Origin of the sequence: Microbacterium sp. (assembly GCF_051953575.1) — a bacterium.
Taxonomy (GTDB): domain Bacteria; phylum Actinomycetota; class Actinomycetes; order Actinomycetales; family Microbacteriaceae; genus Microbacterium.
This window is the reverse complement of the sequence record NZ_JBQCIP010000316.1, coordinates 1-56286: the sequence shown is the minus strand read 5'-3', so window position 1 is coordinate 56286 and position 56286 is coordinate 1. Positions and strand designations below refer to the sequence as shown.

The 56286-nt window shown below is 67.0% G+C and carries 52 protein-coding genes (1 of these 52 only partly in view); 25 read left to right on the top strand and 27 right to left on the bottom strand.

Features of this window, described 5'->3' with window-relative positions; genetic code table 11:
* Positions 1-936: the start of a hypothetical protein gene (locus tag ACTHNQ_RS20460; protein ID WP_440335760.1), read on the bottom strand. Its footprint begins 1038 nt before the window's first position; only the first 936 of its 1974 coding nucleotides appear in the window; the start codon lies at positions 934-936; its stop codon lies beyond the left edge, outside the window.
* A 193-nt stretch (positions 937-1129) separates the two neighbouring features.
* Here ACTHNQ_RS20460 and ACTHNQ_RS20455 point away from each other — a divergent pair, with 193 nt between their 5' ends.
* Positions 1130-2356, top strand: a complete 1227-nt coding sequence (locus ACTHNQ_RS20455) for a DUF2130 domain-containing protein (RefSeq protein ID WP_440335759.1) — start codon at positions 1130-1132, stop codon at positions 2354-2356.
* Positions 2357-2456: 100 nt separating this feature from the next.
* On the opposite strand, the gene ACTHNQ_RS20450 is transcribed toward ACTHNQ_RS20455, so the two are convergent.
* Positions 2457-2627: a hypothetical protein gene (locus tag ACTHNQ_RS20450; protein ID WP_440335758.1), complete on the bottom strand. Its 171-nt coding sequence runs from the start codon at positions 2625-2627 to the stop codon at positions 2457-2459.
* 388 nt (positions 2628-3015) lie between these two features.
* Here ACTHNQ_RS20450 and ACTHNQ_RS20445 point away from each other — a divergent pair, with 388 nt between their 5' ends.
* Complete coding sequence (locus ACTHNQ_RS20445) at positions 3016-5757, top strand: AAA family ATPase (protein ID WP_440335757.1); 2742 nt, start codon at positions 3016-3018, stop codon at positions 5755-5757.
* A gap of 54 nt (positions 5758-5811) precedes the next feature.
* Here the strand turns inward: ACTHNQ_RS20445 and ACTHNQ_RS20440 are convergent, their stop codons facing one another.
* The 5 genes from ACTHNQ_RS20440 to ACTHNQ_RS20420 all read right to left on the bottom strand — a co-directional run bounded on the left by ACTHNQ_RS20440 (position 5812) and on the right by ACTHNQ_RS20420 (position 9106).
* Positions 5812-6084 carry a hypothetical protein gene (locus ACTHNQ_RS20440; RefSeq protein WP_440335756.1) on the bottom strand — a complete coding sequence of 91 codons (273 nt, stop codon included), beginning with the start codon at positions 6082-6084 and terminating at the stop codon, positions 5812-5814.
* 444 nt (positions 6085-6528) lie between these two features.
* A complete protein-coding gene (locus tag ACTHNQ_RS20435; RefSeq protein WP_440335755.1) occupies positions 6529-6924 on the bottom strand; it encodes a hypothetical protein in 396 nt (131 codons plus the stop codon).
* Between the two features lie 87 nt (positions 6925-7011).
* Entirely contained in the window at positions 7012-8445 is a 1434-nt protein-coding gene (locus ACTHNQ_RS20430) for a ThiF family adenylyltransferase (protein WP_440335754.1), read from the bottom strand.
* Positions 8442-8843, bottom strand: coding sequence for a hypothetical protein (locus ACTHNQ_RS20425; RefSeq protein WP_440335753.1), 402 nt, complete (start codon positions 8841-8843; stop codon positions 8442-8444). The genes ACTHNQ_RS20430 and ACTHNQ_RS20425 overlap by 4 nt, the downstream gene beginning before the upstream one ends.
* A 2-nt stretch (positions 8844-8845) precedes the next feature.
* Entirely contained in the window at positions 8846-9106 is a 261-nt protein-coding gene (locus ACTHNQ_RS20420) for a multiubiquitin domain-containing protein (RefSeq protein WP_440335752.1), read from the bottom strand.
* 94 nt (positions 9107-9200) lie between these two features.
* Between ACTHNQ_RS20420 and ACTHNQ_RS20415 the strand changes: the two genes are divergently transcribed.
* The 4 genes from ACTHNQ_RS20415 (at position 9201) to ACTHNQ_RS20400 (ending at position 13025) form a co-directional block, all read left to right on the top strand.
* Positions 9201-9551 carry a helix-turn-helix domain-containing protein gene (locus ACTHNQ_RS20415; RefSeq protein ID WP_440335751.1) on the top strand — a complete coding sequence of 117 codons (351 nt, stop codon included), beginning with the start codon at positions 9201-9203 and terminating at the stop codon, positions 9549-9551.
* 28 nt (positions 9552-9579) lie between these two features.
* Positions 9580-10143 carry an ImmA/IrrE family metallo-endopeptidase gene (locus tag ACTHNQ_RS20410; protein WP_440335750.1) on the top strand — a complete coding sequence of 188 codons (564 nt, stop codon included), beginning with the start codon at positions 9580-9582 and terminating at the stop codon, positions 10141-10143.
* Positions 10144-10402: 259 nt separating this feature from the next.
* Entirely contained in the window at positions 10403-11512 is a 1110-nt protein-coding gene (locus tag ACTHNQ_RS20405; RefSeq protein WP_440335749.1) for an SDH family Clp fold serine proteinase, read from the top strand.
* 913 nt (positions 11513-12425) lie between these two features.
* On the top strand, positions 12426-13025 hold the full coding sequence (locus tag ACTHNQ_RS20400; RefSeq protein ID WP_440335748.1) for a Fic family protein: 600 nt from the start codon (positions 12426-12428) through the stop codon (positions 13023-13025).
* Positions 13026-13762: 737 nt separating this feature from the next.
* Here the strand turns inward: ACTHNQ_RS20400 and ACTHNQ_RS20395 are convergent.
* Positions 13763-13942: a helix-turn-helix domain-containing protein gene (locus ACTHNQ_RS20395; RefSeq protein WP_440335747.1), complete on the bottom strand. Its 180-nt coding sequence runs from the start codon at positions 13940-13942 to the stop codon at positions 13763-13765.
* A 117-nt stretch (positions 13943-14059) separates the two neighbouring features.
* Between ACTHNQ_RS20395 and ACTHNQ_RS20390 the strand changes: the two genes are divergently transcribed.
* From ACTHNQ_RS20390 to ACTHNQ_RS20375, 4 genes are all read left to right on the top strand, one after another.
* On the top strand, positions 14060-14704 hold the full coding sequence (locus ACTHNQ_RS20390; protein ID WP_440335746.1) for a hypothetical protein: 645 nt from the start codon (positions 14060-14062) through the stop codon (positions 14702-14704).
* Positions 14705-15123: 419 nt separating this feature from the next.
* The gene (locus ACTHNQ_RS20385) at positions 15124-16398 is read left to right on the top strand and encodes a hypothetical protein (RefSeq protein WP_440335745.1); all 1275 of its coding nucleotides are present in this window, start codon (positions 15124-15126) and stop codon (positions 16396-16398) included.
* A 1-nt stretch (position 16399) separates the two neighbouring features.
* A complete protein-coding gene (locus ACTHNQ_RS20380; RefSeq protein ID WP_440335744.1) occupies positions 16400-16612 on the top strand; it encodes a twin-arginine translocase TatA/TatE family subunit in 213 nt (70 codons plus the stop codon).
* Entirely contained in the window at positions 16609-18780 is a 2172-nt protein-coding gene (locus ACTHNQ_RS20375) for an alpha-L-fucosidase (protein ID WP_440335743.1), read from the top strand. Before ACTHNQ_RS20380 ends, ACTHNQ_RS20375 begins: the two co-directional genes overlap by 4 nt.
* Before the next feature lie 7 nt (positions 18781-18787).
* On the opposite strand, the gene ACTHNQ_RS20370 is transcribed toward ACTHNQ_RS20375, so the two are convergent.
* The 7 genes from ACTHNQ_RS20370 to ACTHNQ_RS20340 all read right to left on the bottom strand — a co-directional run bounded on the left by ACTHNQ_RS20370 (position 18788) and on the right by ACTHNQ_RS20340 (position 25775).
* Positions 18788-19975, bottom strand: coding sequence for a mandelate racemase/muconate lactonizing enzyme family protein (locus tag ACTHNQ_RS20370; protein WP_440335742.1), 1188 nt, complete (start codon positions 19973-19975; stop codon positions 18788-18790).
* Entirely contained in the window at positions 19972-20601 is a 630-nt protein-coding gene (locus ACTHNQ_RS20365; protein WP_440335741.1) for a bifunctional 4-hydroxy-2-oxoglutarate aldolase/2-dehydro-3-deoxy-phosphogluconate aldolase, read from the bottom strand. The genes ACTHNQ_RS20370 and ACTHNQ_RS20365 overlap by 4 nt, the downstream gene beginning before the upstream one ends.
* Positions 20594-21601, bottom strand: a complete 1008-nt coding sequence (locus ACTHNQ_RS20360; RefSeq protein ID WP_440335740.1) for a sugar kinase — start codon at positions 21599-21601, stop codon at positions 20594-20596. The genes ACTHNQ_RS20365 and ACTHNQ_RS20360 overlap by 8 nt, the downstream gene beginning before the upstream one ends.
* On the bottom strand, positions 21591-22484 hold the full coding sequence (locus ACTHNQ_RS20355) for an SMP-30/gluconolactonase/LRE family protein (RefSeq protein ID WP_440335739.1): 894 nt from the start codon (positions 22482-22484) through the stop codon (positions 21591-21593). Before ACTHNQ_RS20355 ends, ACTHNQ_RS20360 begins: the two co-directional genes overlap by 11 nt.
* On the bottom strand, positions 22468-23262 hold the full coding sequence (locus ACTHNQ_RS20350) for a carbohydrate ABC transporter permease (RefSeq protein ID WP_440335738.1): 795 nt from the start codon (positions 23260-23262) through the stop codon (positions 22468-22470). The genes ACTHNQ_RS20355 and ACTHNQ_RS20350 overlap by 17 nt, the downstream gene beginning before the upstream one ends.
* Before the next feature lie 104 nt (positions 23263-23366).
* Positions 23367-24215 carry a carbohydrate ABC transporter permease gene (locus ACTHNQ_RS20345; protein ID WP_440335737.1) on the bottom strand — a complete coding sequence of 283 codons (849 nt, stop codon included), beginning with the start codon at positions 24213-24215 and terminating at the stop codon, positions 23367-23369.
* Between the two features lie 126 nt (positions 24216-24341).
* Positions 24342-25775 carry an ABC transporter substrate-binding protein gene (locus tag ACTHNQ_RS20340; RefSeq protein WP_440335736.1) on the bottom strand — a complete coding sequence of 478 codons (1434 nt, stop codon included), beginning with the start codon at positions 25773-25775 and terminating at the stop codon, positions 24342-24344.
* A gap of 130 nt (positions 25776-25905) precedes the next feature.
* Here ACTHNQ_RS20340 and ACTHNQ_RS20335 point away from each other — a divergent pair, with 130 nt between their 5' ends.
* The gene (locus ACTHNQ_RS20335; protein WP_440335735.1) at positions 25906-26838 is read left to right on the top strand and encodes a dihydrodipicolinate synthase family protein; all 933 of its coding nucleotides are present in this window, start codon (positions 25906-25908) and stop codon (positions 26836-26838) included.
* Entirely contained in the window at positions 26835-27581 is a 747-nt protein-coding gene (locus ACTHNQ_RS20330; protein WP_440335734.1) for an SDR family NAD(P)-dependent oxidoreductase, read from the top strand. The genes ACTHNQ_RS20335 and ACTHNQ_RS20330 overlap by 4 nt, the downstream gene beginning before the upstream one ends.
* On the opposite strand, the gene ACTHNQ_RS20325 is transcribed toward ACTHNQ_RS20330, so the two are convergent.
* Entirely contained in the window at positions 27570-28370 is an 801-nt protein-coding gene (locus ACTHNQ_RS20325; RefSeq protein ID WP_440335733.1) for an IclR family transcriptional regulator, read from the bottom strand. The genes ACTHNQ_RS20330 and ACTHNQ_RS20325 overlap by 12 nt on opposite strands.
* A gap of 144 nt (positions 28371-28514) precedes the next feature.
* Between ACTHNQ_RS20325 and ACTHNQ_RS20320 the strand changes: the two genes are divergently transcribed.
* Both ACTHNQ_RS20320 and ACTHNQ_RS20315 read left to right on the top strand, forming a co-directional pair.
* Positions 28515-29132 (top strand): SGNH/GDSL hydrolase family protein, encoded by a 618-nt coding sequence (locus ACTHNQ_RS20320; RefSeq protein ID WP_440335732.1) that lies wholly within the window; start codon positions 28515-28517, stop codon positions 29130-29132.
* A 115-nt stretch (positions 29133-29247) separates the two neighbouring features.
* The gene (locus ACTHNQ_RS20315) at positions 29248-33255 is read left to right on the top strand and encodes a golvesin C-terminal-like domain-containing protein (RefSeq protein ID WP_440335731.1); all 4008 of its coding nucleotides are present in this window, start codon (positions 29248-29250) and stop codon (positions 33253-33255) included.
* 461 nt (positions 33256-33716) lie between these two features.
* Here ACTHNQ_RS20315 and ACTHNQ_RS20310 read toward each other — a convergent pair whose 3' ends face one another.
* The 3 genes from ACTHNQ_RS20310 to ACTHNQ_RS20300 form a co-directional block, all read right to left on the bottom strand.
* Positions 33717-33947 (bottom strand): hypothetical protein, encoded by a 231-nt coding sequence (locus tag ACTHNQ_RS20310; protein ID WP_440335730.1) that lies wholly within the window; start codon positions 33945-33947, stop codon positions 33717-33719.
* 187 nt (positions 33948-34134) lie between these two features.
* Positions 34135-35499: a diguanylate cyclase gene (locus ACTHNQ_RS20305; protein ID WP_440335729.1), complete on the bottom strand. Its 1365-nt coding sequence runs from the start codon at positions 35497-35499 to the stop codon at positions 34135-34137.
* Positions 35496-36284, bottom strand: coding sequence for an alpha/beta fold hydrolase (locus ACTHNQ_RS20300; protein ID WP_440335728.1), 789 nt, complete (start codon positions 36282-36284; stop codon positions 35496-35498). The genes ACTHNQ_RS20305 and ACTHNQ_RS20300 overlap by 4 nt, the downstream gene beginning before the upstream one ends.
* Before the next feature lie 217 nt (positions 36285-36501).
* Here ACTHNQ_RS20300 and ACTHNQ_RS20295 point away from each other — a divergent pair, with 217 nt between their 5' ends.
* Complete coding sequence (locus ACTHNQ_RS20295) at positions 36502-37245, top strand: TetR/AcrR family transcriptional regulator C-terminal domain-containing protein (protein ID WP_440335727.1); 744 nt, start codon at positions 36502-36504, stop codon at positions 37243-37245.
* Here the strand turns inward: ACTHNQ_RS20295 and ACTHNQ_RS20290 are convergent.
* Complete coding sequence (locus ACTHNQ_RS20290) at positions 37235-38023, bottom strand: EAL domain-containing protein (RefSeq protein ID WP_440335726.1); 789 nt, start codon at positions 38021-38023, stop codon at positions 37235-37237. The two genes, ACTHNQ_RS20295 and ACTHNQ_RS20290, sit on opposite strands and share 11 nt — an antisense overlap.
* A gap of 221 nt (positions 38024-38244) precedes the next feature.
* On the opposite strand from ACTHNQ_RS20290, the gene ACTHNQ_RS20285 reads away from it, so the two are divergent.
* Complete coding sequence (locus tag ACTHNQ_RS20285; protein WP_440335725.1) at positions 38245-38733, top strand: GNAT family N-acetyltransferase; 489 nt, start codon at positions 38245-38247, stop codon at positions 38731-38733.
* Between the two features lie 26 nt (positions 38734-38759).
* On the opposite strand, the gene ACTHNQ_RS20280 is transcribed toward ACTHNQ_RS20285, so the two are convergent.
* Genes ACTHNQ_RS20280 through ACTHNQ_RS20270 form a run of 3 tightly spaced genes read right to left on the bottom strand, consistent with a single transcriptional unit; the run spans position 38760 to position 42084 of the window.
* The gene (locus ACTHNQ_RS20280) at positions 38760-39743 is read right to left on the bottom strand and encodes a carbohydrate ABC transporter permease (RefSeq protein ID WP_440335724.1); all 984 of its coding nucleotides are present in this window, start codon (positions 39741-39743) and stop codon (positions 38760-38762) included.
* Positions 39740-40705, bottom strand: a complete 966-nt coding sequence (locus tag ACTHNQ_RS20275) for a carbohydrate ABC transporter permease (RefSeq protein ID WP_440335723.1) — start codon at positions 40703-40705, stop codon at positions 39740-39742. Before ACTHNQ_RS20275 ends, ACTHNQ_RS20280 begins: the two co-directional genes overlap by 4 nt.
* Positions 40705-42084, bottom strand: coding sequence for an ABC transporter substrate-binding protein (locus ACTHNQ_RS20270; protein WP_440335722.1), 1380 nt, complete (start codon positions 42082-42084; stop codon positions 40705-40707). Before ACTHNQ_RS20270 ends, ACTHNQ_RS20275 begins: the two co-directional genes overlap by 1 nt.
* Before the next feature lie 222 nt (positions 42085-42306).
* Between ACTHNQ_RS20270 and ACTHNQ_RS20265 the strand changes: the two genes are divergently transcribed.
* The 4 genes from ACTHNQ_RS20265 (at position 42307) to ACTHNQ_RS20250 (ending at position 45931) form a co-directional block, all read left to right on the top strand.
* Complete coding sequence (locus tag ACTHNQ_RS20265; RefSeq protein ID WP_440335721.1) at positions 42307-42789, top strand: YciE/YciF ferroxidase family protein; 483 nt, start codon at positions 42307-42309, stop codon at positions 42787-42789.
* A 21-nt stretch (positions 42790-42810) separates the two neighbouring features.
* Positions 42811-43275 (top strand): CinA family protein, encoded by a 465-nt coding sequence (locus ACTHNQ_RS20260; RefSeq protein ID WP_440335720.1) that lies wholly within the window; start codon positions 42811-42813, stop codon positions 43273-43275.
* 149 nt (positions 43276-43424) lie between these two features.
* Positions 43425-44600: a zinc-dependent alcohol dehydrogenase gene (locus ACTHNQ_RS20255; protein ID WP_440335719.1), complete on the top strand. Its 1176-nt coding sequence runs from the start codon at positions 43425-43427 to the stop codon at positions 44598-44600.
* Positions 44573-45931, top strand: coding sequence for a cytochrome P450 (locus ACTHNQ_RS20250; RefSeq protein WP_440335718.1), 1359 nt, complete (start codon positions 44573-44575; stop codon positions 45929-45931). The genes ACTHNQ_RS20255 and ACTHNQ_RS20250 overlap by 28 nt, the downstream gene beginning before the upstream one ends.
* 33 nt (positions 45932-45964) lie before the next feature.
* Here the strand turns inward: ACTHNQ_RS20250 and ACTHNQ_RS20245 are convergent, their stop codons facing one another.
* Positions 45965-46918 (bottom strand): helix-turn-helix transcriptional regulator, encoded by a 954-nt coding sequence (locus ACTHNQ_RS20245; RefSeq protein WP_440335717.1) that lies wholly within the window; start codon positions 46916-46918, stop codon positions 45965-45967.
* A gap of 77 nt (positions 46919-46995) precedes the next feature.
* Here ACTHNQ_RS20245 and ACTHNQ_RS20240 point away from each other — a divergent pair, with 77 nt between their 5' ends.
* Positions 46996-48120 carry an epoxide hydrolase family protein gene (locus ACTHNQ_RS20240; RefSeq protein WP_440335716.1) on the top strand — a complete coding sequence of 375 codons (1125 nt, stop codon included), beginning with the start codon at positions 46996-46998 and terminating at the stop codon, positions 48118-48120.
* An 18-nt stretch (positions 48121-48138) separates the two neighbouring features.
* On the opposite strand, the gene ACTHNQ_RS20235 is transcribed toward ACTHNQ_RS20240, so the two are convergent.
* Positions 48139-48603 (bottom strand): hypothetical protein, encoded by a 465-nt coding sequence (locus ACTHNQ_RS20235; protein ID WP_440335715.1) that lies wholly within the window; start codon positions 48601-48603, stop codon positions 48139-48141.
* 162 nt (positions 48604-48765) lie between these two features.
* On the opposite strand from ACTHNQ_RS20235, the gene ACTHNQ_RS20230 reads away from it, so the two are divergent.
* Positions 48766-49761 carry an epimerase gene (locus ACTHNQ_RS20230; RefSeq protein ID WP_440335714.1) on the top strand — a complete coding sequence of 332 codons (996 nt, stop codon included), beginning with the start codon at positions 48766-48768 and terminating at the stop codon, positions 49759-49761.
* A gap of 24 nt (positions 49762-49785) precedes the next feature.
* Here ACTHNQ_RS20230 and ACTHNQ_RS20225 read toward each other — a convergent pair whose 3' ends face one another.
* A complete protein-coding gene (locus ACTHNQ_RS20225; RefSeq protein ID WP_018172516.1) occupies positions 49786-50280 on the bottom strand; it encodes a GNAT family N-acetyltransferase in 495 nt (164 codons plus the stop codon).
* Between the two features lie 17 nt (positions 50281-50297).
* Here ACTHNQ_RS20225 and ACTHNQ_RS20220 point away from each other — a divergent pair, with 17 nt between their 5' ends.
* The 3 genes from ACTHNQ_RS20220 (at position 50298) to ACTHNQ_RS20210 (ending at position 55220) form a co-directional block, all read left to right on the top strand.
* Complete coding sequence (locus ACTHNQ_RS20220) at positions 50298-50864, top strand: helix-turn-helix domain-containing protein (RefSeq protein WP_018172517.1); 567 nt, start codon at positions 50298-50300, stop codon at positions 50862-50864.
* A 164-nt stretch (positions 50865-51028) separates the two neighbouring features.
* Positions 51029-52324 (top strand): ABC transporter substrate-binding protein, encoded by a 1296-nt coding sequence (locus ACTHNQ_RS20215; RefSeq protein ID WP_440335713.1) that lies wholly within the window; start codon positions 51029-51031, stop codon positions 52322-52324.
* Positions 52325-52412: 88 nt separating this feature from the next.
* Positions 52413-55220, top strand: a complete 2808-nt coding sequence (locus tag ACTHNQ_RS20210) for a family 78 glycoside hydrolase catalytic domain (RefSeq protein ID WP_440335712.1) — start codon at positions 52413-52415, stop codon at positions 55218-55220.
* Positions 55221-55226: 6 nt separating this feature from the next.
* On the opposite strand, the gene ACTHNQ_RS20205 is transcribed toward ACTHNQ_RS20210, so the two are convergent.
* Positions 55227-56286 (bottom strand): helix-hairpin-helix domain-containing protein (locus ACTHNQ_RS20205; RefSeq protein ID WP_440335711.1); only part of this gene is annotated, 1060 nt, incomplete at its 5' end.

The following is a 56286-nucleotide window of genomic DNA, read 5'->3' as shown; positions in this document are numbered from 1 at the left end:
CTCGTCGGTGGGCGCCAACGGATCGACGAGGGTCCTCGCGGGGCCGACCACGACCGCCGCGTCCGAATCACGCAACGACAAGGAGACCTCGTCGACCGCTCGCAGCATCCCTGCCACGTCGTCGCCTCGCTCAGACGGAACGCGCGCGACAACGACGGAGCGGGTCGCGGGTTGCTCTGTATCAGCGAGCCAATGACCCTCGACACGCAGCTGGCGTCGAACTCGCCGACTGTCAGCTTCCGCACGCAGCACGATGCTCACGTCGTCACCAAGTCTGCCCGCGAGCGTCAAGGAGAGCGTGGCGTCGCCACCATCCAAGGTCACGGCATCGCCGTCGCCAAGGAGTGCGAGCGTGGCGTCGACGACGAGCGCGACCGCGTCGGCTACGAGCGGCCCTGCGGACCCGGCGGCTCGACGCGACACAGCATGCCGACGATTTACGAGCGCCAACGCGGCCGACGGCGAGTACGTCGCGTCGATCAGATGAACTGAGTATTCGAGCCATGGCGCACCCCGTCGCACGTGAGCGGAGATCTCGGCCTGGAGCATCTCATCGAGAGGGTCGACCTTGGCCGCGGCCTCCTCGATCTTCGATTGGGTGAGCTCGCCCGGGTTATCGGTCTGCGAGTAGAGGGTGATGAGCGCTTCCAGTTCTGAGACCGCGTCTGAGTCGGCGAACGAGAAGTCCGCCGGGGCGGCCGCTGCCGCGGCATCCTCGCGTGCTTCCGGATTATTCCCGTGCCCTGTGCGGACGAGCCAGTCGGCGACCTGCTTAGCCTCGAACAGCGGCCGCCCGCCTTTCTCACTTACAGCCCGTGGAAACGGATTAGCAGTCGACGCGAATCGTGAACGCCACATCGATGCCGCAGGCCGCTGCACGCCGGCCAGCCGGGCGACGCCAGCCAGGTCGATGAGGAGCGAGGGCGCTGTGGACATGTGACCAAGGTACCGGGAACTGCCAACTGTCCCACGCTTGTCCTGATAAGTGCCCTTATCAGGCCATCATGCCATCGAGGAACGAATCTAGTCCACGATCTGTTCCGGCGGCATCACGTCGCTGCTGCAGGCGGGGCGCTACTGGGGGCCGCCCCGCCTGCGGGACTCGCTCACGCCCTCTCTGGAGATACCCATGACTGAGATCACATCGACCATCGCCTCGAACGAGATCAAGTGCCCGCACTGCGGCACCCTCTTCACCATCGACGAGGCGCAGTACGCCGACATCGTGCAGCAGGTGCGCACCACCGAGTTCGAGCACGAGATTCACGCACGTCTCGCGGAAGCCGAGAAGTCCAAGGCCACCGAGATCGCGCTCGCTGTGGCCAACGCAACCCAGCAGGCGCAGAAAGTGAGCGCCGCCAAGGACACCGAGATCCAGCAGCTCAAGTCCGAGCTCAAGGCGGCGGCGACCGACCAGGAGCTGGCTGTCGCAAAGGCTGTGTCTGCTGCGGAAAAGAACCTCAACGAGGCGAAGAGCAAGCTGGAGCTTCAGGCGGCCGAGCAGAAGGTCAAGGACGCTGCGCTCAAGGAGTCCCACACCAAGGAGCTCGCTCTCAAGGATGAGCTCATCGACCGCTACAAGGACATGAAGGCGAAGCTCTCGGTCAAGCTCCTCGGCGAGACCCTCGAGCAGCACTGCGAGATCGAGTTCAACCGCATGCGCTCGCTCGCCTTCCCGAACGCACAGTTTGGCAAGGACAACGACGCGTCCGCCGGCACGAAGGGCGACTACGTGTTCCGCGACTTCAGCGATGACGACGTCGAGTACGTCTCGATCATGTTCGAGATGAAGAACGAGTCCGACGCCACCGCGACGAAGAAGAAGAACAGCGACTTCTTCGCCAAGCTCGACAAGGACCGCAACGACAAGGGCTGCGAGTACGCGGTGCTCGTCTCGATGCTCGAAGAGGACTCCGACCTCTACACGGGCATCACGGACGTCTCACACCTGTACCCGAAGCTGTTCGTCGTCCGCCCGCAGTTCTTCCTCGCGATCATCGCGCTGCTGCGTAACGCCGCCCAGGACACCATCGTGGTCAAGGCCGAGCTCGAGCAGATCAAGAAGCAGAACATCGACATCACCGACTTCGAGTCCGAGCTCGAGGGATTCAAGTCCGCGTTCGGTCGCAACTACCAGCTCGCCAAGGGCAAGTTCGATACCGCGATCAAGGAGATCGACAACGCAATCGATCGACTCCAGAAGGTCAAGGACAACCTCCTCGGATCCGAGAACAACCTCCGCCTCGCGAACGACAAGGCGACGGCGCTCACCGTCAAGAAGCTCACCAAGGGCAACCCGACCATGGCGGCCAAGTTCGCCGAGCTGGACGCCGCCGAAGCGCGGGACGCCGCGTAGCACTCTGCGGATGGGGAGTCCTCCAGTCGTGAGGACTCCCCAGCGGTCGCAGCGCCGCATTGAGCCAGATCGCGAGCGATTCGAACGATGGAAGCTGATGTCACTGCACCGATCGCACCCGTGCGGCGAGATCCGATTCCGCGACCACCGCGAGGCCGTCTCGGCGCTTCACAGTGCGGCGACGCTGCGTCAGCGTGCCGCCGAGGCGATGCTCTCGACACGTCGCCACGAAATCCGCACATACGAATGCGATACCTGCCATGGCCACCATCTAACGAGCCTCGCGGCATAGTGGGGCATCGCGCGCGACACCCCCGTATAGAAGGGAGTGTCGCCATAGCCGGACAAGCGCCCGGCATCCGAGAGGACTACAACGACGCACCGAGAGCACACAGACGATACCCAAGACCCAAGACCCAAGACCCAAGACCCAAGACCCAAGACCCAAGACCCAAGACCCAAGACCCAAGACCCAAGACGAACCGAGCCCCGAAAGGAGAAGGAAGAACCGAGCCAAGAAGAGAAAAGGAGAACCAGCGATCCAGCGATGCACGCAGGCACCGTGGGTGAGCAACACCCTTTGAACGCACTTCCCTACACATACCTGCGCACCACAAAAATCCCTGGATAACGAGCAAAACGCACCTTATCCTGGCCGCATGCGCGGAGGCCTCGAACGATGGAAGCGAGGTGACGAATCCCGAGGGGTTCGACAGGCGATCGGCTACGCGTTCGAGGGCACCTGCGATGCTCACCTCCACCACTCCCCCGGCATTGACGCGCTCGAAGCGTACAGCGCCGCCTCCGACTCAACCGTCTCGCGGTTCATCGTCGAGAACGGCGTCATCACGTCCGACGAGCTCACCGCCAGCAGCCTTCGTATCTGGCTCACCGGACACGACCCGGTCACCGGGGAAGAGCGCGGCCATCAGCGGCTGAGCCCCGACGCCGACCTGCTGCTCGACGGAACGCTCAACCACCCGAAGTCGTACAGCATCGCCGCGCTGTTGCATCCTGAACTCGCCGCCGAGTTCGAAGCGCTGCAGGACCGGCTGCGCGACCGCATCCTGCTCACGTGGCAAACGGAGCTCAACGCGCGGCGCGGGCACGGCGGGCTCATCCGCGAGGAGATCACCCGCATCGAGGTGGTCGAGCTGCAGCATCGGCGCTCGCGCGCGCTTGACCCGCACATCCACCGGCACCTCTGGCTGAACATCAAGGTGCTCGGCGCGGACGGTAAGTGGTCGAACCTCGACTCGCGCGTCGCGATGAAACTCCACACCGTCGTCAACGCCGAGGGCGAGCTCGCCGCCCGCACGGATCCCGCGTGGATCGCCGCGCTCGCACGGCACGGTTACACGCTCGACGAGACTGGCGAGATAGCCGAACTCGCCGACGCCGTCCGGCCCGTCTCGCGTCGGTCAGCGCAAATCGAAGGCAACCGCGCGCGCCTGATCGCGGAGTGGTCGGCGGCGCACGGAGGATCTGCGCCGAGCGTGGAGGTGCTGCAGCAGATCGATCGCCGCGCGTGGGCGGTGGCGCGTCCGAACAAGCCGCCCGATCTCGACGAGGCGTCTTGGGAGGCGCACGTCCGCGACGAGCTCGCAGTGATCGATCCGAGCCTGACCACGCCCCGCGCGCCCATTCCCGTTGCCGCGACAGACCCGCATGCCGTCGACCTGGACCTGCTCGCCGCACAAGCGGTCGTCGACGCGGACGAACGGTCCACCTCATGCGGCGGCAGGTTCAGCCTCTTCGACATCCGCGCGGGAGCGATACGCGCGCTCTCGCGAACGGGCGTCGTCGCGGAGCGTGACCGGCTCGACGGCGTGATCGCCGAGATCACGTCGCGCGCCACGCGTGCTGCGTACCGCTTGGTCGCGGAGGATCCGCCGGCACACTTGAAGGCGTTCATGGCGACCGAGACCCTAGGCGCCAAGGTGCGTCTCGCCGGCCGGTTGGACGCGCTCGCCCAACCGGGGCGTTCCCTGCTGCCGGGCGAGTTACACCGGCTCGCCCCGAACGAGGATCTGTCGATATTGGATGCCTCACAACGCGTTGCCGCGTGCGCCATCGCCGGCACGGACGGGCTCGTGACGGTTGCCGGCCCCGCTGGCGCGGGCAAGACGACGATGCTGCGCGCGGCGTTCGCTGCGCTCACGTCGCAGCGGCGGCGGATGCTCGTCGTCGCTCCCACTCGGAAGGGGGCGTCGGTGGCGTCCCGCGAGGTCGGGGCCGCGGCATCCAGTATTCATACGCTGCTCTTGGACCACGGCTACCGATGGGGCACCGACGAGGCGGGCGCGCAGCTGTGGACCAGGCTTCGAGTGGGAGAAGTCGATCCCAGCACGGGCGCCATCTACGGCGGACCAACCCAATACGTGCTGCGCTCTCGCGATCGGATCGTCGTCGACGAAGCCGGCATGGTCGACCTACAGACGGCGAACGTGCTCGTCGAGCTCGCGATCGAGCAGGGAGTCGGGCTGGCGTTCGTGGGTGACACGCACCAGGCGTTGCCGGTCGGACATGCGGGTGCGATGGGTTCTGCGATCCGGCACTCGAACGCTGCGGTCGAGCTCGACACCGTGCATCGGTTCCGCGATCCCGACTATGCGGCGCTCACACTGCGCCTCCGGGATGCGGGCGATCGCGAGCGTGCTCTGGTGGTTGCGGGCGAGCTTGTCGAACGCGGTCACGTCGACCGGGTCGAACATCACGACGCGGCGCGTGACCAGATGATCGACGCGTACTTCGATTGGCACGCACGCGGCAAGCGGGTGACGCTGGTATCTGGCACGAATGCTGAGGCGGATGCGATCAACGACGCCATCCAGCAGCGGCGAGTCGATCAGGGCGAGCTCGACGTCCGCGTCGCCGCGTGGGGAATCGGGCAGCAGCGCATACTCGTCGGCGACACCGTGCAGACCCGTCGCAACGACCGGCTTGCGGGAGTCGAGAATCGCGCGCAGTGGATCGTGCGCGGTATCCGCGACGAGTACCTGTCTCTTGTGTCCGTGAGCGACAGCGGCGAGGCGGCGCGTGTGTCCACGGAGTACGCGCGCGAGCACCTGCAGCTCGCCTACGCGTCCACCGTGCATGGTGTGCAGGGCGATACCGCCGATGCCTCAGTGGTCGGGCCGGACGTCGATGCCGCCGGACTCTACGTAGGTCTCACGCGCGGGCGGTTGCACAACGTCGCGATCGTTGTCGCGCGGACGGATGCGGAGGCCCGCGAGTACCTCGCCGACTCGATGCAGCGCGGCACTCCGGAATTGACAATGCAGGATGCGCTGCGAGCGGCCGAGGCGGAGGTGCGGCGCGCAGCGCGGAACCGCGAGGTGGCGATGGCTACGGGGCCGGCGGTGGGGGCGCCGAGCGCGGGGCGCGGGATCGGGATGTAGTACGTCGTAGCCACGCAGACACGTGAGGCTGCCCACTCCTGCAGGATTGGCGTTCTAGAGGGCAACGTTAAGGGGTGTCATGGCTAAGACGTCGATAGCGAAGTGACCCTTGTAGTTGCCGAACTCGATCACGACGGCTTGCCCGCACTCGCACCAGGCCGTGAGGCTGGCGGTCGGTGAGTACTCCTTTGTTGGCTCCAAGCTCATCACATGGCCCGTGGGATGCAGTGTCGACTCCCCGCACGTGGGGCACGCCACCTTTCCCTCCATGATCTTTCCCGCGTTGAAGAATGCTCCATAGGTGTGCTTGCCGCTGAATCCGCCCATAGGGTCGATCTTGCCGCAACTCGGGCCGTACCTCGACGGCCGATGCCTTTCGGATCGTGGCCGGAGGCGAGGTGGTCGTTTAGCTAGCGATATCAGCCATCGATCAGTCGCCCAGCTCACCGAACACTCCTTCATCTCAGCGAATCTTGCACGTGGGCGTGGGTTGAGCGCGCCCTCGCCACGGACATCCGCGCTCTCGTCTCGCGGCTTCCGCACGCTCGGCGGATCAGCCAGCGTCGAAATTCTCCCGATGTGGGCTATCGGATGCTGTCCAGTGGAAGCTAGACAGCCTGGCGCAGATCGCAATTGACCGGAGCGAAGCGGCACCGCGCTTGTCCTCCCCGCAGGAGCCAGTGCGGCGATGCGCGCATGGGAATCGATCTCGCCCTACCTCAGAGCACGACTTCGCCCTCCTCCTTCACCCCCTGGCCAGGGCCACACGCGTCAATGCGCGCGTTTCCACTGCCGCGCGGCGCGTCCCCGCTTGCGGTGGTATCGAGCGAGCTCTTCCTCGAATGCACGGAGCCAGACCGTTGCCCGTTCTCGGCGTGCCGCATCCCGCGCGCTGAGGAACATGGCCGGGGTGAGCGCCGCTAGAACGACAAGAGCCAGCCCGACGCTCACCAAGAGGAGGCTGGTCCACTCGGCGATGGTGTCTAGTGTCATGCCGTTCAAGACTGGAGAGGCGGGCACCATTAGCGCGATCAGGAAAGCCGCGGCGATCCCCCCGAAACCGAGCGACAGCGAGTTACTCTCATCCGCGTGCGCCGCCCGCAGTGCCGCAAGTGTTGCGACCTGTTCCTCGTGAGCGGCGACCGCGAATCGCTGCAGCCTCTCCATTGTCACGTCTGTATCGGTGTAGATGTGAGGCAGCACGGTATTCCGCTTAACTTGCGCGCGGCGACTTACGACCGAGTATGGCATCGTCTAGCGGACCTTCGTGGGGAGTCGCTTCGCGTCGCCGCGCGCGAAACGAGCGGGTCCGCAGTTGGGGCAGCGAGGGTCGCGGCGTTGGCTGTATTCGACGATGTCGTCGGCGAGCGGATGGAAGCTTATCCACCGGTCGGGGTCCACGAGATCAGACGTGAGCCCCGTTATGCCCATCAGCCAGTCGTTTACAGCGTGCGCTGCTGCGATGGCGTTGAGCGTGATGACGCTGGGTGCGGGTACCTCTTCATCGTCGAGGTACCGCTGTCGACGGCGCTCCGACAGGCTCTTTGCTTCCTCTTGGAGGAGGATCGGGCTGATCAGCTGCGCGCAGCGAAGGCAACCCACGCCGGGAAGGCTGGAGCGGACAACGGAGAAGACGTCTGCGACGTCACCGGTGCTCTCGACGAGGGAGACCTTGGCGCCGACTTGCGTGTTGGGTACGAAGTACTGGTGAGTCAGGGCGTCAACCAACCGTCGGGCCGAGTGGGAGTCGGCGGCGAGGAAGATGTGATCGCAGGCGGTCAGCAGCTGTGCGACATCAGGCTCGAGGACGTCATCGAAGACGGTAGTGACAGTCACCGTCTTCGAAGCCGTTCGTGCCACGCGTGCCGCGATGTCCACTTTGCGCGCGGAGAGCCGCCGCCCGAACTGGCGCAGCCACTCCGGGCGTCCCTCCGCGGTAAGCAGTGTTCGCGCGTCCCAGCGGCGGGCACCGACGACGCGTGGCAGGTTGGAGATCTCGATACGGTCGGGATCGATCAGGACCAGTTCGCCGACTCCGAGGCGGGCGAGGTACTCGTTAATGAGCGAGCCGGCACCTCCAAGGCCGATGATTGCAATCCGTTGGGTGGCGAGGATGTCCTGCCCACGATCACCGAAAAGCCGCGACTGCCGGTCGTACGCTTCCCCGGCGTGTGCGGGGCGACGCGGCTCCGGGTGCAAGCGGATGCGTGGGCGCCCCTGCACCTCGAGGTGCTCGATGGGGACGCGGGTTCCGTCGGCGAGCCAAATGTCGCCGGCGACCGCGTTGCGAGCGAAGACGAGCGCCCCTACAGCGGGACGTTCGGTGATATCCAGGAGGGCAGGGTATCCCCGTTCGTGAGAGGCCAGATCGATTTCGGAAAATTCCACACGGTCCGTCCCGCCGTGGCAATGCACGGCGATGTAGATTAGCTGGTCATCTGCGCATGACTCTGCCGTCTGCAGCACGAAATCTGCGGTGAGCTTGCGGTATCCGCGGTCGCCGGGGACGTAGTCGATTCCGTCAACGGCGTAGAGGACATCGTGCACCAGCAGCCGGTTTCCCCGTGGTGTTCGCGCCAGACCGCAGCGGAGGATGGCGGCGTGCTCGTCCCGGTCCCCGGGGTAAAGATGTGCGAGCAACGCGCGCCAGTCATCCTGCGTGATGTGAACTGACCATGGGGCATTCATCCGCGCAGCCAATCCAGGATCCTGTGCAGCTTTGCAGCGGCGGTGTCGATGTCGGGATCCCAGTTTCGGCTGCTGCGAGAAAGCTGCGTGACGGGCTCAGTGTCGCCGTCGGGGCCCCAATTGGTCTGCTGGAATCCGTCCTCCGACCGTAGGGCCGTGCCGTCGTTCATCGTGAGCGCAGGGACGCAGAAGTGCGGGTACACCTGCGCTTCGGGGTAGCTGTACACAAGGTGGAATCCGATCCACGAAAACCGCACATTGAAGCGGCCGCCCATCGGAAGCGGCTCCACCTTGACGAATGCTCCGCCCGTTCCGTCCTCCCGGTGGGTGACGGCGGCTTCGGGGAAGGACTCGGCGAGCTGCTCAAGTGCTTCGGCGACTTCCTGAGTGAGGGCCATGGTCAGGAGTTGTCTTCGCCGGTGACCGCCCGGAACTCGTCGCCAGTCTTGACCGTGATGGCGTCGCCGTCCGCCACAGGGCGGAGCTTCGAGCCCTTCTTCTCGGACAGCTGGAAGTCGAGCTGGATCGCCACTCCTTGCGCTATCGCTGCTTGCTTGATCTCCAGACCAGTGACGTGCTTGTCGGGCAGATCGACGGGCTTGCGATTGACGGTGACGGTGGTCACGCGCTGCTTGATCTTGTCGGCGGCGTTGGTGGACATTCCTGCTCCTTGCTCTAGTCTGGAACTCTCACGATTGCAAGAGTCGAACTCTATTCTAACACACGATTGCAGAAGTCGAATCAAGGGGACAACCATGGCCAAGGGCACTTTCGACGCCGCCGCCTTTTATGCCGCGCTTAACCAGACCCGAGAGGCACGACGCCTTACCTGGAAGCAGGTGGCTGAGCAGGCTGGAGTGAGCGCGTCCACTCTTACCCGCATGGCGCAGGGCAAACGGCCGGACGTTGACGGACTCGCTGCGCTCGCCTCGTGGAGCGATCTGAAGGCTGACACCTTCGTTAAGCGTGGGGAGACCGATGCTGAACCGGAAACGATGGCGATGATCTCGACCTACCTTCGCGCTGACAGAAACCTTTCGCCCGACGCGGCTCAGGCGCTCGAGAGCATCATCGCTACCTCTTACAACCAACTCCGAAAGAAGTAGCCGCCAGCACATCTTGGAGGTACTGCCGATGCCACCGACCGCCGGATTCGTCAAGAAACACGTGACCGATCTCGCGTACCAGACCCGAGACGAGCTGGGATTGAGCCCGTTCGACCGCCTGGACCCACTCGTCCTCGCCGACTATCTTGAAATCCCGGTCCTCAGACTCTCCGAGTTCCAAATGGATAACCCGGAAGCTAGTGAGTACTTCCTCTCACGCGACCCAGGCGCCTTCTCCGGTCTAACGGTCTTCCACGGAACCGGGCGCATCATCCTGCACAACGACGCACACTCCCCCGCGCGGCAAGCCAGCAACATCTGCCACGAACTCGGCCACGGCCTACTGCTCCACGATCCGACGCCCGCGGTCGACGGGTCGGGCTGCCGGGAATGGGACCAAGTGATGGAGGACCAGGCGCAGTGGATGGCCGGGGCGTTGCTGATCCACGAGGTCGGCCTGGTCACCGCCCTCCGACGCGGTAACGATGTCCGCGACATCGCGAGGCGATATGGCGCCAGCGAAGACATGGTCAGCTGGCGCATCAATATGACTGGCGCCCACCGTCGCGCGCGGCAGGCAGCTCGGCGATAGAAGCTATCTCGGCAGCGTCCGTCCGGGGGTGGGCGGTCCGACCGTCTGCCTGTCTGTCCGCGCTAGCTTCGGGTCTCCCGGCGTGTCAGCATCCCGGCGAAACGTCGCGATAGCCCGCGCTGCGCGCCAAGCCCAGCCAGTCGAAGTCGAAGTGCCGCGGCAACGCCGCAGCACAGCGCCCCAACACAGCGCCCCGCCTCGGGTCCGTCGGTAATCGCTCGGTTCCTGACCGCTACGATGATCGGTACTACTCACGCGGATGGAGTTCGAAGTGGCGCAATCCAGGATCACGCCGGAGAGCGACGCCTTCCCGTCGCCGGACGCCGCTGGCGGCGTGGAGGCCGAGGCGAAGGCCGACGTAGCTGACTCGGCAGAGTCCGTGGACGTGCCTACGGCGGGCGACGGCCCAGACCTACATGCGCTGCCAACGGGTGAAGAAGCTGAGGCCGTGGCGCCCGGACCCGCGCAGAACGTTTCGTTCGACGGGATCGTGATCGGAGATGCGCCCGATCAAGCACTACTGGACCGTCTCGAGGCGATCGGCCAGCACGCCAACGCGGAGGTGCTACTCATCACCCACGGTCGTGGCAATGGTCCTGCCGGCGTCGAGTCCCTGAATGACGTGGTCTACCAGCAGGTGCGGCGCCTCGCGCGAGAGGTCCGCGACAAGAACGTCGTGCTCGTGCTGGACTCGCCCGGTGGACAGGCCGATGCCGCATATCGCATCGCCCGGTTGCTCCAGCGCTCGACAGCATCCTTCTCGGTCGGAGTCCCTGTCTGGGCCAAGAGCGCCGCAACACTGCTGTCTCTCGGTGCCGAGAAGGTGTACATGGGCTCATGCGCAGAATTTGGGCCCCTCGACGTACAGTTGTTCACCCACGAGCGCGAAGAGTGGGGCTCTGCCTTGGACGAGGTCCAGTCGCTCGATCGCATCACCGAAGCAGCAATCACGCAGGCCGACCAGGCGATGCTCTTCCTCCTCCGCCGCACAGGCAAGAAGATGGAGACGCTGCTTCCGTACGCGCTCGACTTCGCCGCCAAGCTCCAGGCTCCGATGGTCGAAAAGATCGACACCATCCACTACACCCAGCAGTCACGGGTGCTGAAGGTCGCTGAAGACTACGCTGTTCGCCTGATGACCCCGGTAGCCGGCCCGGACCGCGCAAAAGAGGTGGCGAACCGACTCGTCAATGCTTATCCTGAGCACGGGTTCGTTATCGACAAAGAGGAAGCCGCTAGCATGCTTCCGATCGACGTGGATCCCGTGGTTGAGACGCTCCTCGACGAAATCGGCGAGCTGCTACAGATCAGTAGCCACGTGCTCATCGGCCGGATCAAGAAGGATGAAGGTAATGATTCAGACAGCTGAAGCGTCCACCCTAGCGGCCTCGTTCGGCGAGAGCTTCATTGCTGACTCGAAGGAAATCGCTGGCATCGCAGTTCGTGGATCGCATCGTGATCGCGATGAATTATGGGAAGACTCCGCGCGGCGCTCCGAGGGCGCCTTGCCTCTGTGGCGGCAGTTGGCCACCTACTAGGCAAACAGCTTCGGAAGCCTCGCCTGACATGGGCGAGGCTTCCTCGTTTCTGCGCGGCTACCTGAGCCTGGCACCGCGACCGATCTGACGGAGTGGCTCGGCGCAACCCTCTGCTTTGCTGAAGCCATTCGCGCCGAGTTGGCGGCGAGGCCTTTTCGGACTGGGATCCGGCACCGGTCAGCTCATCGGATCGCTGACCAGCGTTGGCGCTTGAGCTCAGTGGGCTACGTTCAGACGCGTGCGGTCGCGAGTCCGCCCCTGGAAGCGGTGGGAGCAGTTGGGCGCGGTCGAGCACCTCGAGTCTAGGAGCTGGCCGAATGCTCACAAGCGTCGCCGCCGTAGCGGAAGCCGACATCGAGGGATTATGGCACCGCGCCACGCGGAGCTTCCGGCGGCACCCAGCCTCTGATCAAGGCATACGCGCCATGAGCGTCCCGCAGACCGGCGTGCTCGGTGGTTGACTCCAGTGGTCTCAGTGTCGACGACGCTCAGCGAAGTTTGCGGTAGTACGGGTAGACTCAGCAGCAGCAATGCAGGGGGCAATAACCCCAGCAATACGTGTCAGCCGACTGAGCAACAGTCTCAGTACGAACGCAGGTGATTCGCGATGCCCAAAGTTCTAGTCAGCAAAGTGGATACTTGGCGTGCCATGAGCCCTGCTGCCAAGCGCCATGCCCGTTCCGCGGTAACAGTTCGTCGCGTTGTTGCAAGCATGGCGATGGAGGGTGAGCCGGTCTCGTCTGCATGGAAGACGAAGCACCAGCAAGCAGCCTGACGCGATTCCTCGAGACGACTAGAGGCCTTCTCAGCTATGCGGAGGTCGCGGACATCGTCGCCGAGGAGTTGCTTGGGTTGCTCGACGATATCGCCGCCGGCGAGTTCAGCGCGAAGAGTCTGGACGACGACCTCCTTAGGTCCTTCCACGAGCGGATCCTGGTCGGCATCGTCCCCGAGATCGCGGGCCAGTGGCGCGAGGTTGACGTAGCGGTGGGCAAGCACCTTCCACCTCCCTGGTGGAAGGTGCAAGTGCTCATACGAGAGTTCTCGATGAATCTCTCGGCTCAAGTGGAGTGGTGCGGCGCTGACCTCGAGCGTCAGATCGAGGTCCTTGCCTTCGCCGAGGGGTCGATCCTCTCAATCCACCCATTCGCCGACTTCAATGGGCGAGCCACCCGAGCATTTCTCACGGAGTTGATTCAGCGGTTCGACTTGCCTCCCGTCGAGCTCAGCGTCGAACGCGATACGCCGCGTTTTGAGGTGTATACAGGGGCGCTGCGGGCCTTCGATGTGGGTGACCCCACGCTTCTCCGAGAGTTCTGGATCGACCGCATCGAAAACTGGTAGCGCGAGGTCAGCTACTGATGTCACCGTCGCTCCTCCGGTAGGCCGTTATCGTGTCCTCCACATTTAGTCGCCGACGACGTGTGGTCGCTCAGGTCACCGCAAGCCCACCTACCGGTCCGATTGCGCTCTGCGGGCGCCGCCTTCGCTCCTCGTCGACAAAGGATGGACTCGCACACGGTCACATCCGCGCGGCCGTTGCGAGTCTGGCATTCGCCGCCCGCGTCCACCGGTTGCCCGCTGCCGCTGGGTTCGAGGCAGTATGCGGGTAAGCGTCCCGCGCTGCGGGTGGAAGACGGCATCATCCAGCCGCGTGTCGAGTCTCTGCGTATCGGCGGACGAGACGGCACCAATCTAGTCCAAGGTGTGCAGTCCCAGATCGGACGAGTGACTGCGGCGCTCGGAGAAGCGGCGCCTCCAATCACCGGCGTGCTGTGCTTTCTCGAAGCCGACTGGCCCACTGATCGGCGGCTCCTTCAGCGTCGATGGTGTTCACGTTCTGCGGCCGCGTCTGCTGGTCCAGCGCATGGCAGACGCGCCGCCGCAGCTCATCGACGTCGACCTAATCCACACGCAAATTGCCTGCGCCTTTCCCAGCGCGTAGTGCGCGGCCAATCGAGTGGAATCGGCGCCTTGAGCAAAGGCCGACGAGGGATTGCCTCCCGCTCGCCGCGCGCTTGGTAATCGCGCCGTGCCTGCCCGCTGCTTGGCTGTTAGGCCACACCGCCCGTCGCGCGCGATCAGGCGTCGACGCCGAAGGCCCGTAGGAGCGGCACGCGGGGGATCATCCGGCGCGGGCCGAGTTGGACCGTGGGGATGGTCCCGGCGTCGATGCCGAGCTTGATCGTGCGGTAGTCGACGCCGACGAGCTTCGCGGCATCCTTCATCGTCAGAGCTAGGGAATCTTGTGACCGGTTCATTGCCCTTCCTTCCTGTGAGCCAGCAGTGTCAGTCTTACTTCGTCGCAAAGTACCACGCCTGAGCCAAGATCGACAGTCTTCTTCGCGAATCGGCGCAAACCTGGAATAGTGGGCTTCATGGCAGACGTCGAGGCGTATGACTTCAGCGACGAACGGGTTGATCTCGGCAGCGGAGTGACGCTTCCGAAGTCCTGGCGCGCGCGTGTGTCGGGTGAGCAGGATGTGCCCGGCACGATCACTGTCCGCGTGGAGTGGGATGCCACGCTCGGACGCACCGCCGTCGTCTTCGCCGCCCTCGAGCGCGAAGCAGAGGGCGTCGACATCACCAGCCAGGTGCTCCGCGAAGTGCGAACGCACTGGATCATGACGATGTCAGCTCTCGATGCTGTCACCGTCGACGTCGGCACTGAGGACGGCGACAAGGTCGACCGCATCCCGGTGCGCGATTACCTCAGTCGCGTACTGGCGCAGAAGGAGCGCGAGCCCGTGGAGTCCCTCCACGCCGCGATCTCCGTCTATCGCGTCGCGACAGCGATCAGCTTTCCGCCGCTGAAGCTCGTCGCCGACACTCTCCAGATCAGCCAGAGCACCGCGACCCGCCTCATGAGCCGCGCACGCGACTCGGGGCTGGCTCCAGAAGTCCGCATTCAGGAACCCCGGCGGGCGCCGGCGGTCGACCCATACAACCCGGGCAGGCCACTTGACCCAGCGGCGCCTCAACCCGGGCCGGCTCAGCCCGGAGGTCCGTCGATCGGACTCTGAGCGGCCCGACAACGGCTTCGCTTTGGCACCTCGGCTTCACTTGAGACTCCGGGCCCCCAGTACTTGCCGGTGGCTTGATTACGCCTCACGCGCCAGCGCGAGCGACAGCTCGCGCATCCTAGGGCTCGGCGTCTTTGCGTACCTGCCTCTGCCGGCTCGGCATGGTGGCGCCGTTCTGCTCGTCACGCCTGGGCGTCGACGTTCACCACACCTGCTACACGCGAGCAGGGGCCGCGAGCCGCTGCGTGGTTGCACCCCGCCAACGAGCCACGGCGTACGACATCCTGCAGCAACGGCGCAGCCAGCGGTCGAGACCCTCTTTGTGATGTACATCCTCATAATGTAGATTACTCATGTTCATACTGCGATACAGATACATGAGTGCACGTATCGCATACCTGACGTCGCGAAGGAGCGCTATGACCGAGGCGGGCCCGTACAGCGGACTGTCGACTTCCGAGGGAGCCTTCGAACGTGCCATGGAGCACGGTCGTGGAGTTCTCCGGCTCGCTCCCACATGGGTGCCGCGGGCGTTCTGCAGCCCGGGCCGCAGACTGCGGCTGCATCCCGACGACTACTTCCCTCTCGGCAAGGACCGCGGAGGAATCGATGAGCGTTGGCTCGCGAGCGCCATCCGCGCTGAGAACGGGCCGCTTACGGATGAGTTCGAGGGCTTGAGCCTCGTCGTCGACCCCGAAGGAAAGGTGCTGCCGTTCGACGAGTTCATCGCGTACTTCAGAGACGACGCTGTCGGAAGTCACTTCGCAACTCACGGGACATGGCCGATGTACGCCAAGTTCTTCGACAACGAATGGCCGCTTCCCTTCCACATCCACCACCGGGACGAACATGCAGCCCTGGTCGGCAAGCCGGGCAAACCGGAGGCCTATTACTTCCCACCGCAGATGAACGATCACGGTGGCCAGTTCCCGTACACGTTCTTCGGGTTGCACCCGGAGGTAACGCGTGAGCAGGTTCGTTCCCGGCTCGAGCAGTTCCTCCGCGGAGGCGACAACCGGATCACCGAGCTGTCGAAGGCGTACCGCATCACGCTCGGTACGGGGTGGGACGTTCCCGCCGGCATCCTCCACGCCCCGGCGAGCGTCTGCACCTACGAGCCGCAAGCAGCCTGCGACGTGTTCGCGATGACCGAGTCCTGGTCGAACAACCGCGAGGTGCCGGACGAGCTGCTGTGGAAGGACGTTCCTGCCGATCGCGTCGGCGATCTCGATTTCGTCGTCGAACTCATCGACTGGGACCAGAACATCGATCCCGAGTTCTGGAGTCACCGGTTCACTCCTCCGGTCGAGACGACCGCCAGCGCCGCCGACGGCGGCCGCGCGTACGTCGAGCGCTGGATCACCTACCGCTCACCCGCGTTCAGCGCCAAGGAGCTCACCGTCGCTCCGGGAGGGTCCGTCACCGTCGACGATCGGGATCCGCACGGACTCATCGCGGTCTCGGGGTATGGAACCGTCGGCGGACACCAGTTGAGCGCCGTCTCCAGCATCCGCTACGGGCAACTCTCCAACGACGAGTTCTTCGTCACCGAGGCAGCACTCTCCAGCGGAGTGACGATCACGAACAGATCATCGACAGACGATCTCGTCATCCTCAAGCACTTCGGCCCAGGCAACCGCGAGCTCTCGGAAGAGCCGATCGGCCGGCTCAACCCCACCGATTCGGGCAAGTGACATGTGGCAGAACATCAACGGCTGGCACGCACTCATCATCGTGGCGGTCATCGTCCTCATCTTCGGCACGTCTCGACTGCCCGCGCTCGCGCAGGGCCTCGGTCAGTCGCTTCGGATATTCCGTGGCGCAACCCGTGAGAACGACAGCGGCGAGAGGCAGTCCGAGGCGGGCAACACCGAAGGACAGCCCCGCACAGGAGAGAACGCGAAATGACTTCACCCCGCTACGAGCGCACCCGGCGCCGCATGCTGCTCGATATGCACATCCCCGACTGGGATCCATCCTTCCTCTCAGCCTATGAACCCTCGGACTTGGCCGACCTGTATGCGCGCGCGAACGTCGACGGGGTCCTCTTCTACTGCAAGTCGCACCTCGGTCTGAGCTACTGGCCTACCCCCGTGGGGGGTGTGCACCCCGCCGCCGCGCAACGCGATCTCGTCGGAGAGATGCTCGACGCGCTGCGCCGGCGCGGCATCGCGCCGGCCGCCTACCACACGACGATCTTCGACAACTGGGCGATCGAGAACCACCCCGACTGGTCGATCGTCCCCATCTCACGACGCGTGGGCGTGGACATGCCCTGGCACGGCCCGCGTTACGGCACCGCCTGCCCGAGCAATCCCGACTACCGTCAGTATGAACGCACCCAGATAACGGCTCTGCTCGCCCGCTACGATTTCGACGCCCTCTGGCTCGATATGACGTTCTGGAACGCCGTATGCATCTGCCCCTCCTGCGAGGCCCGGTATCGCGACGAACGCGGCGTCGACATCCCACAAGACATCGACTGGCGGTCTCCCGAGTGGGCCGCATTCCAGTCCGCTCGCGAGCGGTGGCTCGAGGAGTTCATCGCCGAGCTTTACGCGGCGGCCCGCGAGGTGCGGCCCGCAATCGCGCTCACGCACAACTTCGGCGCGGCCACGCACGGCTGGTACGCCGGGCTGCGCACCGACGCCAGCAACCTCGACAGCTTCGCAGCCGGCGACATCTATGGGGGCCGCGACGAGCAGCTCGTGGTGTCGAAGCTGTTCCAGCATCTGGGCGGGACGCAGCCGGCGGAATTCATGACCACCCGTACCCCGGATCTCGCGAACCACGTGGAACTCAAGAGCGAACAGCACATGATGACCGAGGCCCTCGCGACCATCATGCACAACGGCGCCTTCCTCTTCATCGACGCGATCGACCCACGTGGCAGCGTGAACCCCGGAGTCTACGAACGCGTAGGACGGGTATTCGACGAGATCCAGCGGTGGGAGCCGCAGCTCGGCGGCGAACCCCTTGCCGATGTCGCCATCTACTACTCGGATGACGCGAGCGTCCTTCCGTCCGATTCCGGAGCCTCCGCGGCGACGACGCTGGCGACAGCACACGAAGATCCCACTCGCAAGAGCGATATCCCCCACCTACGCGCTGTGACGGCTGCATCAGCGGCTCTCCAGCGAGCGCACATCCCGTTCACCGTCCTCACCCGCAGCTCGCTGCTCGGCGACCTCGCGGACTTTCGAGTTCTCGTACTGCCCGATGTGATCCGGATGGATGCCGCGGAGCGCGACGCCGTTCGCTCCTTCGTCGCCGCGGGCGGGGCGGTCTACGCGAGCGGTCGCACCTCACTGATCGACACCGTCAGCGGCGGCGCGGATCATCTTCTATTGGGGGATGTGTTCGGCGTCACGCTGCGGGGCACCGAGAACGGCGACGGCTTCTACCTGACCCCGCGGGACCCGATTCTGGCCGAGCAGGTCGCTCCCGAACATCACCTCGGACATGGGTTCCGTCCTGGATGGGTGGGCAGCGGATACGCCGACGCCGCCTTGGGCCTGCCTCGAGTTTCGGCTGATGCGGACACCGCCGTCTACGCGACGCTCACTCTGCCCTACGCCTACCCTTCATCGGGAAGCCTCCACGGTCACGACTTCGCGAGCATCCATTCCTCCCCGCCGTGGACAGAACTCGACGATGCGGCGGTGACGGCGCACGCGTTCGGCGCTGGACGGTCGATCTATTCGGTGGCACCGATCGAGCGGGGCGGATCCCAGGCGGAGACTCGGGCGTTCATCGCGCTTGTCGAGCATCTGCTGGGCGACGATCGCCGCCTTCGGGCGACCGGACATCCCGACATCTGGCTGACCATTTTCGCGCAGCCGGATCGACGACGCCTCGTCGTCAATGCGCTGGCGTACCGCACAGAGGAACCGGCCATGGCGCTCCCCCTCCGCTTCGAGGTGCGGACGCCCGGCGACACACAGGCGATCGCCGTCACCCGGCTCAGCGACGACACGGCCATGCAATGGCGCGAGTCGGATGGATGGGTGCACGTGGATGCCGGCGACCTGGATGTGTTCGAGATGTATGCCGTGGAGTACGCGACCAGCGGGTGAGCGCTTCTCAGCCGCTGATCGCGATGTCGCGGATCGCATCCTCGCGCAGCTCGATCCCGAGACCAGGGCCGTCCGGCACGACGGCCTCAGCAGGCGAGACGTCAAGAGGTGCGGTGATGAGCGAGTTCGCATTGCGCACCGCCGCGATCTGGTACTCGAAGGCCGGCATCAGCTGCGCCGTCGCCGCGACATGGATCCCCGCAGCCAGAGCCGGTGCCAGCGCGATCGAATGGTGAGGCATCAGCTGGCGGCCCGATGCACTCGTCATGACGGCGATGTTCGCCGCTTCGGTGATCCCGGTGCGTCCGGTGTCGGGCTGGTAAATGGAGAGCGCATCACGAGACAGCCAGGATGCTACCTCGAATCTGTTCCGGAATGCCTCGCCGGCGGCGATCGGCAACGACGACCGTGAGGACAGTCGCGCGAAATCATCCATCGCGTCCGGGGGCAGTGCCGACTCGAGGAACCAGGCTCCTCGCTCAGCCAGGCCGCCTGCCAGCGAGTGCGCCTCAGGCAGCGTGTAGACGCCATGGACGTCGACCGCGAACCGGCACCCGGGAGCCGCGCTGGACAGTCGCTCGAACGAGGCCAGGTCGGCAGCGACCCCATGCCCGAGGTGCAGCTTGAAGCTATGCGCGCCGTCCTCCGCAAGGGCACTGATCGTGTCGACGCGCTCGTCGTCGTCTTCTCCTGCGATGCTGCTGACATACGTGGGAATCCGGTCGCGAAAGGCGCCTCCGAGCATGGCCGAGACGGACAGTCCATGCGTCTGGCCGACGAGATCCCACAGTGCGATGTCGATGGCGGCGATCGCGTCCGCATACAGACCGCCGAGGTGACCTCGTTCACGCATCGACTCCTGCATACGCGCCAGGTTGGCGCGTATCCGCCCCGCGTCCTGTCCGATCACCAGCGAAGCGACGCCATCGTTGATGGCACCGGCAACGGCCCGTGCTCCGACCGGCGCCAGAGCCTCACCCCAACCCACTGCCCCGTCCCGTGACTGAATACGCACCAGGAGGGTCTCCACAAGATCGGAGTAGAGAGTGCCGCGGTCGAAGATGGTGCGCAGCGTCGGTTCCCGCAGCGTTGGCTCGCCGTCCGATGTCAGCCTGATCAGAAAGGTCTCGACCCGGTCGACGATGATCGGCGCGCCGAGCCGCGGATGCAGGTTGAGTTCGTCGGTCTGGTTCATCGGATGTTCCGTCCTGTTTCGGGTCGAGATCGAAGTGAGAGCAACTCGGTGAGGGTCACCAGTTCTTCCGGGTCCTCCAGCGCCGAGCCGACGGCGACGGCGTCGGCACCGGCGTCGAGGAAGGCGCGTGCGTTCTGCGACGACATGCCGCCGGTCGCCACCATGCCGATGTCGGGAAACGGTCCGCGCATCGCGCGGACCCACGAGGCCCCGAGCGCCGCGGCCGGAAAGACTTTCACGATCGAGCATCCCAGCCGTACAGCCTGTTGAATGTCCGATCCCGACCCCACACCCGGCAGATGCGCCATGCCCCACCGATGCGAGGCTTCGAGCACGTCGAGATCGACGCCAGGGGCGACGGTGAATTGAGCGCCTGCGTGGCGTGCGCGTGCTGCGATGTCCGTCGTCACGACGGTGCCCGCACCGACTGCCCGCCCAAGGTCTGCGCTCGCCTGCACGAGCATCTCCAGCACCTCGGCATCCTGCTCGCTCTGCAGGGGCACTTCCACGAGACCGACGCCCGCTGTCCACGCTCTGCGCGCGATCGCTAGCGCCCGGCCCGGTTCGATCCCGCGAAGGATGAGCATTAACGGGCTGTCTCGGAGTTCGGATCGGAGGTCAATCATCGCGTTCTCCAACCGATGCGGGACGTTGCGCGTACTCGGCCCATTCCTCGTCGGCCAGCACTGACAGGTGCCACAGCTCTTCGATCGGAGGTTGCGCCACGACGTCGGCGAACGTCAGAAGCACCCGAGCCGCAGCGAGGTGACCGACGCGCGCCGCAGTGCGAGGATCGGCGCCTTTCACAATTGCCGCAAGGTAGCCGCCCGCGAATGCATCGCCAGCGCCGACGGGCTCGACCACGTCCACCTGCAGCGACGGCACGAAGAGCCGCTGGCCTGTGGCGTACACGGTCACCCCGCGTGCCCCGTCCTTGACGACGAGCTGTGGCACGTCGGAGAGGAGCCGATGCACGGCGTCGGGCGTCGCTGTTCCCCACAGCGGCTCTGCTTCGTCGAGGCCGACGAAGCAGATGTCACTTGCGCGCGCGAGGCGCGCCATCTCGGAAGCGGCGGCCCGAGCGCTCCAGAGCCGGGGCCGGAAGTTCACGTCGAAGCTGCGCAGGCCGCCGTAGGAGCGAGACTGCAGCAGCCACTGGACGAGGGCCGCGCACGATGCGGACAACGCCGGAGTCACACCCGAGAGGTGGACCAGGGTCTCGTCGCCCACCCCGGCGAACATGGCGTCGGCGTCTGAGATCGACATGGCCGCGGCGGCAGACCCGCGACGATAGTAGGTCACAGCCGACCCCTGGGGTTGCGGGTCTTTCACCATCACACCGGTGGGGCGGGCAGGATCGGTGATCACCCGCGAGACGTCGACACTGCGCGCCGCCACAGATCGCCGGAGACGTTCGCCGAAGGCGTCGTCACCGACTCGGCTGGCCCAGGCCGCCCGTACTCCGAGCTGCGCGGCAGTGGACGCGACGTTCGATTCGGCGCCGGCCGGCTCCACCACGAAGCCGACCGCGGTGGCGGCGGTATCACCGGCGAAGGGCACAACGGCCGCCATCGTCTCGCCGAGCGCGAGGATCGCTGGGGTCTCGTGGCCCGCATCAACCGGCATCGGTGCTCCTCAGGAGCGCCAGCTGCTGCGGATCGGCACGCCAGGGCTGCGCGGGCGTGCCCGGGACGTCGACATCGATCGCGAAGAATCCGCCATCCAACGGGGTCGGTCGTTCCAGGCCGAGCCGTGCGGTCGAGATGACGAGCGTGTTCCCGGCCAGACACACCGCCGTCGGGCGCGTGGCGGCGACGTCGACGACACGTGTGAGACTCCCCTGGGCGTCGAAGTGGCGTACTTCACCGGCATCCCAGACGGCGACCCACACGCCGTTCTCGTTGTCGACCGCTAGTCCGTCCGGGTTGCCGCCTTCGACACGCGCGAGCGTACGCCGATTGATCAGTTCGCCATTTTCCACATCGAACACCTCCAAGGCACGGCGCGGCAGCGTGTCGATGTAGTACATGCGAGTGCCGTCCGGAGTGAAGCCGAGCCCGTTGGAGACGGTGACCTGCTCCAGGCGCTTCCGGACGGCGAGATCCGACTCCACGGTGAAGAGGGCTGCATCGGGGACGCGTGAGTGGCTCTGTGTGCCTGCCCACAGCGTCCCGCTGAGGTCGCAGGCCCCGTCGTTGAACTGTGTGCCGGCATCCGCGATCTCCTCCTGAAGCACGCGCACGTGCCCGGCCTCGGAGACATGGACGATGCCGCGTTCTCTCGCGCAGATCCATCCGTCACCGTAGTTCTGCAAGGGGGCTGCGAACCCGACCGACTCTCCGACGTGTACTTTGCGTTCGACTGCGATCTCGCCGGCGGAGAAGTGGCCGATGTACAAGTCGCCGGCGCCCATGTCGACCCAGAGCAGGCGATCTCCGCGAGCGTCCCAGCGTGGCGACTCCGCCTGCCGGAGCACGGGGCCGCGCACAGGCTCAGCTCTTGACCGCACCCGCGATTCCTTCGATGAAGTAACGCTGGAGGAAGAGGAACACCACGACCACGGGAAGCACGCTGATCGTCGCCGCCGCGGCCAACCCGGTCCAATCGGACGTATTGGTTCCGAAGAACCCGTACATCCCGACGCCCAGCGTTCGCAGCATCGGATTGCCGAGCGTGAAGATCAGCGGGATGAAGAACGCGTTCCAGGCGAAGACGAAGTTCAGCAGCACAACGGTGCCCGTGACCGGCTTCGCCAGAGGCAGGACGACGGAGAAGAAGGTCCGGAAGTAGCCCGCTCCGTCGACCTGGGCTGCCTCAGTCAGTTCCTTCGGGATCTGGGAGAAGAAGCCGACGTACAACAGCACGGGAACGACCAACGACGGCCCGGCCTGCGCGAGTGCTGCTCCGAGCAGTCCATTGCCCAGTCCGAGCCAGTTCACCAGAACGAAGGTCGGGATGATGGTGTACCCGCTCGGGATGAACATCGAGACGGCGAGCACGACGAGGATTACCTTGCGTCCCTTGAGCGTCGGGCGGCTCAGCGCCCAGCCTGCGGGGGCGGCGACCAGCACGACCAGGACGACCACGGTGATGGAGAAGACGACCGTGTTCCAGGTGTACTCGCCGAATCGCCCCACGGTCCAGGCTCGGACGAAGTTGTCGAGCGTGAACTCTTCGGGGATGAGGCTGGCACCGTTGCGGTACATGTCGTTCTGGGTCTTGAATCCCGCGGAGACCATCCAGAGGAACGGATACACCCAGGCGAACGCAAGCGGCAGCAACAGCACGTGCCACAGCTGAATGCGCCACCGTCGACGCGATCGACGTTTCGGTGGTGCCGACGGAGGGGTAGGCGATGCCGGCGAGGTCTGCGGCCGATCCAGAAGTGCGGTCATGACAATTCCCTCTTGCGTCGGAGCCGGATGGTGAGTGCCTGGCCGGCCGCCATGATCAGTGTGAGGAGCCCGAACACGACGCCGGCCGCCGAGGCGAAGCCATAGCGGGACGCGGTGATCTCGGGGTTGAACGCGATGCGGTAGATGTAGGTCGGTACGACGTCGGTGGAGAAGACGGGCCCGCCTTCCGTCATCACCTGCACGATGTCGAACGTGTTCAGGCTGCGCTGGAACACCAGGAGCAGCACGACGATGGCCATCGGCGCGAGGACCGGAAGCTTGACGTAGAACAGCTGCTGCCGCCCGTTGGCGCCGTCCAGTCGCGCCGCCTCCCCGAGCTCGGGTGGCACCGTCTGCAACGCGGCGAGCCAGTAGATGAGGGTGATGCCGAAGCCCTTCCAGATATCGGCCGCGATGACGGTCGGGAGTGCACTGGAGGGAGAGCCGAGGAAGTTGATCCGCGGCAGACCGAGCGAAGTGAGCAGCTGGTTGACGACCCCGCTCGCGGGATCGAGCAGCACCGCGATCACGATCCCGACGACCGCTGTCGTCGCCACGACGGGCAGGAAGAAGGCGAGACGGTAGACATTGCGTCCGCGCAGGAACGCGCTGTCGAGGAGGATGGCCAGCAAGAGCGCAAGCGGAGCTTCGATGAACAAAGCTGCGGCGGAGAAGGCCAGCGAGTGCCAGAACGCGTTCCAGAACGCGGGGTCCTGAAGCACCTCTTGGAAGTTGCCGAGCCCGACCCAGTCGGTGAGCGGACCGATGCCGTCCCAGTCGAAGAACGCATAGACATAGCTCGCGACGATCGGCCATACGGTGAACCCGCCGAACAGTAGCGCCAAGGGGAGCAGAAGCAGGTACCCCTGCCAGCTGCCGGACGGGAGTCGACGCCGTCGTGAGCGCCGTCCTGCTGGGCGCCCGACCGACACGGTCGGGCGCCCAGCAGTGGTGGAACCTGTCACCACGTTCTAGCCGCCGTAATTCTCGAGGGGATCCCAGTCGGGGAACGTGATGTCGTCGCGCGAAGCTCCCTCGACCTGGTCGACAGCGGTGTTGATCTGTTCGTCCAGCGAGGCGGCAATCGGACCGAACGGCTGATTCTGAATGATGGCCGCCGCGGCAGCGGCCACGGGGTTGAGCCCCGTCTGACCCGCCAGCGCGTTGAAGATCGCGGCCCCACCCTCGCTCAGCAGCGCCGGGTTCGGAGTGGAACGCACCGTCTCATCGGCGATATCGACGATGGCAGTCTGATCTTCCGTCGTCTTGCCACGCCACGCGCTTTCGATCGCGGTCAACGTGCCGAACTTCTCGTAGTACGCGGACTGGAACTCCTCAGAACCGAGGCACGCCATCACCTGCCACGCGCCGTCAGGGTTCTTGCTCTCGCTGGACATGCTCCAATGCGGATTGAACGTCGACAGCTGCGCGTTGTACGCCTGACGACCGGAGTCGGGTACCGGGGGCGCGGCAATGCCCAAGTCGAGGTCGGGGTTCAGTTGCCGGATCTGCGCAACGTGCCAGGGTGCGGTGACGTACATTGCGAGACGACCGGCCGCCATCTCCTGGAAGCCCTTCGTCCCGTCCCAGCTCTCCCAGCCGGGTTCGAGCACGCCATCAGCCTGCATCGCGGTCAGGGTGTCGACGAAACCGACGAAGTCTTCGTCGGAAACGTTCGCCTCCCCGGTCGTCAGGTCAAGCCCATTCGTGACGATCGTCGCCGGCGCGCCCGTGGGGACCGTGTAGTTGATCACGGACGCCGTGCCCGTCGTGGGGGCGAACCCGTAAGTCGTGCCGGCGTTATCTGCGCTGACCTTGCGGGCGATCTCGTCGAGATCGCTCCAGGTCTCCGGCGGGCCATCGAAGCCCGAGGCTGAAAGAACGTCCTTGTTGTACAGAAGGACTGACACGTAGGACCAACCGCCCCACGTCAGCGGAATGCTGACCAGCTCATCATCGCGATACAGGCCAGAGAGGACCGGATCGGATAGCGTGCCTTCGGGGAACGCGGCGATGAAGTCCTCGTCCGCGTAGTCGGTGAGAGGCGCAACCCATCCCTTCTGGTAGAACCGGTCGAGAGCCGCCTGGCCCTGGGCTTGGAACACGTCGGGACCGTCGCCCTGCTGGAACATGAGCTCGACCGCGTTCAGCTGCTGGTCCGCTGGGTTCTCGATGATGTTGACCTTGAGGCCTGGGTTCTCGTCCTCGCAGCGGTCCATCTGCTCGCGGTAGAGGTCGCTGGCTCCCGTCGGGTCGGGCACGATCGCCAGCGTCACCTCGCCGCCTCCCTCAGATGTCTGCGGTGACGGCGCGCCGACGAGCGAACATGCGCTCAGCGAGAACGCTCCCCCCGCGACGAGCGCGACGGCAAGCGCGCGTCGCGCCCCTCTTGTGCTGTTGGGCATGGACAACTCCTTCATTGGTTGCTGTCGTAGGTCAGCTTCTCATGCTGAACTATGGTTAGAGTATCTACAATATGGAGATCGTTCGCAAGCTGTGGCGGTCATGAACCGAATATGGGTCGAGGAGGACCACATGAGCACACATCATCTAGCAGGCGTCGTACCGGTGCTCGCGACCCCCTTCAATGAGGATGGAAGCGTCGACTACGTGAGCCTGCGACGCCTGGTCGAATGGGAAATCGCGGCTGGCGCGACCGCCCTGGCTGTCTTTGGGCTGGCCAGCGAGGCGTTTGCTCTCTCCACTACGGAGCGGGAACGGATCCTTGGCGAAACGGTTGCGGTCGCCAGCGACCACGGCACACCCGTTATCGCCGGGATCACACCGACCTCGCTCCCTTCCGCGCGCGAGCGGCTGGACGAGGCTGCGTCAGGGGGAGCAGACGTCGTCATGGTCATGCCACCGCATCTCATCAAGCCTTCTGCGGCGCAGATCGTCGACTTCTTCGGCGATCTCGCCGCGGATGCGCGGGCCGTTGAAGTGGACGTGATGATTCAGGATGCGCCGGGTGCGACCGGGGTCGTGATGGACGTTGCGACGCTCGCGCAATGCGCATCCTTCGACGCGATCCGGTCGATCAAGGTAGAGGCGCCGCCCACCGCCCCCAAGATCCAGACGCTCGAGCGGCTCCTGCACGGAGGCGGAGTCCAGCTGCTGGGTGGGCAGAATGCACAGTTCATGCTCGAGGAACTCGCATCCGGCGCGATCGGCACGATGCCCGCGTGCGAGTTCACCGACCTCCTCGTCCCGGTGTTCGACGATTGGCAGGCGGGTCGCAACGACGCCGCGAGGGACGGATTCGCGGCCTTGATGCCCTTGATCGTGTGGGGCCTGCAGCCGGGCCTAGGCTGGGCCGTGCACAAGGAGGTCCTCATGGCGCGCGGAATCATCGACTGCGCGGCCGTTCGCTCCCCCGCCACGCCCCTCCCGTCCTTCAGCCGCGCGCTCCTCGAGCCGGTGCTCGATCGCCTCAGCATCGGCCGCTCGTCGGTCGCCGTGACATCATGACGCCACCCGGCGCGTTGGTCACCGGCGCAACGTCCTCTCTCGGACGGGCGGTCACCACAACACTCACTGGAATGGGCTTCGCGGTCGTCGAGACTTCGCTCGACACTCCCCCGTCGCCTGGGCCGACGCACCTCACCGCAGATCTCAGCCTGGGAAGCGTTGCAGAGCAGGTCGTGGATCGGGCGACCGATCTGGTCGGCCCGCTTTACGCCGTGGTGTGCATCGCCGGTCGGATGCCGGTGGGGCGCATCGAGGATGCGACCGACGCTGACCTTGACGCGGCGATGCGCGGTTCGTTCGCGACATTCTTCAACGTGACTCGCGCCGCGGTGACGCAGATGCCACCCGGTGGCAGCATCGTGGCGGTCTCATCGGTCAACGCCACGCTCGCTGCGCCCGGTGTCGCCGCCTATGCAGCGTCGAAAGGGGCTGTCGACGCACTCGTTCGGCAGGTTGCGCTTGACCAGGCAAGTCGAGGAATACGCGTGAACGCTGTCGCGCCGGGGCTGATCGACGACGGACGAGTGCCCGGTGCCGGCGCAGGCTACCCGCGGGGTACGGCAGTGACGACCGACGAAGTTGCGGCGGCGATCGGGTTCCTCGCGTCGCCGTCGGCGAGCGGCATCACCGGAGTGGTCTTGCCGGTGGACGCCGGTCTGAGCATCACGTCTCCGGTGAGCTTCCTTCGCCAGGATCTCGCAGAGCGACTCCGCCCTAGCAACCCACCCCGATCAGGAACGTGATGCAATGAATCCCAGGTCGGATGAGATCTGGTCAGCGCGTTCGATAGCGCGCATGGCGAGGGATTCTGCCCGCTCGGGGAGCCGAATTGCCGACATGGGCCCCGATATCGAGAGCGCCGCGACCACTGACCCCGAGCGGTCGCGGATCGGCGCCGCCACGCATGCGCGTCTCAGCGCCAGCTCTTCATTCTCGACCGCATAGCCTCGGGTGCGCACCGTCGCGAGCTCGGCTGAGAGGCTGGCCACATCGGTGATCGTGTTCACCGTGTAGGCGGGCAGCGGCCCCGGCCCCAACAGCTCTCGAAGACCTGCATCCGGCAGATCGGACAGCAGGGCCTTCCCCAGCCCTGTCGCGTGCAGCGGACCGCCCTGACCGATCATGGTCGCGGAGCGGGGAGCCTCCGACCCCTCGAAGTGTGCGAGGTAGAACAGCCTGGTGCCGCGACGTTCCGCAAGATTCACACCGAGACCGAGCTCGCAGGCGAGCGACTGCGCCACCTGCCGGCCGGCCTGATGGGCCGGCGACTGGTTGAGCGCCACCGCTGCCAGCGTGACCACTTGGGGCCCTGCCGTGTACAGACCGGACCGTTCGTCTACGCTGATGAATCCAAGTCCGAGCATCGCACCAACCAGACGCGAGACAGTCGACTGGCCCAACCCCGTCATCTCGACAATCTCCGAGATGCGCAATTGCGGTCGCTCCTGCGAGAACGAGGACAGCACCGCCAGGGCCCGCTCGACGCTCTGCGTGCCGGTCGCAGCTTCCTTGCTCGCAGCCACCGTTGCCATGCGACCTCCTGCGGATCTCTGGAGCTCCGCGTGATGCATCGGAGCATTGTCGGTCTTGTCTATCACTGTCTGGACGGTGAGCCCAGTTCTCCTTGCATTCTATACCTACAATGTGGTTCTGCTCATCACATTAGGAATGGATTCATGGCGCACAACCTCGTATTCACTGGCGACAGCATCACCGACTCCGGTCGCCGCGACAGCTCTCCCCCGTTAGGACACGGATACGTCGCGCTCATCGCCGACCAGCTGAAGTCCGCCGCTCCGGCGTGGTCGATCATCAACACCGGAATCGCCGGCACGCGGACGCGCGATCTTCGAGAGCGCTGGCTCCCCGATATCGAGGCCGTCTCACCCGACGTTCTCAGCATCTTGATCGGAATCAACGACGTGTGGCGCCGCTTCAGCGACGACGACCCAACTGACGCCACCGACTTCGAGACCACCTACCGCACGCTACTCACGCAAGCGGTCGCCAGCGGAAGCCCCGCCCTCGTTCTCTGCGAGCCGTTCCTCCTCCCCGTGAGCGACGACCAGCAGGCGTGGTTCAGCGATCTGAACCCGAAGCGCGGCGTGGTCCGCGCACTCGCCTCGGAGTTCGGGGCGAGATTTCTCCCCCTGCAGGAGCTGTTGAGTGACGACGCCGGGAAGTACGGAACGGATGCACTCACCACCGACGGCGTCCACCTCACCGCGACGGGTCATCGGCTGCTCGCGAACCATTGGATGCACCTATCGCTTGCCCTGCTCAGCCGACACTGAAAGCACAGCCCGGGCGATCCCTAGGGGCACACACGCCCCCACGGTCGCCCAATTCTCGCATTCGAGACACGTCTTAAGGGTTGACATCTTGTAGTAAGCATGTTCAATCTACATTATGACCAATGAGGCTCAGCATCGCGGTACGGGCGGCCCGCACTTCACGCGCCGCACCATGATCGGCATGATGATCGCCACCGGCGTTCTTCCACACGTCCTCGGTGGGAGCACCCAGCCGGCTCGTGCTCTCACCGAGGATGACCCGTTCGTCGCGAGCGATGCGCTTCGCCGGCTGGAGAAGCCTGACCTGACGTTCGACCAGGTCGCACAACTCACGGGCCCGCGACATCGCGTCACGTTCTACTCGGCGACATGGGACGGCGGTGCCGCCTACGTGCGCGACCTCGAGACCTGGACGGGTTCGAGCTGGCTGACCGTGTCAGGGATCGACGAGCGGTTCGACGAGCAATGGGTCGTCCTCACCAGCGCGGACGCGGCATCCCCCGACTACTACTATGCGGCCGCTGCGCCGCACTGGGTCGCCATGCAGACGATCAGCCAAGTCTCTTCGTCAGTTGTCGAATTGACCTCGACGGACGGCACCGAGTATTCCCTCGTGGCCCGCTGGGTGCTCGACGGCGACTACGTCGAGGTGCAGTACGAACTGACCGCGCTGCAGACGCAGCACTACATCGTCGGATACCAGTCGCACCCGATCGTCGACGAGTCCGACGTAGACGAGGTTCTGTGCGGAGCGCTCCAGCACGCTCGCACGATCAAGAGCACCACATCGCTCGGCGCCTGGGAGCTCTTCGCGCCGATGGCGCTGACCGAACGCACCATCGCCGGTCAGCAGGTCACTGTCGGCGTCTACATTCCGGGTGACGTGCTGGCGTTCGAGCACGACCGGGCTCTGGGCAGCGACCGCCAGCCGTTCGGGATGAGCCTGCGCAATGACACGGGCAGCGTACAGCCTGTGGTTTACGCACCCCAGGCCGGTCTGCGGTCGGCGATGAGCGCCAACACGTCGGTCGCGTACGCGTTCGGCGTGGCCGCCGCAACGGGCAGCCTGTACGACACATACATCTCCCTCTGCCGGGATCAGTACCAGCTGAGCGCATATCGCGAGAACGTCTACGACACGTCGTTGACCGCCGCGATCCACAACATGATGTCGCTCGCTGCGATCGACCCGGCAGGCGATGACAGCACCACGTATGTGCCGTCGTACTCGGGCTGGTGGAGCCGCGCGAAGGGCTTCATCGACCTGGAGAACAACCTGTCGGTGCGTGCCGCTACCGCCGGAGCCCTGCTCTCGGCGTTCTACCTCACCGGCACCGCCGCCGATCTGAGCTTCTACGACAAGCGCGCCCGGCCGATGCTGGAGTATCAGATCTCGCGCCGTGCCGTCGGGTCAACCCCTGTTCCAGGCTCACCGATCTACGGCGACACCAGCATCTACACGCACGCGCTCGGCAGCTACGTCCATGACGCGAGCGTCCTCGTTCCGATGTGGCAACTCACGAAGGGGCAGAGCGGTGGCCTCCATCGGGCGGCGAAGGATCTCATCGTTACCCGGCCCACCTACCAGCCCGACTACCGCAGCCCGTGGAGCACCGCCATGCAGGCGTGGGCCTTGAGCGGGGACCCCGCCCGCCTCGCCGAAGCAACGACCATCGCGCGGCGATACGCGCGTGATCAGATCAACACCCCGTACACCACCAACGTGACGGAGCTCCAGTTCGCCTTCAATTACTCGAAGACCTGGCTCGAGATGTTCGCGCTCTTCGAGGCGACGGGTGAGCAGGACCTTCTCGACGCGGCGTACACCGAAGTCAAGCGATTCATCACCCAGACCACGGTCCGTCCCGTACCGAGCGGCACCATTTCGGTGCCTCCCGGGGCACCCAATCTCGAGCACATCGATGCGTGGGGCGCCGCAGCCGACCCTTCCTATCCCCACTCGACCGTGGCGACCGAGACGGTGCCGAAATGGGTGGTCTCGAACTCGGGCCTCACCTTCGAGCAGCTCGTCACGTTCAAGCTCGGCGACAGCACCAGCGATGGCGGAGGCGGCTACGTTCTCAACCCCATGTGGGCTCCGGCACTGCTGCGCCTCGCGCACCACACCGAGGACGACTTCCTTCGTGACATGGCGAGGAACATGGTCGTCGGCCGCTTCACCAACTACCCCGGCTACTACAACAAGCAGTACATCGCCCGGCCGAGCGCGCCAGACTACGCACTCACCGGCCCGGCCGCCCTGTCGGCGATCTACTACCACCACATCCCTGGTCAGATCGAGCTCGCGATCGATTACCTGCTCTCCGAGGCATACGTCCGCTCGGGCGGGGAGATCTCGTTCCCCGGTTACTTCGAGAGCACATTCGTGTACTTCCGAGTCCGCCTCTACGGCGCGGAACCCGGCACCTTCTACGGCGAGACCGGCGTGTGGCCACATCTCCCCGAAGGAATCATCGAGGTCGACCACCCCCAGATCAACTGGGTCACCGGCGTCAGTGACACCGACTTCTACGTTGCCCTTGCGAACATGTCAGCCTCTTCGGTGACGACGACGATCTCGTTCGACGCGGCGCTGACGGCCATCAGCGCGTCCGCGAGCTACAACGCCGAAGTCATCGACGAGAGCGGGACGCGCACGCCGACGACAGTGACGTCGGGTGCGATCACAATCACCATCCCTGCCGGCGGCCTGCGATCGATCGTCGTCCGCGGCGCCGGGGTTCCTGCACCCTGGCACTGGACCCCTACCGCCATCGACCGCTCCGCAGTGAGCTACACGCTCGACGACGCGGATCCGTCAGGTCCCCTCGGCATGACCAAGGCACTGCTCATCGTCCGCCCGGACCGCGTCGGCATGGATGCGTACGTGCAGACAGATTCGCAGGATGCCGCAACAATGACGTTTTCGATCAACGGCGGACCGAGCCAGACCACGCCCGCTAAGCCCTACCCGTACGAGTGGACGATTCCCCTCACCAGCCTCACGGACTCGTTCACGTATCAGGTGAACACGGCGACCACGTCGTCCCCGCAACGAACCCTCCGACTCCCACCTTCCATCACCTCCGTCACGCCAGCAGGCCAGACTTACTCCGGAGAGATCGCCGCCCCCGGCAGCACCACGCCCGGCGATACGTTCCAGGTCCGGGCCCGGGTCCGCTCAACAAGCGCAACGGCTCGCACCGGCGTCGCCCTTGCACTCACGGTGCCCACCGGCTGGACCGTTACCAACGCTTCCGGGCCGACGACCCTCCCAGCGGGTGGATCGATCGATTGGACATTCGACGTCACGGCCTCCGCAGCCGCAACGATCGGCAATGCACAGATCTCGGGAGCCGCGACCTGGACCGGCGGCTCCGCCGGGCTCACCGCCACGACGATCGAAGTACTGCAACCGATCATCTTGACCGCGGTCTCTGCAAGTCCATCTCGGGTGAAGCCCGGGGAGTCCACCACGATCACGGTCGCCGTACTCAACCGTGGGCCCGTGTCTCTGAGCAAGGCGATCGCGTTCGCCGCACCGTCCGGTTGGAGCCTCGCGTCGGCCAGTGCGACACCCACGGTCTCCGCCCGATCCGAGAACGAAATCACGGTGGTGGCGACCGCCGGCCTCGGTCTCACCCCCGACACGACGTATGCGCTGACGGCGACGCCGAGCGGCGGCACCGCATCCTCCGTGAGTGTGCAGGTCGATCATCCGCTTGCCACGGTCATCACGGCCGATACCCCCTACCCGGGCTACTTCGAGCTAGGACGGTGGATCTCCAGCGGGCTACCCGGGTTCGAGAAGACGATCTCCCGCTACAGCGCACCCGGTGTGACCGGAGGGTCTGTTCGATGGACTCCGGACCTGCCCACGAGCGGCTCGTACGAAGTCTTCGTCTGGTACCCCGCCAACTCGGCCTCGACGACGGCTGCCTCTTACGTCGTGCATCACGCGAGTGGCGACACGACGGTGTCCGTCAATCAAGCGATCAACGGCGGAACGTGGGTGAGCCTCGGCTCCTACTCATTCGGTGCAGGCTCCGCCGGCCATCTTCGGTTGGAAGTCACCAACACCTCATTCCACCGTGTCAGCGCCGCGAAGTTCCTCAAGCTGTGATCCGCCTCTTGGGAACCTGGCGCGCCCGCCTCCATCTTCGACCCGTAACCGTTGGCGCTTGGCGCCCACTATAGGCGACCGACGGCAGATCCTGTCCAAGAGCACAATGCTCAGCAGGAGCTCAATATCGCCATTGATATTTAGCAATATGCTCACGTGATCTGCGTCGCCCCGCCGCCCGATTTCGACGCTCGCCGAGCCCTCCCCTCGGGCGCCCGAGATCGGCGGTTTTCCGGGGATTTTTGCCCGCATTTTGACCGCAAACGGTTTGCCGCAACCCGCTCTCAGCGGTCGCTGAATGTCGTCCTACTCCTCAAGAATCCGCGAAATTCCGCGGTTTCTGCAGGTACAGGTCTGATTGAGCATTATGCTCAGTCGTGTTCGAGTCCCTCCAGGGGCATCGCCCTATCCGCACGCTCACCAAGTGCTTACGGACACGGTTCGGTGGCCGGTGTGCCGCGTCACCTCAGGCGAGCCGCGGGGCGCAGACCGGCCTCCCCAGGCGTGCCGTCCAGGAGGGCGTCCACGGCGGCGAGCGCGTCTGGGAGCGAGTGGAACTCGACCACTCCCAGGTGGTCGCGTACCGAGAGGACGTACACCACCGAGTCCTTGTATTCGAGATACGCCAGGACGCGGCGAGGATCGTGCTCGTCCAGGCGCGGGTCGCACGCGACCCATCCCCCGTCTCCCAACCAGACCAGCTCGCTGTGGTTCCGAGCTTGCTCTGCCGGTTCAGACACTCCGATCACCATCGCGCACCCCCTGGTCACGTGGCGCCCAGAACGCCATCCCGAATTCAGGATGGCGGCATCCGGTCCCCGTGAGAGGGGGCTTGACGAATGCAGCCGCCGTGTGCGGCGACTGCTCCGACCCGCGCGGCTAGGCGACGCTGAGCTGCGACCGGTCCTTGCCGGCACGCTTGGCGTCGTACATGGCCGCGTCGGCTCGGACGAGCAGCTGCTGTGCGGTGGGCTGCGGGTCGAACCCCGGCCGGAAGAGTGAGATGCCGACGCTCACCGAGGCGGTGACGACACCGTCGGGAACGGCGATCGGCTCCCGGCACACCTCGAGGATCCGCTGCGCGATCGCCTCGGCGGCTGCCGCGTCGGCGCCCGGGCAGAGGGCGACGAACTCGTCGCCGCCCATCCGGCCCACGATGTCGCCGGCACGCACACCGCTGTGCAGGCGGGACGCGAGTTCCACGAGGACGCTGTCACCCGCCGCATGGCCGAAGGCGTCGTTGACGCCCTTGAAGTCGTCGATGTCGAGGAACAGGACGGCCAGGGGCTCGAGCGATCCGGCCGCAAGGGTGAGCGCGTCGTCGAGCGACACCTGGAGCAGCTGCCGGTTCGCCACGCCGGTGAGCTGATCGTGCAGCGCGAGGAGCGCCAGCCGCCGCTGCAGGCGCACGCGCACCAGCGTCTGCGAGGCCTGCCGCCCCAGCGCCTGCTGAAGGTCGGAGAAGTGGTCGTCTGCTTCGGTGTGACCGGCGAAGAAGCACACGAGGACGCCGAGCCGCTCGCCGTCCGCGATCAGCGGCGTCACGCTCAGCGAGGCGATGCCGTGATCCCGCATCGCGGCGCTCAGTTCGGCGAACACGACGTCGTCGTCGTGCACCACGGCGACCTCCGCCGTCTCGCGCAGCTCGGGAACCGGGGTCACCTTGCCCTCCAGGGGGTTGGTGCCGCCCATGAGCAGCAGCTGGCCGTCGTCCTGCGTCAGCAGCACGGCCGTCTCGCGGGCCGAGAACGCCTCGCGTGCCACGCCGGCGAAGGACTGCGCGACCTCTTCGTCCGTCGCGCTGACGCCGAACATCGTCGACACCTCCTGCAGCACCCGCACCCGCTGCTCGGACTGCTCGGCGGCTCGCCGTGCGGCGAGAAGGTCCCGTTCGTACCGCACGCGTTCGGTGGCGTTGAAGATCGCGAAGCGGACCACGCCCTGCTGGTCGCGGGACGCGTTCAGCAGCACGGGCAGTTCGGTCCCGTCGGCGCGCCGCAGTGTCAGCGCGACCTCGTCCACCGCGCCGCGCAGATGGAGCACCTGACGCTGACGGGTCTCGAAGAACAGCCGGCTGCCCGGGTCCAGCAGCGTGACGAAGGACCGTCCGAGCAGTTCCGCGCGGCCGTATCCCGACCACCGGAGGAACGTGTCGTTCGCGTCGACGATGGTGCTGTCGTCCGCTGTGGCGATCAGACCGCACGGCGCCAGCTGGAACCAGCTCTCCTCCCCCACGGCCATCATGCGAGGAACCGCCTGACACGCGAGGAGACATCGTCGGGCGCGGAGAGGATGGCGACGTGGCCGGTGGTCTCCATCAGCTCGAAGCTGCTTCCGGTGATCGCGGCGTGCACGTACCGGCCGACCTCGATCGGTGCGATCGCATCGTCCCGGGACTGCAGCACCAGCGTCGGGACTGCCACCTGGTCGAGATCCTTCCGGTTGTCGGACGTGAAGGTCACCCGGGCGAAGTGGCGCGCGATCTCGGGGTCGACGCTGCAGAACCCGTCGGTCAGCCGTTCGTCGAGCATCGGCCGCCCGGGAGTGCCCATGATGACCGGTGCCGTGTCGCGCGACCAGCCCAGGTAGTTGGCGTCGAGCGAGTCCAGGAGCGCGTCGATGTCGGCCGGCTCGAACCCCCCGACGTAGTCCTCGTCGTTGATGTACCGCGGCGAAGGGCTCACGAGCACCAGCGCGCGGTAGCGTTGCGGATTGCGGTTGGCCGCCAGAACGCCGATCATCGTGCTGACCGAGTGCCCGACGAAGACGACATCCTGCGCGCCGAGTGCGTCGAGGATCTCCTCCACATCACGGGCGTAACCGCCGAGGGCGCCGTACTTGCCGCGGTCGTATGCCGACAGGTCGGAGCGTCCGGAGCCGACGTGGTCGAACAGCACGATCGCGTGGTCGGCCTCGAAATGCGGCACGACGAGGTTCCACGTCTCTTGACTGCACCCGAAGCCGTGGGCGAACATCACGACAGGGCCGGAAGGATCGCCCGAGACCGTCACATTGTTCCGGCGGAGCACGTCCACCGGCTCTGTCGCCGACGCCGCTTGCGAGCCGGGCGTCACGATGCGCAGGCGGAACGAGCGAACATGGGGGCCTTTCGAGCAGGCGATGCAGAAGGGGGCTGGACCGCGAACAACCGCTTACACCGTAAGCCTGGGGCGAGCTTACCGTGGATGCCTGCGAAAACGGCACTTCCTCTTCGAAAGACGGCGCTGGTGGAGGAAGATGACCGTCATGACAGGTGAAGAGGGCGCGCAGGCGGAGGTTTCCGCACCCTCTCGGCCGGCATCCCGGCTCAGTCGCGACCTCGTCGTCCGCACCGCTCTCGCACAGATCGACGAGTCCGGTGTCCAGAACCTGTCGATGCGCTCGCTCGCCCAGGAGCTGGGCGTCGAGGCGATGTCGCTCTACCGCTACGTGCAGGGCAAGGAGGACCTGCTCGAGGCTGTCGTCGCGCTGCTGATGACCGACCTGATGCCGAGCCTCGACCCCGCCGTGAACCCGCACTGGCAGGGCTACCTGCAGGCGACGGCGCATCAGATCCGGCGCATCGCGGTCGAGCACCCCCGGGTGTTCCCACTCGTCGCGACGCGGCATCCCGCCGCTCCGTGGCTGCGGCCGCCGCTGCGCAGCGTCGAAGTCGTCAACGAGTTCCTGTCGGCCCTGCTCTCCTACGGCTTCACCGATCGCGAGGCTGTGGACGTCTACCGCTCGTTCACGAGCTTCCTGCTCGGCCAGCTGCTGCTCGAGTCGGCGACGCGGGGAGCTCCGACCGGCCCCATCGACGCGCCGATCGATGAGGGGGACTCCGCGCAGCCGGCGACTGAGAGCGCCGGTCACGCCGACGTCGAGCTGCGGGAAGAGGCACCGGAGGTCGTGCGACTTCGCCCCATGCTCAGCGAGGACCGCAGCGACGAGGAGTTCGAGGTGTCGCTCGAAGCGCTCCTGGACCGCCTGGACCGCGAACTCACACGCTAGCTGTGGCGAGGCGAGCCATGTCGTGCCGGGGAACCGGGCGGCTCAGCAGGTAGCCCTGTGCACGATCGCACCCCAGCCGCGTGACCTTGTCGAGCTGCTCAGCAGTCTCGACCCCCTCCGCGACCACGCGGATGTGGGCGTCGTGGGCGAGCGCGACCGCCTCGGCGACGATCTGCGAGGCCGCGGGCGAGTCATCGATCACCAGGCCCCGGTCGATCTTGAGCTCCGTCGCATGGAGCCTCCGCGCCTGCAGCAGAGACGCCTGGCCCGAGCCGAAGTCGTCGATCGCGATCCCGACGCCCATGCCCCGCAGGCGGTCCAGTCGAGCGACGAGTGCGGGGACGTCGCCGATGTGCCGCCCCTCGGTGATCTCCAGGGTCAGCCGGCGGGCGGGCCGCCGGATGCGGAGGATCATGCGCTCCAGCCACGACGTGAAGTCGGCGTCCTCGAGCTGGGCGGGCGAGACGTTCACCGAGACGTCGAGGCCCCAGTCCGTCATCGCGCTCATGGCCTCCGTCGCCATGAACTCGCCGATCTCGCCGATGATCCCGTCGTCTTCGGCGATGGGGATGAACTCGGTGGGCGGGATGGCACCCCACGTCGGGTGATGCCACCGGCACAGCGCCTCGGCGGCGACGAGCTGGTTGGTGCGGAGGTCGAGCTGAGGCTGGAACCACGCCGACAGCTCGCCGCGACGCAAGGCGCCCTTCAGCGCCCGCGCCAACTCCGCGAACTCGACCATGCGACGGATCCCCACCTCACCGGGCGTGTTCGTCACACCCCGCTCCGCTATCTTGGCATCCGTCACCGCACAGTCCCCGCATATTGACGTCGCCGCATCGGTGAACTATAGGATGCCGCATCCCGGACGCGTGGATCAGCCGGGGCAGCACCACCCCGCGATGCACGCCGGGGCGGGCTTCACCACTCTTTGCGCACGCTCCGGCGCCGCGTCAACCGGGTTGGCAGGACGGGCCGCGCAGTGGTGTGCTGGCGGCGATGAACAGCCCTGCCGATCCGCACGACCTCACCATCCGCGACATCCGAGAGGAGGATGCCGGAGAGGTGCTCACGCTGCAGCGCGCGGCCTTCGTGCAGGAGGCGCTGATCTACGACAGCATCCGGATGCCGCCGTTCACGCAGACCCTCGACGAGGTGAGGGCCGAGCTCGTCGACAACCTCGGGCAGGTCGCCCTCATCGGGCACCGGGTGGTGGGCGCCGTGCGCGCCCGGCGGGATGCCGCACTGCTGCTCATCGGGCGGCTGGCCATCGCGCCCGACGTGCAAGGACTCGGCATCGGCTCACGCCTGCTGGAGGCGGTCGAAGCACGAGGCAGGGATGCCGGCTGCCGTGAGGCGGAGCTCTTCACGGGATCGCTGAGCGAGGCGAACCTGCGGCTGTACAAGAGTCTCGGGTACCGCGAGACGCAGCGCGTCGAAGGCGACGACGGCGTCGAAGAGGTCTTCCTGCGCAAGCCGCTCGTCTGAGCCGCCATCTGCGTCAGCGCACGCGGTCAGCCTTTGACGCCTCCCGCGCTGATCCCGTGGATGATCTGCCTCTGCCCGAGGAAGAACACGATGATCATCGGAACGGTCGCGATCACGCTCGCGGTCACGATGATCTCCCAGTGCCACTCACCGCCGAAGCCGAACGCGTCCACCAGCGACTTCAGCCCTCTCGGCACGGTGAAGTCGGCCGAGTCGCGCAGGTAGATGAGCGCGCGCATCAGGTCGGTCCACACCGCCTGCACCTCGAACACGAAGGTGACCGCCAGCGCGGGCTTGCTCAACGGGAGCGCGATGCGCCAGAACAGGTCCCAGTTCGAGGCGCCGTCGACCCTCGCGGCCTCGAAGAAGTCGCGCGGCAGTCCCAGCATGAACTGGCGGATCAGGAAGACGTAGAAGGCGCTGCCGAAGAGGTTCTGCGCCCACAACGGCACCAGCGTGCCCACGAAGCCGAGGGCGTTCCAGATGAGGAAGGTCGGGATCATCGTGACCGCACCCGGCAGCATCATCGTCGCGAGGACGATCCCGAACAGCGCTCCTCTCCCCCGGAACCGGAAGTACGCGAACCCCCAGGCGACCATGGCGCTCGACAGGGTGACGGTCGTCGCGGCGAGCACGGTCACGAGGAGCGTGTTCCACAGCCACAGGGCGAGGGGCGCGGCCTGCCACACCTGCACGTAGTTGTCCCACGTGAAGGTGTGCGGGATCAGGCTGTTGTCGAACACCTCGCCGCGCGGCTTGAACGACGCACTGATGAGCCAGATGAACGGGTAGGCGAAGACGACCGCGAGCACGCTGAGGGCGGCGATGACGAGCGCCCGCCGCAGCCCGCGATGCCGGCGCTCCGCTCCGCGCGCGCCGGTCCGTGGCCGCCGTGCCGCGGAGCGCTCGCGCTCCGCCTCACCCCGCACGCGCGGCGTCGGCTCGGTGACGGGCTGCCGCGACGTGATCTCGTCCTCGTGCGGCGCTCCGGGCGGAAGGACCCTGGTCATGGCCGATCATCCCCCTCGTAGTAGACGACCCGCCGCGAGACGATGATCTGGACGGCGGTGATCGCCATGATGAGCGCGAACAGCACCCACGCCATGGCTGAGGCGTACCCCATGTGGAGGAACTCGAACGCCTGCTGGAACAGATAGATGGCGTAGAACAACGCGGCGTCGTTGCTGTACGTGGTGTTGCCTGCACCGAAGAACGCCGTGTACGCCTCGTCGAACGTCTGCAGTCCAGCGATGGTGTTCACGACGATGATGAAGAACAGCGCCGGGCTGATCATCGGCACGGTGATCGAGAACGACTGGCGCCAGAATCCCGCACCGTCGAGCTTCGCCGAGTCGTACAGCTCGTCGGGGACGGCCTGCAGAGCGGCCAGCAGGATGATGACCGACGCGCCGACCGTCCACAGGCTCATGATGATGAGGCCCGGCTTGACCCAGGCGGCATCCGTCGTCCACGACGGCCCGTCGATGCCGAACCACCCCAGCACGGTGTTGAAGAGACCGTTCTGCCCGTTGAAGAGCAGCAGGAACAGGATGCCGACAGCCACCGGCGGCGTCATCTTCGGCAGGAAGAACACCGTGCGGAAGAACCCTGCGCTGCGCCCTGCCCTGTTCAGCAGCAGCGCGAGCAGCAGCGACACCACGACATACAACGGCACCTGGACGACCGTGAAGAACAGCGTGTTGCCCAGCGCGAGCGCGACCTTCGGGTCGCTGAACAGCTCTGCGTAGTTCGCGCCGCCGACGAAGTTCGGGTCGTTGATGACGTCGTAGTCGGTGAGCGACAGGTACACGCTGTAGATGAGCGGCCACGCGGTGAACACGGCGAAGCCGATCAGCCAGGGGCTGAGGAACAGCAGCGCGGCTCTCAGGTTGCGTCGCCGCGCCCGCCGGCGGCCGCGTTCACGGTCGACCGTCGGCGCGGGCGGCCCGGCCGTCGCGGCGAGCGCGGTCATCACTTCTCCTTCCCGAGCTTCGCCCACGCGTCGTCGAGGGCCGACTGGGCCGTCTTCTGGGCATCCGCCAGCGCGTCCTTGGCCTCGGCCTTGCCGTCGAGCACCGCGTTCACCGCGTCGAACATGGCGGACTTGAACTCCGCGTCGGCAGGGTTGGCGGGCATCGAGAACGTGTTGTCGTTCGCCTCGTACATCTTCGACACGGCGGTGTCCCACGGCTCGCCGCCCGAGGTGGTCATGTCGTGGATCATCTGGTCGGCCTTCGCGTTCGCGGTGAGGATGCCGGTGAACGGCTTGCCGTCGGCCTTCCGCGCCTCGATCCGCGCTTCGGCGGCCGCCTGCCAGGCATCCACCGAGGTCATCGCGCGCGCGAACCGGCACGCCGCCTCGGGGTTGTCGCTCCCGCTCGGAATCGCCCACGCGGAGCCGGTGGAGTACGCGATCGTGTCGCCGCCACGGGCATGCACGGTGTCGAAAGCCATGGGCGCATCGGGCGAGACGTCGTTGAGCACGTTGACGTACCACTGCTCCATCGGCATGGCGCCCAGCACACCGGTCGCGAACTGGTTCCCCTCGCCGAAGAAGTCGGCGGCGTCGCGGTACGCCTTCACCGCGCTGAATCCGCCCTGATCGTCGTAGATGGATGCCGCCCACTCGAGCGCCTCGACAACCTTCGGGTCATCGAGCTGCGCCTTCTTGCCGTCCGCCGAGATCACGTCGGCACCGTTCGCCTTCGCCCACAGCGGGAGGAACTCGGGGAGCTTGCTGTCGTAGCCGATGACCTGCAGGTTGCTGCCGTCGGACTTCGTGAGCGCCGCGCTCGCCGCCTTGACGGCATCCCAGTCGGAGCCGTTGACGTCGTCGACCGTGAGCCCCGCGGCCGAGAGCAGATCGGCGTTCGCCATCGTCAGCTGCACGCTGTTGAACTCGGGGATGCCGTAGACCGTCCCGTCGAGCGTCACCTGATCGAGCGCGGACGTCACGAAGTCGTCGGTCGGGATCTTCTCGCCCTCGATGCAGCGGTCGAGCGGCACGACCGCTCCCCGCGCCGCCAGCGAGCCGATCTGGTCGCGGCTCGCATAGACGACGCTCGGCGGCTTGCCCGACGCCACCGCCGAGAGGAACTGCTGCAGGTCGAGGTCGCCCTCGGCCAGCTTCACCTTGACGCCGTCGAGCTGCTTCTCGGCGTACTCCACCCGGCTCGTCGCGACCTCGTCGACGCCTGAGAACCCCATCACCGACAGCGTGCCGCTGAGCTTCGCGCTCGCGTCGTACGCGGCATTGTCATCTCCGGCGCCACCCGTGCCGACCGCGCATCCCGTCGCTCCCGCCGCCAGCAGAGCGATGACCCCGGCAGCCGTCCATCGTGTTCCACGCATGATCGCCTCCTCCGCCCTGTCGAAGTGGGCGGTGGCGCGACGGTAAGGACGCCGCGGACGGAACACCGAGGGGATTGACGAACCGCGGGAAGCGGCGTATGGCTCGGCGCCCCGCGCCGCGGGGGTCCGGCGCGCGGTATCGCACCCGCCGCCGGGCCCGCAACCCCCATCCGAGCGGCGCTCGGGCTGCCTAGGGTCGGTGGCACCCAGAAAGGAGCTGCCATGTCGCAGACCACGCTCGAATCCCCCGCCGACCTGCTGCGCTTCCAGCTGCGCACCGCCATGACCATGGAGGACGACTCCCTGGCCGCGTTGGGCGAACTGGAGCAGGCTGCGCGCTCGCAGGAGGTGAAGAAGATGTTCCGCCACCACGCCGACGAGACGCGCGAGCAGATCGAGAATCTGCGGAAGGTGTTCCAGCTGCTCGACATCCCCGAGTCCACCGCGGCCTCGCCCAGCACCAAGGGCATCGCCAAGCAGGCCGAGTCGCTCATCGCGCGTTCGGCACCGGAGCTCCGTGACCAGGTCACTCTCTCGTCGGCGCTCGGCAACGAGCACTACGAGATCTCGGCATACCGGTCGCTGATCCTGGCCACCCGCGCGCAGGGAGCCGCCGACGCCGCCACCCTGCTCAGCGCCAACCTCGACCAGGAGACGCACACCAGCGAAGAGCTGATCAAGAAGCTCGAAGAGCTCGCCGGCTGACCTGCGTCCGGACATGGTTCCATGAACGACGCGATTGCGCGGCTCAGCGATCTCGCACGCGACGACTCGCTGACGATCGCCGTGGCCGAATCGCTCACGAGCGGCCTCCTCGCCAGCCGGATCGGCCAAGGCGAGGGGGCCGCCGAGTGGTTCTGCGGAGCGCTCGTCGCCTACAGGACAGAGGTGAAGGTGGACGTCCTGGGGGTGCCGGAGGGGACCGATCCCTGCTCCGCCGACTGCGCCCGGCAGCTCGCGCGCGGGGTCCGCTCGCTGCTGCACGCCGACATCGCCGTCTCGACGACCGGCGTCGGCGGACCCGACGCCGAGGACGGGCATCCGCCGGGGACGGTGTTCGTGGGATGGGCGGATACGACAGGCGCAGGGGCGGAGCTGCTGCAGCTCGACGGCGATCCGGACGACGTGCTGCGCGGGACCGTCGAGCACGCGCTGCAGCGCCTCGTGCGCCTCGCCGAGCACGCACGCTGACGCGGCGGGCCAGCACCAGGCGCGGGCATGCTCGCACCCGGCGCTGCTCGCGTCAACCCGGGCGCGCGGCCGACGACGCCGCGCCTACGGTCGGCAGAGGGACGGCTCGACCGAGTCGCTCCCCCACCAGCGAACGAAAGGCGGACCCGATGCGGGCGGTCACGTGGCAGGGCAAGCGCAGGATCAGCGTCGAGACGGTGCCGGATCCGACGATCCTCGAACCCACCGACGCGATCGTGCGGATCACGTCGACCGCCATCTGCGGCTCCGACCTGCACCTGTACGAGCTGTTCGGCCCGTTCCTCGATGCAGGCGACGTCCTCGGCCATGAGCCGATGGGCGAGGTGGTGGAGGTCGGCAAGGACGTGACGACGCTCGCGGTCGGCGACCGGGTGGTCGTGCCCTTCAACATCGCGTGCGGGCACTGCTTCATGTGCCGCGCCGGCCTCCAGTCCCAGTGCGAGACCACCCAGGTGCGTGAGTACGGCAGCGGCGCCGCGCTCTTCGGCTACACCAAACTCTACGGCCAGGTGCCGGGAGGCCAGGCGGAGCTCCTTCGCGTCCCCCTCGCCGAATACAACACCGTGCGCGTCGGCACCGACCTGCCGGACCAGCGCTACCTGTTCCTCAGCGACATCCTCCCCACCGCCTGGCAGGGGGTCGAATATGCCGGGATGCCCGACGGCGGGACGCTGGCGGTCATGGGCCTCGGACCGGTCGGGCAGCTCGCCGCGCGGATCGGCGTCTACCGCGGGTACCGCGTGCTGGCGGTCGACCCCGTTCCCGAGCGCCGAGAGATGGCCGATCGGCACGGCGTCGACACCTTCGACCTGACCGACGACATCGTCGACCGGCTGATCGACCTCACCGACGGACGAGGGGCGGATGCTGTCGTGGACGCCGTCGGGCTGGAGGCGCACGGCAACCCGGGCGTCAAGTTCGCGCAGCAGACCGTCGGCCTGCTGCCGGACCCCGTCGCGCAGAAGGTGATGGACACCGCGGGCATGGACCGGCTCGCTGCGCTCTACAGCGCGATCGACCTCGTGCGACGCGGCGGCACCGTGTCGATCAGCGGCGTGTACGCGGGCAATGCGGATCTCATGCCCATGAAGACGCTGTTCGACAAGCAGATCTCGCTGCGGTCCGGGCAGTGCAACGTCAGACGGTGGACCGACACGCTGCTCCCGCTGGTCGAAGACGAGGCGGACCCCTTCGGCGTGACGGATCTCGTCACCCACACCGCCCCGCTCGACGACGCGCCGGCGCTGTACGAGACCTTCCAGAAGAAGGAGGACGGATGCGTCAAGGTGGTGCTCACGCCGTGACCGGTCGTGGTTCCTCCCCCGCACTGCGTTCCCGCCTGAGCGACGACTCGCTGTCGCTGCTGACGCGGGGCTACGACTTCGCCGCCCGCATCTGGCAGCGCGCGCCCCACGGTGCCCGGGCCGCGCCGATGCGGCTCCTGTTCCGGGACGCGATGCTCGTCCGCGGCGCCGAGGCCGTACGCCTCTTCTACGACACCGACGCGATCGCCCGCCACGGCGCGATGCCGGCCATCGTGCAAGAGACGCTGTTCGGGCACGGGTCGGTGCACAGTCTGGACGGCGAAGCACACCGCCACCGCAAGGCGACCTTCGTCGACGTCGCATACGAAGACGCCCAGGTCGAACGGCTGCTCCCGCTGCTGCAGCGGGAGTGGGAGGCCGAACGGACCGCGTGGCTCGGCGGTGGAAGCCGATCCGCCTACGACGCCGCGGTGGGTGCGTTCGGCCGATCGATCATGCGCTGGGCGGGCATCCCGGGCACGCGTGAAGCGCAGACGAGATGGGCGGCGCGACTGGCCCAGATCGTGGACGGCTTCGGGTCGCCCTACTCGCCCGCGTACATCATGGCCCTCCTCAACCGTCGGTGGTCGGACGCGCATGCCGAGCGACTGATCCGGGCGGTGCGCGAGGGACGGCTCGATCCGCCTGCCGAGTCCGCCCTGGCCGCGTGGGCGGAGCACCGGGACGAGGCCGGCAGCCTGCTCGATGCCCGCCTGGCGGGTGTCGAGCTGCAGAACTCGATCCGGCCGATGATCGCCGTGGCCAGGTTCGTCGCGTTCGCCGCCAAGGAGCTCCACGATCGCCCAGAGTGGCGCGCCCGCATCGCCGAGGAGTCCGCACGCCCAGGCATGTCGTCCCCCGGTCCCCTGGCTGTCGCGTTCGCTCAGGAGGTCCGGCGCACCGCACCGTTCGTGCCTGCCCTGCCCGGCTGGGCGACCGAGGACGTCGAACTCGACGGGGTGCAGCTGCCGGCGGGCGGACGCGTCGTGCTCGACATCCTCGGAACCGACACGGACGAGGCATCCTGGCCGAACCCCGCGCAGTTCGACCCGGACCGCTTCATCGGGCTCGACGACTACGAGGCCCTCGCCGCGTTCATCCCCCACGGCGGCGCGGATGTGCGCACCGGTCACCGCTGCCCCGGAGAGAAGCTCGCGATCGCCGGCCTCGCCACTGCGATCGCCACGCTGAGCGATCCTCGTCTGCAGATCCTGGGTCACGGCCTCGGCGTCGACCGGCGGCGTCTGCCGACGAAGCCGCGGTCGGGCGGGCGCGTGCGCACGTCGACGGACGCACCACGCTGCCCGCTGGCCTTCGGCCGTCGCGCGTGAGGTGCGGCCCGGCGCCCGGGGACGGGCGGGAGCTCAGGGGCGTCCCGCGGCGCGATGGAGACGCGCGGCGAGCCTCTCGAAGGCGAGGACGAGCTCCGGACCCTCGATGACCTCCACTTCGACCCCGAGCTGCGTCAGCCAGAGGGCGAGCGCCTCCGGGTCGTCGGAGCCCAGTTCGACACGGCAGGTGGAGGCATCCACCTCTTCGATGTCGACGGGTATCACGATCTTCGCGGCGACCGTCGCTGCCGGCGCGTGGACGAGCACGCGCGCCCGGTAGCGCCAGCCGGCCTCGACGATGCGGCGGACCACATGGCGGACGACGTCGTCCTCCGGAATCCGTCGCGGCCGGAAGCGCGCACCCGTCGGCGCGCCCGGGACCATGCGGTCCACGCGGAACACCCGCCAGTCGTCCCGATCCAGGTCCCAGGCGAACAGGTACCAGAGCGGTCCCCAGCTCACCAGGCGCTGGGGCTCGGCATGGCGCGCCTCGAGGACTCCACCCGGCTTCGTGTACCCGAAGCGCAGCCGCTCGTGACCACGGACCGCGGATGCGACCGCCCCGAGTCCCGACAGATCCAGAGCCGGTTCGGTGCCCGGCACGACGCTCGTCGCCTCCCGGATCGCCGCCACCCGCCGCCGCAGCTGCGCAGGCATGACCTGCTCGAGCTTCGCGAGCGCCGTCAGCGAGGTCTCTGCGACGCCGATCCGCCACGTCGCGACCGCGCCAAGCCCCACGGCGACGGCGACGGCCTCGTCGTCGTCCAGCAGCAGCGGCGGCATCGCCGTGCCGGCAGCCAGCCGGTACCCGCCCGCGACCCCGGGGCGGGCATCCACCGGATAGCCGAGTGCGCGCAGCTTGACGACGTCGTTGCGCACGGTTCTCGTGCTCACGCCGAGTCGAGCGGCGAGATCGGAGCTCGTCCAGTCCCGCCGGATCTGCAGCAACGACAGCAGCTCGAGCAGGCGGGCGGAGGTCTCCAGCATGCGCTCCATCATCCTCGCCATCGCGGAAGCTGATCTGCCGCGATTGTCGACAATGTCGAGGCATGGACACCCACGCGATGACCCCCTACCGTATCGACATCCCGCAGGCGGCTCTCGACGATCTGCACGATCGGCTCACCCGGACGCGATGGCCGTTCGCCGTGCCCGGCCGCGACGACCGGAACGACTTCAGCCGCGGCATCCCCCTCATCTACCTCCGGGAGCTCGCCGGCTACTGGAGGGACGAGTTCGACTGGCGCGCGCAGGAGCAGGCGCTCAACGCGCTGCCCCAGTTCACGACCGTCGTCGACGGTCAGACGTTCCACGTCGTCCACGTGCGCTCGGGCAATCCCGCAGCGACGCCCCTGATGCTCAATCACGGCTGGCCGAGCTCCTTCGTCGACTACCTGCGGCTCATTCCGCTCCTGACGGACGAGTTCCACGTCATCGTCCCCTCGCTGCCCGGTTTCGCCTTCTCCACCCCGCTGTCGGGAACCGGCTGGGAACTGTCGCGGACGAGTGACGCCTTCGCCGAGATCATGACGCGACTCGGCTACGACAGGTTCGCTGTGCACGGCACCGACGTGGGCTCGGGCATCGCCGGCCGCCTCGCCACGACCTGTCCGGACCGCGTCATCGGCATGCACATCGGGGTCGACCGCGCCGTGCTCGGCCTCGTGGGAGTCAAGTTCCCGCCACCCGAGGGCCTCACCGAGGCCGAGATGGCCCAGCTCGACGCGATACGGGCCGACTACGCGGCGGAGCGCGGATACCTGGAGATGCAGGACCACCGCCCCGACACGATCGCCGCGGCGCTGACCGACTCCCCCGTCGGCCAGCTCGCGTGGATCGCCGAGAAGTTCAAGACCAGGACGGGCGCGGCGTATCGCACGCCGGACGAGACCGTGGACCGCGACCAGCTGCTGACGAACATCAGCCTCTACTGGTTCACCCGCAGCGGGGCATCCAGCGCCCAGTTCTACTACGAGTCGGCGCACTCGGGGCTCGCACTGGCCATGGCTGCGGGCGTTCCTACCGGCTGGGCCGTGTTCGACGCGCACCCGCTGACGCGCCGGGTGATGGACCCGGCGGGTGCGATCGGCCATTGGAGTGAGTTCGCGGACGGCGGTCACTACCCGGCGATGGAGACGCCCGACCTGCTCGCGGGCGACCTCAGGACGTTCTTCCGCAGCATCCGGTGAGAAGGCGGAGGGCGGCGGTCAGATGTACCACTCGCCGGTGTTCACACCGGGGCGGTGGTGCAGCCGCCCTCCGTCGATGGGCGCCGTCTCGTGGCCGACGAGCTCCTGCACCCACAGCGGCTGATGCTCGATCATCACCGAGCCCGCGCCGGCCGTGAAGTACGCCGCTATCGGAGGGCTGGCGATGAACGCGGCCGCCAAGGTCTCGGCGCCCGCGACCCTGACCAGCGCGTCACGCGCGAACAGATCGTGCATGAGCACGGCGAACGCCTCGGGGTCGTCGGAGCGCGGTCTCGCCGGCGCGCCGGGCAGCAGGGTGCACAGCTCGTCGAGGAGGTTCTCGCGCTGCACATCCGACAACCGTGCGAAGGCTGCGGCGAACGATCGGTCGGCGACGCTCGCCGGCACGTTGCCCAACAGATAGGCATAGCGGGCGAGCTGTTCGTCTCGACTGATCTGGCGCTGCGTCTGTCGCCTCTTCACTGTCCCTCCCGATGGATGAGCGTCAGGCTACGCCCGCGGGCGGGCGCCGTCGAGAGGAACGACCACCTCCCGCGTGCGGGCGGTGTCCATGGATGCCGCGCACGAACCCCGAACCGACGCCAGACGTTACTGAACACGTTCAGAACCGTGTAGCGTCGAGGCATGGAGACGCGTGAGCAGCCGGTCGCCGTGATCGCCGGGGCGAGCGGATTCATCGGACGCGCGGTCGGCGACGCGCTGGTGGCCGACGGCTACCGGCTGCGTCTCGTCGGACGGAGCTCGGAGATCCCGTGGAGCGACCCCCACGCGCTCAGAGCCGCCGTCGACGGCGCCGACATCGTCGTCAACCTGGCGGGCAAGTCCGTCGACTGCCGCTACACCGACAGCAACCGACGCGAGATCCTCGACTCCCGCGTGCGGACGACCAGGGCCCTGCACTCGGCGATCGCCGAGGCGGGCCGGCCGCCGCGCTTATGGCTCAACGCCTCCACGGCCACGATCTACCGGCACGAGATGGAGCGACCGAACACCGAGTCGACCGGCGAGATCGGCACGGGGTTCTCGGTGGACGTCGCGACCGCGTGGGAGCGCGCCCTGTTCGATGGGTCTCTGCCCGGCACCCGACGGGCGGCGCTCCGCATGGCGATCGTCCTCGGGGACGGACCGGCGACGCGCATGCTGTTCGCGCTCGCGCGCACGGGACTGGGCGGAACGCAGTTCGACGGCTGGTGCCCGCCGCACCGCCGGGACCGCGGCATCGGCGAGCACCCGACCGGACCGGACCGCGCCGCGTGGTACCGCACGCATGGGCGCCAGAAGTTCAGCTGGATCCACCTCGACGACGTCGTCGGCGCCATCCGCTTCATCCGCGACGACGACCGGCTGGAAGGTCCGGTCAACCTCGCGTCACCGCATCCTTCCGACAACCGCACCCTGATGCGCACGCTGCGGCGCACGGTCGGCGCGCCGATCGGGGTCCCGGCGCCGCGGATCGCGCTCGAGGCCGGCATGTGGGCGATGCGCTCGGAGGCCGAGCTTCTCGTCAAGAGCCGGTGGGTGATCCCGGAGACGCTGAGGGACGCGGGATTCACGTTCGCGCACCCCGACCTCGAAGCCGCTCTGAAGGACGTGCACGAACGTGCCGGCCGCCGCGGGTGAGACGGTCCCGTCAGTCCCGTCCCATCAGTCGAGCGGCAGCTGCAGGATGGCGAGGTCCAGCCGGTCCCCGAACTTCGTCCCCACGTGGCGCAGCGTTCCGGCATGCTCGAAGCCGAACCGCTCATGAAGCCTGATGGATGCGGTGTTGCCCGACTCGATATCGGCGATCATGACGCGCATGCCCGCGCCGCGAGCGAGACCGATGAGCTCGCCGAGCAGCAGGCCGCCGATCCCCCGCCCACGGAACCTGCCGTCGAGGTAGATCGAGTCCTCGACGGTGTAGCGATACCCCGACTTGGGTCGCCAGGGGCCGTAGCTGGCGTAACCGGCGACGACACCCTCGACGTCGGCGACGATGACGGGGTGTCCCGCCGCCCGGCGGGTCTGCAGCCACTCCTCGCGTTCGGCCCGGTCGACGGGCGCGTCGGTCCAGATCGCCCGCGAATGGGCGATCGCGTCGTTGTGAATGGCCAGGATCGCATCGAGATCGGCGTCCTGGGCAGGGCGGAGAAGGGTCATGCCCATATAGTAGACAGATGTCGCAGATATCAGACGCCGGGACGGTCGATGTGGCCTCGGCGGTGCGCAGCGCGCGGGAGCAGCGGGGCTGGTCGGGCAGTGAGCTGGCCGCGGCGTCGGGCGTCTCGCGCGCCATGATCGATCGCATCGAGCGCGGTGCGAGCAGTCCGACCGCCGCCTTGCTCGGAAAGCTCGCGACCGCCCTCGGCCTCACCCTCTCGGGTCTGCTCGGCCGTGCTTCCTCGCCCGGGTCCGGAGTCGTGCGCGACGGGGCACGAGCGAGCTGGACTGACCCTGACACCGGCTACCAGCGCCGCCAGGTCGCGGCCGCCCCCGCGTTCCCCGTCGATGTCACCGAGGTGCACCTGCCACCCGGCGCACGGGTCACTTACCCCGCTGCCACGTACGCCTTCTGCCGTCATCTGATCTGGGTCACCGAGGGCACGCTGACCTTCCATGAGGGCAGCACGGTCCACCGTCTCCAGGCGGGCGACCGGCTGATCCTCGGCGAACCGAACGAGTGCACCTACGAGAACTCCGAAGACGACGACTGCAGCTACTTCGTGGTCGTCGCGCCCGCCTGACGCGGTCAGGACGCGCGGCGGGCCGACGGCCACCTGGCATCAGCAGCGCAGTTGCGCGGCATAAGCACCACAAATGTCGGAATCAGACAAATGGTGCAACGCTGTATTGAAACGTTCAACCCAGTCGGCGAACGCCGACGACAATGATGTCAGGAAGGGTAGACATGTCCCCGCACACCCCACCCGAGGCCGCCCGGTGGCCGCTTCTCGCCGCACCGCTCATCGGAGCCCTCATCCTTGCCGGATGCTCTTCACCGGACGGCGGATCCGAGGGCGAACCCGGCGGTGGCGAGTCGAGCGGGTTCTCCATCATGGTCGCCCAGTCGAACGACGCCGACGACTACTGGGCCGAGTTCGCCACACAGTACACCGACGAGACCGGCGTCCCGATCGAGGTGATCCCCTACCCGGGAGACGCCTACAACACCCAGGTGACGACGCAGCTGCAAGGCGGCAACGCTGCCGACATGATGATCCTCTCGCCCGGAACCGGTCAGGCGATCTCGGTCGTCACCCTGGCCGAGGCAGGACTGCTCGAGCCGCTCGACGAGACCTCCGCCGCCGTCATCCCCCAGGGCACGGAGTCGCTCTACGAGGTGGACGGCGAGATCTATGCGCAGCCCGCAGCGCTCAACCCCACGGGTTTCATCTACAACGACGCCGGGGCGACCGATGTCGGCATCGACGAGTTCCCCTCGTCCTATGAGGACATGCTGAGCGCGTGCCGCCTCGCCCGCGAAGGCGGAAAGTCCTTCACCGTGCTGGCAGGTTCAGCGCCGCCCAACAACGGTCTCCTCGCCATGGTCATCTCTGCGACACAGGTCTACGGGCCCACCCCGGACTGGAACCAGCAGCGCGCGGCGGGCGACGTCACGTTCGCCGACAGCGACTGGCGAGACGTCCTGGAGACGATCGTCGAGATGAAGGACACCGGCTGCTTCCAGGATGGCGTCGAAGGGGGGACCTTCGACTCCATCACCCAGGGCATCGGCGGGCAGACGTCGCTGACGGCGAGCGTCCCCGGCTCGGCAGCCGCCTCGATCGGCGGGGCGACGGGCCTTGACCTGACCGTGCAGGCGTTTCCGGCGGCAGACGGAGAGGACCCGTTCATCGTGGCCTCCGCAGGCTACGCGTGGGCGATCAGCGCCGCAGCCGATGACGACGCCAAGGCCGCAGCGCAGGACTTCCTGGACTGGGCCGCCGATCCGGAACAGGCCCAGACCTTCGCAGACCTCTCGGGCCTCGTCGCGATCACGGGTGTGGACGCCGCGAAGCTGCAGCCGGCGTACCAGCCCGTCGGCGACCTGCTCGAGCAGGGCTCGTTCGTGGACGCTCCGCTCGCCACCTTCCCGAACGCCGCCGTCTACGACGCCCTCACCGTGGGCGTCCAGGGTCTGCTGACCGGTCAGAAGACGCCCGACCAGGTCCTCGACGAGATGGATGCCGCGTGGGATTCATGAACCGCCGGTAGGAAGGGATGCCGCCTGGGGCTCCCCGGGCGGCATCCACCTGTCGCACGCACATCAACCATCGTGAGAGGGACGTGTCATGACGACACTCAAGAATCTTCGCGTCGAGCAGCTGGATCGCCCGCTCGGCCTGTGGACCCGGCATCCGCGATTCTCCTGGCAGATCGTCTCGGCGACCGCCACGGGCGTGACCCAGACCGCGTACGAGCTGGAGATCCACAGCGGCCGCGCGCCGGAGCGCGTGCACCGCACGGGCAGGATCGAGTCGCGCGATTCGGTGCTCGTCTCGTTCGACGGCTTCGAAGCCGACTCGGCCACGGAGTATCGCTGGCGAGTCCGGTGCTGGGTGAATTCCGCGTCCGAGCCCACCGCGTGGGCCGAATCGGCGTTCGAGACGACGCTGCTTCGTCCCGACGACTGGCACGCCCGGTGGATCCAGCCCGCGCAGACCCCGGTGCGTCCGGACGGGGCTGCCAGCTTCCCGGAGCTGTTCACGCTGCGCATCGACACGCCGCCAGAGGAGAGGCTGCTTCCGACGCCGTATGTGCGTCAGCGGTTCCGACTCGACGAGACCCCGGCGCGGGCGCGCCTGTACGCGACCGCGCACGGGATCTACGAGGCGCAGCTCAACGGCGCACCGGTGTCGGACGAGCTGTTCGCACCGGGCGTCGAGAGTTACGACATCCACTTGTCGTTTCAGACCTACGACGTGACCGACCGCCTGGTCGCGGGCGAGAACGTGCTCGGCGTCGTGCTGTCCGACGGCTGGTATGCCGGCCGGGTGGGGATCCTCGGCGCGAGCCGAGGGTACGGCGACACGCTGAAGGCGCTGTGGCAGCTCGACATCGAGTACGCCGACGGCAGGCGGGTCGCGATCGCCTCGGACGGCACCGGCGTGTCGTCGACCGACGGACCCATCCGCTACGCCGACCTCGCGGTGGGCGAGCGCTACGACGCCCGCATCCCTTGGGATGGGTGGAGCACCGCCGGCTTCGACGACTCCACGTGGACGCCGGTCACAGAGGTCGACATCGACCAGGCGCTCGTGCCGTTCGTCGGCGAACCGGTCCGGCGGGTGAGCGAGGTGCCCGCGACGCAGCTCCTGCACACCCCCACCGGCGACACCGTCGTCGACTTCGGCCAGGTGGTCGCGGGCAGGGTGCGGTTCCGGGTCCGCGGCGAGCGCGGCCGGATCGTGCGGCTGGAGCACACCGAGGTCCTCGATCAGCACGGCGACTACTTCCACAACATCGTGGGGCCGAACAAGGACCAGACCGACGTCTACATCCTCCGCGGCGACCCGGACGGCGAGAGCTGGGAGCCCTCCTTCACCTTCCACGGCTTCCGCTACGCACGCATCACCGGTTTTCCGGAATCCGCGAGCGCGGACGACTTCACCGCCATCGTCACCTCGTCGGACCTTCCCGTCATCGGGCGCTTCGAGACCTCGGACGAGCGGCTGAACCGGCTGCACGCCAACGTGCTGTGGAGCCAGCGTGCGAACTTCCTCTCCATCCCGACCGACTGCCCGCAGCGCGAGCGATACGGCTGGACAGGCGACCTGCAGATCTTCGCCGCCGCCGCGGCCACGAACATGGCGGTCGGGCCGTTCCTGTCGCGGTGGCTCAGGATCGTCCGGGACGACCAGCTGCCCGACGGTCAGATCATGAACATCTCTCCCAGCCCGCCCCAGCTGGACCACCTGATGGACGGACCGGCCCCCAGCTACGACGATCCGATCATGCTGCTCGCCTCGTCGGCCGGCTGGGGCGACGTGATCGCGATCGCACCGCTCGTGCTGTTCGAGCACTTCGCGGACCGCCGGGTACTGGAGGAGAACTACGCCGCGATGCAGGCCTGGGCGCAGTACCAGATCGACAGTGCGTCGTCCGGCCTTTCCCCTCGCCTCGATGAGACCGCGCTCTCGCCGGAGCAGCGCGAGCGGCAGCGATTCCTGTGGAACAACGAGCCGAACTTCGGCGACTGGCTCGCCCCCAGCACCCTGAAGGGGCCCGAGGCGAGTCAGATGACCGCGCCCCGGCGCACCGGAGAAGTGATCGGCTCGATGTATCACGGTCATCTGATGGACGTGATGGCAGAGATCGCCACGATCCTCGGACACCGCGACGATGCGGCCCGCTATGCGCTGAGGGCGCGGGATGCGCGCGACGCGTTCGCGGCGGAGTACATCGATGCGGACGGGCGCATCCCGGGCGGCCTGCAGGGTCCGTACGTCGTCGCGCTCGCCTTCGATTTCGTACCCGAAGGCCGCAAGGCGGAGGTGATCGCGCAGCTCGTCGGACTGATCCACGAGGCCGGCGACCATCTGGACACCGGCTTCCTCTCGGTGCCGTTCCTGTTGGACGTGCTGTGGGACAACGGCCATCGCGACCTGGCACGCACGCTGCTGTTCCAGGACACGGCGCCGTCCTGGCTCTACCAGGTGGCGCAGGGCGCCACGACGATGTGGGAGGGGTGGGAGGCCATCGCACCCGACGGCACGGTGACGGACCTGTCGTTCAACCACTACGCCTTCGGCTGCGTGGACGACTGGCTCTATCGGCGGGTCGCCGGCATCCAGCCGGCAGGCCCCGGCTACCGCGAGTCGCGCATCGAGCCGGACGTCCTCGGTCCGCTCACCCGCGTCGCCGCGGCGATCCAGACGCCCTACGGCGAGCTCGCCGCCCGGTGGGACAGGACCGAGGAGGGCCATGTGGAGCTGGTCGTGAACGTGCCGCCCAACACGACGAGCAGCATCCATCTGCCCGACACCGCGCGCGACATCCTTGTCGACGGAACCGCCGGGGACGTCGGAGACCCCCTGATCATCCCCGTCGGCTCGGGCGAGATGACCGTGACCTTCCGTCTCGCCGCGGCGGCGGACTGACGGCTCTCACCGGAAGTCCCTCGCCCGGTGCTGCACGCCCACGCGCAGGTCCTCGAACGCGTCGGCGATGAGGTTCGTCACCCCCTCGGCCGAGCGTTCCAGCAGCCCGCGGACGATCAGCGCCGGCGAATCCCGCACGACACGGCGGTAGCGGTTCCAGACGCCGAGCGAGCACACGATGTTGACGAGGCCGTGCTCGTCCTCGAGGTTGATGAAGGTGATGCCGGATGCTGTCGCCGGGCGCTGCCGGTGCGTCACCAGTCCCGCCACCTCGACCCGGCGCCCGGTCTCGGCGGTGCGCAGCTCGCGCGAGGTCAGGACGCCGCGCGCATCCAACCCGGAGCGGTAGTGGGTGAGCGGGTGGTCGTCGGTCGAGATGCCGGTCGCCCACAGGTCCGCGGCGAGACGCTCGTAGCTGGTCGGATCGGGGAACAGCGGAGGCTGCACCGCGATGAGGGAATCGGGCAGGAACTCGGGACGGTCCTGCGCCGCCGACCCGGCCAGCCAGATCGCCTCGCGCCGGCTGATCCCGAGACACTCGAATGCGCCCGCTGTCGCCAGCGCCTCCACCTGCGCGGCCGTGATGCTGGTACGGCGCACCAGATCGCGCAGATCGCGGAACTCTCCCCCGGCCTCGCGTGCGGCCACGATGCGCTGCGCGACCGTCGTACCGATCCCCTTCACCCCCGCCAGCCCCAGACGCACCGCGAACCCGCCGTCGCGACGGTGCGCCGCCGACTCGTCCGGAGCGCGGAGGTCGAACACCCCGACCGGCGGCTGATCCCGCTCCAGGCACGAGTCGAGGCCGGTGGCCGCCACGGCAGCGGGGCCGGCATCCACCGGCTCGAGCACCGCCTCGACACCCGAGGCGTGCAGATCGGGGCGGCGCACCTCGACGCCGTGGCGCCGTGCATCGGCGGTGAGGGTCGCGGGCGAGTAGAAGCCCATCGGCTGCGCCCGCAGCAGCCCGGCGAGGAACGCGCCGGGGTAGTGCAGCTTGATCCACGAGCTGGCGTACACGAGCAGTGCGAACGACAGCGAATGCGACTCCGCGAACCCGAAGTTC

Bases quoted from the DNA above. Each gene is read 5' to 3' on its own strand.
- ACTHNQ_RS20455 (WP_440335759.1), top strand. From the start codon at position 1,130: ATGACTGAGATCACATCGACCATCGCCTCGAACGAGATCAAGTGCCCG.
- ACTHNQ_RS20450 (WP_440335758.1), bottom strand. From the start codon at position 2,627: ATGGTGGCCATGGCAGGTATCGCATTCGTATGTGCGGATTTCGTGGCG.
- ACTHNQ_RS20445 (WP_440335757.1), top strand. From the start codon at position 3,016: ATGCGCGGAGGCCTCGAACGATGGAAGCGAGGTGACGAATCCCGAGGG.
- ACTHNQ_RS20440 (WP_440335756.1), bottom strand. From the start codon at position 6,084: ATGGGCGGATTCAGCGGCAAGCACACCTATGGAGCATTCTTCAACGCG.
- ACTHNQ_RS20435 (WP_440335755.1), bottom strand. From the start codon at position 6,924: ATGGAGAGGCTGCAGCGATTCGCGGTCGCCGCTCACGAGGAACAGGTC.
- ACTHNQ_RS20430 (WP_440335754.1), bottom strand. From the start codon at position 8,445: ATGAATGCCCCATGGTCAGTTCACATCACGCAGGATGACTGGCGCGCG.
- ACTHNQ_RS20425 (WP_440335753.1), bottom strand. From the start codon at position 8,843: ATGGCCCTCACTCAGGAAGTCGCCGAAGCACTTGAGCAGCTCGCCGAG.
- ACTHNQ_RS20420 (WP_440335752.1), bottom strand. From the start codon at position 9,106: ATGTCCACCAACGCCGCCGACAAGATCAAGCAGCGCGTGACCACCGTC.
- ACTHNQ_RS20415 (WP_440335751.1), top strand. From the start codon at position 9,201: ATGGCCAAGGGCACTTTCGACGCCGCCGCCTTTTATGCCGCGCTTAAC.
- ACTHNQ_RS20410 (WP_440335750.1), top strand. From the start codon at position 9,580: ATGCCACCGACCGCCGGATTCGTCAAGAAACACGTGACCGATCTCGCG.
- ACTHNQ_RS20405 (WP_440335749.1), top strand. From the start codon at position 10,403: ATGGAGTTCGAAGTGGCGCAATCCAGGATCACGCCGGAGAGCGACGCC.
- ACTHNQ_RS20400 (WP_440335748.1), top strand. From the start codon at position 12,426: ATGGAAGACGAAGCACCAGCAAGCAGCCTGACGCGATTCCTCGAGACG.
- ACTHNQ_RS20395 (WP_440335747.1), bottom strand. From the start codon at position 13,942: ATGAACCGGTCACAAGATTCCCTAGCTCTGACGATGAAGGATGCCGCG.
- ACTHNQ_RS20390 (WP_440335746.1), top strand. From the start codon at position 14,060: ATGGCAGACGTCGAGGCGTATGACTTCAGCGACGAACGGGTTGATCTC.
- ACTHNQ_RS20385 (WP_440335745.1), top strand. From the start codon at position 15,124: ATGACCGAGGCGGGCCCGTACAGCGGACTGTCGACTTCCGAGGGAGCC.
- ACTHNQ_RS20380 (WP_440335744.1), top strand. From the start codon at position 16,400: ATGTGGCAGAACATCAACGGCTGGCACGCACTCATCATCGTGGCGGTC.
- ACTHNQ_RS20375 (WP_440335743.1), top strand. From the start codon at position 16,609: ATGACTTCACCCCGCTACGAGCGCACCCGGCGCCGCATGCTGCTCGAT.
- ACTHNQ_RS20370 (WP_440335742.1), bottom strand. From the start codon at position 19,975: ATGAACCAGACCGACGAACTCAACCTGCATCCGCGGCTCGGCGCGCCG.
- ACTHNQ_RS20365 (WP_440335741.1), bottom strand. From the start codon at position 20,601: ATGATTGACCTCCGATCCGAACTCCGAGACAGCCCGTTAATGCTCATC.
- ACTHNQ_RS20360 (WP_440335740.1), bottom strand. From the start codon at position 21,601: ATGCCGGTTGATGCGGGCCACGAGACCCCAGCGATCCTCGCGCTCGGC.
- ACTHNQ_RS20340 (WP_440335736.1), bottom strand. From the start codon at position 25,775: ATGCCCAACAGCACAAGAGGGGCGCGACGCGCGCTTGCCGTCGCGCTC.
- ACTHNQ_RS20335 (WP_440335735.1), top strand. From the start codon at position 25,906: ATGAGCACACATCATCTAGCAGGCGTCGTACCGGTGCTCGCGACCCCC.
- ACTHNQ_RS20330 (WP_440335734.1), top strand. From the start codon at position 26,835: ATGACGCCACCCGGCGCGTTGGTCACCGGCGCAACGTCCTCTCTCGGA.
- ACTHNQ_RS20325 (WP_440335733.1), bottom strand. From the start codon at position 28,370: ATGGCAACGGTGGCTGCGAGCAAGGAAGCTGCGACCGGCACGCAGAGC.
- ACTHNQ_RS20320 (WP_440335732.1), top strand. From the start codon at position 28,515: ATGGCGCACAACCTCGTATTCACTGGCGACAGCATCACCGACTCCGGT.
- ACTHNQ_RS20315 (WP_440335731.1), top strand. From the start codon at position 29,248: ATGACCAATGAGGCTCAGCATCGCGGTACGGGCGGCCCGCACTTCACG.
- ACTHNQ_RS20305 (WP_440335729.1), bottom strand. From the start codon at position 35,499: ATGATGGCCGTGGGGGAGGAGAGCTGGTTCCAGCTGGCGCCGTGCGGT.
- ACTHNQ_RS20295 (WP_440335727.1), top strand. From the start codon at position 36,502: ATGACAGGTGAAGAGGGCGCGCAGGCGGAGGTTTCCGCACCCTCTCGG.
- ACTHNQ_RS20285 (WP_440335725.1), top strand. From the start codon at position 38,245: ATGAACAGCCCTGCCGATCCGCACGACCTCACCATCCGCGACATCCGA.
- ACTHNQ_RS20280 (WP_440335724.1), bottom strand. From the start codon at position 39,743: ATGACCAGGGTCCTTCCGCCCGGAGCGCCGCACGAGGACGAGATCACG.
- ACTHNQ_RS20275 (WP_440335723.1), bottom strand. From the start codon at position 40,705: ATGACCGCGCTCGCCGCGACGGCCGGGCCGCCCGCGCCGACGGTCGAC.
- ACTHNQ_RS20270 (WP_440335722.1), bottom strand. From the start codon at position 42,084: ATGCGTGGAACACGATGGACGGCTGCCGGGGTCATCGCTCTGCTGGCG.
- ACTHNQ_RS20265 (WP_440335721.1), top strand. From the start codon at position 42,307: ATGTCGCAGACCACGCTCGAATCCCCCGCCGACCTGCTGCGCTTCCAG.
- ACTHNQ_RS20260 (WP_440335720.1), top strand. From the start codon at position 42,811: ATGAACGACGCGATTGCGCGGCTCAGCGATCTCGCACGCGACGACTCG.
- ACTHNQ_RS20255 (WP_440335719.1), top strand. From the start codon at position 43,425: ATGCGGGCGGTCACGTGGCAGGGCAAGCGCAGGATCAGCGTCGAGACG.
- ACTHNQ_RS20250 (WP_440335718.1), top strand. From the start codon at position 44,573: ATGCGTCAAGGTGGTGCTCACGCCGTGACCGGTCGTGGTTCCTCCCCC.
- ACTHNQ_RS20245 (WP_440335717.1), bottom strand. From the start codon at position 46,918: ATGCTGGAGACCTCCGCCCGCCTGCTCGAGCTGCTGTCGTTGCTGCAG.
- ACTHNQ_RS20240 (WP_440335716.1), top strand. From the start codon at position 46,996: ATGACCCCCTACCGTATCGACATCCCGCAGGCGGCTCTCGACGATCTG.
- ACTHNQ_RS20230 (WP_440335714.1), top strand. From the start codon at position 48,766: ATGGAGACGCGTGAGCAGCCGGTCGCCGTGATCGCCGGGGCGAGCGGA.
- ACTHNQ_RS20225 (WP_018172516.1), bottom strand. From the start codon at position 50,280: ATGACCCTTCTCCGCCCTGCCCAGGACGCCGATCTCGATGCGATCCTG.
- ACTHNQ_RS20220 (WP_018172517.1), top strand. From the start codon at position 50,298: ATGTCGCAGATATCAGACGCCGGGACGGTCGATGTGGCCTCGGCGGTG.
- ACTHNQ_RS20215 (WP_440335713.1), top strand. From the start codon at position 51,029: ATGTCCCCGCACACCCCACCCGAGGCCGCCCGGTGGCCGCTTCTCGCC.
- ACTHNQ_RS20210 (WP_440335712.1), top strand. From the start codon at position 52,413: ATGACGACACTCAAGAATCTTCGCGTCGAGCAGCTGGATCGCCCGCTC.